The 57,671-nt window shown below is 58.4% G+C and carries 47 protein-coding genes (2 of these 47 cut by a window edge); 11 read left to right on the top strand and 36 right to left on the bottom strand.

Annotated elements, in window-relative coordinates; translation table 11 throughout:
• Positions 1–1,312 carry the end of a Verru_Chthon cassette protein A gene (gene vccA, locus FEM03_RS14075; protein WP_166442856.1) on the top strand. 2,597 nt of this gene lie to the left of the window's left edge, so the window shows 1,312 of its 3,909 coding nt (coding positions 2,598–3,909); the start codon falls outside the window, past its left edge; its stop codon occupies positions 1,310–1,312.
• 17 nt (positions 1,313–1,329) lie between these two features.
• On the opposite strand, the gene FEM03_RS14070 is transcribed toward vccA, so the two are convergent.
• The 8 genes from FEM03_RS14070 to gcvT all read right to left on the bottom strand — a co-directional run bounded on the left by FEM03_RS14070 (position 1,330) and on the right by gcvT (position 12,466).
• Entirely contained in the window at positions 1,330–1,725 is a 396-nt protein-coding gene (locus FEM03_RS14070; RefSeq protein ID WP_166442855.1) for a rhodanese-like domain-containing protein, read from the bottom strand.
• A 169-nt stretch (positions 1,726–1,894) separates the two neighbouring features.
• A complete protein-coding gene (locus tag FEM03_RS14065; protein ID WP_138086906.1) occupies positions 1,895–3,352 on the bottom strand; it encodes a DUF1501 domain-containing protein in 1,458 nt (485 codons plus the stop codon).
• Positions 3,353–3,536: 184 nt separating this feature from the next.
• Positions 3,537–3,785: a four helix bundle protein gene (locus tag FEM03_RS24770; RefSeq protein WP_206171005.1), complete on the bottom strand. Its 249-nt coding sequence runs from the start codon at positions 3,783–3,785 to the stop codon at positions 3,537–3,539.
• Positions 3,786–3,871: 86 nt separating this feature from the next.
• Positions 3,872–7,255, bottom strand: a complete 3,384-nt coding sequence (locus tag FEM03_RS14055; protein WP_138086905.1) for a PSD1 and planctomycete cytochrome C domain-containing protein — start codon at positions 7,253–7,255, stop codon at positions 3,872–3,874.
• A gap of 188 nt (positions 7,256–7,443) precedes the next feature.
• Positions 7,444–7,920 carry an 8-oxo-dGTP diphosphatase gene (locus FEM03_RS25615; RefSeq protein ID WP_276609656.1) on the bottom strand — a complete coding sequence of 159 codons (477 nt, stop codon included), beginning with the start codon at positions 7,918–7,920 and terminating at the stop codon, positions 7,444–7,446.
• A gap of 88 nt (positions 7,921–8,008) precedes the next feature.
• Positions 8,009–10,819 (bottom strand): aminomethyl-transferring glycine dehydrogenase, encoded by a 2,811-nt coding sequence (gene gcvP, locus FEM03_RS14045; protein WP_138086904.1) that lies wholly within the window; start codon positions 10,817–10,819, stop codon positions 8,009–8,011.
• A gap of 141 nt (positions 10,820–10,960) precedes the next feature.
• Positions 10,961–11,335 (bottom strand): glycine cleavage system protein GcvH, encoded by a 375-nt coding sequence (gene gcvH / locus FEM03_RS14040; protein ID WP_138086903.1) that lies wholly within the window; start codon positions 11,333–11,335, stop codon positions 10,961–10,963.
• Positions 11,336–11,338: 3 nt separating this feature from the next.
• Positions 11,339–12,466 (bottom strand): glycine cleavage system aminomethyltransferase GcvT, encoded by a 1,128-nt coding sequence (gcvT, locus tag FEM03_RS14035; RefSeq protein ID WP_138086902.1) that lies wholly within the window; start codon positions 12,464–12,466, stop codon positions 11,339–11,341.
• Between the two features lie 91 nt (positions 12,467–12,557).
• Here gcvT and FEM03_RS14030 point away from each other — a divergent pair, with 91 nt between their 5' ends.
• Both FEM03_RS14030 and FEM03_RS14025 read left to right on the top strand, forming a co-directional pair.
• Positions 12,558–13,325: a hypothetical protein gene (locus tag FEM03_RS14030; protein ID WP_138086901.1), complete on the top strand. Its 768-nt coding sequence runs from the start codon at positions 12,558–12,560 to the stop codon at positions 13,323–13,325.
• Between the two features lie 56 nt (positions 13,326–13,381).
• A complete protein-coding gene (locus tag FEM03_RS14025) occupies positions 13,382–13,885 on the top strand; it encodes an O-acetyl-ADP-ribose deacetylase (protein WP_138086900.1) in 504 nt (167 codons plus the stop codon).
• Between the two features lie 72 nt (positions 13,886–13,957).
• Here FEM03_RS14025 and FEM03_RS14020 read toward each other — a convergent pair whose 3' ends face one another.
• From FEM03_RS14020 to FEM03_RS13960, 13 genes are all read right to left on the bottom strand, one after another.
• Positions 13,958–15,079, bottom strand: coding sequence for a sialidase family protein (locus FEM03_RS14020; protein ID WP_138086899.1), 1,122 nt, complete (start codon positions 15,077–15,079; stop codon positions 13,958–13,960).
• Positions 15,080–15,263: 184 nt separating this feature from the next.
• Positions 15,264–17,864 (bottom strand): secretin N-terminal domain-containing protein, encoded by a 2,601-nt coding sequence (locus tag FEM03_RS14015; RefSeq protein WP_138086898.1) that lies wholly within the window; start codon positions 17,862–17,864, stop codon positions 15,264–15,266.
• Positions 17,865–17,918: 54 nt separating this feature from the next.
• On the bottom strand, positions 17,919–18,554 hold the full coding sequence (locus tag FEM03_RS14010; protein WP_138086897.1) for a hypothetical protein: 636 nt from the start codon (positions 18,552–18,554) through the stop codon (positions 17,919–17,921).
• 13 nt (positions 18,555–18,567) lie between these two features.
• On the bottom strand, positions 18,568–19,224 hold the full coding sequence (locus FEM03_RS14005) for a hypothetical protein (RefSeq protein WP_138086896.1): 657 nt from the start codon (positions 19,222–19,224) through the stop codon (positions 18,568–18,570).
• Between the two features lie 7 nt (positions 19,225–19,231).
• Positions 19,232–19,585, bottom strand: coding sequence for a hypothetical protein (locus FEM03_RS14000; protein ID WP_138086895.1), 354 nt, complete (start codon positions 19,583–19,585; stop codon positions 19,232–19,234).
• A 32-nt stretch (positions 19,586–19,617) separates the two neighbouring features.
• Positions 19,618–20,823: a hypothetical protein gene (locus FEM03_RS13995; RefSeq protein ID WP_138086894.1), complete on the bottom strand. Its 1,206-nt coding sequence runs from the start codon at positions 20,821–20,823 to the stop codon at positions 19,618–19,620.
• A gap of 53 nt (positions 20,824–20,876) precedes the next feature.
• Complete coding sequence (locus tag FEM03_RS13990) at positions 20,877–21,830, bottom strand: type II secretion system minor pseudopilin (RefSeq protein ID WP_138086893.1); 954 nt, start codon at positions 21,828–21,830, stop codon at positions 20,877–20,879.
• Between the two features lie 7 nt (positions 21,831–21,837).
• The gene (locus tag FEM03_RS13985; RefSeq protein WP_138086892.1) at positions 21,838–22,905 is read right to left on the bottom strand and encodes a hypothetical protein; all 1,068 of its coding nucleotides are present in this window, start codon (positions 22,903–22,905) and stop codon (positions 21,838–21,840) included.
• 6 nt (positions 22,906–22,911) lie between these two features.
• Positions 22,912–23,346 carry a hypothetical protein gene (locus FEM03_RS13980; RefSeq protein ID WP_138086891.1) on the bottom strand — a complete coding sequence of 145 codons (435 nt, stop codon included), beginning with the start codon at positions 23,344–23,346 and terminating at the stop codon, positions 22,912–22,914.
• A gap of 86 nt (positions 23,347–23,432) precedes the next feature.
• On the bottom strand, positions 23,433–24,086 hold the full coding sequence (locus FEM03_RS13975; RefSeq protein ID WP_138086890.1) for a pilus assembly FimT family protein: 654 nt from the start codon (positions 24,084–24,086) through the stop codon (positions 23,433–23,435).
• Between the two features lie 43 nt (positions 24,087–24,129).
• Positions 24,130–24,579 (bottom strand): type II secretion system major pseudopilin GspG, encoded by a 450-nt coding sequence (gene gspG, locus FEM03_RS13970; RefSeq protein WP_138086889.1) that lies wholly within the window; start codon positions 24,577–24,579, stop codon positions 24,130–24,132.
• Positions 24,580–24,627: 48 nt separating this feature from the next.
• Entirely contained in the window at positions 24,628–25,860 is a 1,233-nt protein-coding gene (locus tag FEM03_RS13965; RefSeq protein WP_138086888.1) for a type II secretion system F family protein, read from the bottom strand.
• Between the two features lie 19 nt (positions 25,861–25,879).
• Positions 25,880–27,568 carry a GspE/PulE family protein gene (locus FEM03_RS13960; RefSeq protein WP_138086887.1) on the bottom strand — a complete coding sequence of 563 codons (1,689 nt, stop codon included), beginning with the start codon at positions 27,566–27,568 and terminating at the stop codon, positions 25,880–25,882.
• A 300-nt stretch (positions 27,569–27,868) separates the two neighbouring features.
• On the opposite strand from FEM03_RS13960, the gene FEM03_RS13955 reads away from it, so the two are divergent.
• Positions 27,869–28,414 (top strand): hypothetical protein, encoded by a 546-nt coding sequence (locus FEM03_RS13955; protein ID WP_138086886.1) that lies wholly within the window; start codon positions 27,869–27,871, stop codon positions 28,412–28,414.
• A gap of 128 nt (positions 28,415–28,542) precedes the next feature.
• Here FEM03_RS13955 and FEM03_RS13950 read toward each other — a convergent pair whose 3' ends face one another.
• Genes FEM03_RS13950 through FEM03_RS13940 form a run of 3 tightly spaced genes read right to left on the bottom strand, consistent with a single transcriptional unit; the run spans position 28,543 to position 33,833 of the window.
• Positions 28,543–30,045 carry a lipase maturation factor family protein gene (locus FEM03_RS13950; protein ID WP_166442854.1) on the bottom strand — a complete coding sequence of 501 codons (1,503 nt, stop codon included), beginning with the start codon at positions 30,043–30,045 and terminating at the stop codon, positions 28,543–28,545.
• Positions 30,046–30,094: 49 nt separating this feature from the next.
• Positions 30,095–30,646 carry an acyltransferase gene (locus tag FEM03_RS25610; protein WP_138086884.1) on the bottom strand — a complete coding sequence of 184 codons (552 nt, stop codon included), beginning with the start codon at positions 30,644–30,646 and terminating at the stop codon, positions 30,095–30,097.
• Positions 30,624–33,833, bottom strand: a complete 3,210-nt coding sequence (locus tag FEM03_RS13940) for a glycosyltransferase (protein WP_166442853.1) — start codon at positions 33,831–33,833, stop codon at positions 30,624–30,626. The genes FEM03_RS25610 and FEM03_RS13940 overlap by 23 nt, the downstream gene beginning before the upstream one ends.
• Before the next feature lie 473 nt (positions 33,834–34,306).
• Here FEM03_RS13940 and FEM03_RS13935 point away from each other — a divergent pair, with 473 nt between their 5' ends.
• Positions 34,307–35,410 carry a DegT/DnrJ/EryC1/StrS aminotransferase family protein gene (locus tag FEM03_RS13935; protein WP_343162112.1) on the top strand — a complete coding sequence of 368 codons (1,104 nt, stop codon included), beginning with the start codon at positions 34,307–34,309 and terminating at the stop codon, positions 35,408–35,410.
• A gap of 24 nt (positions 35,411–35,434) precedes the next feature.
• Complete coding sequence (locus FEM03_RS13930) at positions 35,435–36,934, top strand: glycosyltransferase (RefSeq protein ID WP_138086882.1); 1,500 nt, start codon at positions 35,435–35,437, stop codon at positions 36,932–36,934.
• Positions 36,935–37,117: 183 nt separating this feature from the next.
• Here FEM03_RS13930 and FEM03_RS13925 read toward each other — a convergent pair whose 3' ends face one another.
• The 8 genes from FEM03_RS13925 to FEM03_RS25605 form a co-directional block, all read right to left on the bottom strand.
• Positions 37,118–37,579 (bottom strand): nucleotidyl transferase AbiEii/AbiGii toxin family protein, encoded by a 462-nt coding sequence (locus FEM03_RS13925; protein ID WP_166442852.1) that lies wholly within the window; start codon positions 37,577–37,579, stop codon positions 37,118–37,120.
• Positions 37,580–37,776: 197 nt separating this feature from the next.
• Entirely contained in the window at positions 37,777–38,097 is a 321-nt protein-coding gene (locus tag FEM03_RS13920) for a hypothetical protein (RefSeq protein ID WP_138086880.1), read from the bottom strand.
• Positions 38,098–38,140: 43 nt separating this feature from the next.
• On the bottom strand, positions 38,141–38,695 hold the full coding sequence (locus FEM03_RS13915; protein ID WP_138086879.1) for a cupin domain-containing protein: 555 nt from the start codon (positions 38,693–38,695) through the stop codon (positions 38,141–38,143).
• Positions 38,696–38,815: 120 nt separating this feature from the next.
• Positions 38,816–39,343 carry a hypothetical protein gene (locus FEM03_RS13910; RefSeq protein WP_138086878.1) on the bottom strand — a complete coding sequence of 176 codons (528 nt, stop codon included), beginning with the start codon at positions 39,341–39,343 and terminating at the stop codon, positions 38,816–38,818.
• Positions 39,344–39,577: 234 nt separating this feature from the next.
• A complete protein-coding gene (locus tag FEM03_RS13905) occupies positions 39,578–40,015 on the bottom strand; it encodes a GNAT family acetyltransferase (protein WP_138086877.1) in 438 nt (145 codons plus the stop codon).
• Between the two features lie 115 nt (positions 40,016–40,130).
• Positions 40,131–40,613 carry a hypothetical protein gene (locus FEM03_RS13900; protein WP_138086876.1) on the bottom strand — a complete coding sequence of 161 codons (483 nt, stop codon included), beginning with the start codon at positions 40,611–40,613 and terminating at the stop codon, positions 40,131–40,133.
• Between the two features lie 48 nt (positions 40,614–40,661).
• Complete coding sequence (locus tag FEM03_RS13895; RefSeq protein ID WP_138086875.1) at positions 40,662–41,207, bottom strand: hypothetical protein; 546 nt, start codon at positions 41,205–41,207, stop codon at positions 40,662–40,664.
• A gap of 34 nt (positions 41,208–41,241) precedes the next feature.
• Positions 41,242–46,815: a LamG-like jellyroll fold domain-containing protein gene (locus FEM03_RS25605; protein WP_138086874.1), complete on the bottom strand. Its 5,574-nt coding sequence runs from the start codon at positions 46,813–46,815 to the stop codon at positions 41,242–41,244.
• A gap of 217 nt (positions 46,816–47,032) precedes the next feature.
• On the opposite strand from FEM03_RS25605, the gene FEM03_RS13885 reads away from it, so the two are divergent.
• From FEM03_RS13885 to FEM03_RS13870, 4 genes are all read left to right on the top strand, one after another.
• Positions 47,033–47,998, top strand: a complete 966-nt coding sequence (locus FEM03_RS13885) for a PEP-CTERM sorting domain-containing protein (protein WP_138086873.1) — start codon at positions 47,033–47,035, stop codon at positions 47,996–47,998.
• 66 nt (positions 47,999–48,064) lie between these two features.
• Entirely contained in the window at positions 48,065–49,066 is a 1,002-nt protein-coding gene (locus tag FEM03_RS13880; protein ID WP_138086872.1) for a sugar-binding protein, read from the top strand.
• A gap of 109 nt (positions 49,067–49,175) precedes the next feature.
• The gene (locus tag FEM03_RS25600) at positions 49,176–50,687 is read left to right on the top strand and encodes a sugar ABC transporter ATP-binding protein (RefSeq protein WP_138086871.1); all 1,512 of its coding nucleotides are present in this window, start codon (positions 49,176–49,178) and stop codon (positions 50,685–50,687) included.
• Positions 50,688–50,739: 52 nt separating this feature from the next.
• Positions 50,740–51,699, top strand: coding sequence for an ABC transporter permease (locus FEM03_RS13870; RefSeq protein WP_138086870.1), 960 nt, complete (start codon positions 50,740–50,742; stop codon positions 51,697–51,699).
• A gap of 190 nt (positions 51,700–51,889) precedes the next feature.
• On the opposite strand, the gene FEM03_RS13865 is transcribed toward FEM03_RS13870, so the two are convergent.
• From FEM03_RS13865 to FEM03_RS13850, 4 genes are all read right to left on the bottom strand, one after another.
• Complete coding sequence (locus FEM03_RS13865; protein WP_138086869.1) at positions 51,890–53,461, bottom strand: glycerol-3-phosphate dehydrogenase/oxidase; 1,572 nt, start codon at positions 53,459–53,461, stop codon at positions 51,890–51,892.
• A gap of 398 nt (positions 53,462–53,859) precedes the next feature.
• Entirely contained in the window at positions 53,860–55,377 is a 1,518-nt protein-coding gene (gene glpK, locus FEM03_RS13860; RefSeq protein WP_138086868.1) for a glycerol kinase GlpK, read from the bottom strand.
• A gap of 78 nt (positions 55,378–55,455) precedes the next feature.
• Positions 55,456–56,220: an MIP/aquaporin family protein gene (locus FEM03_RS13855; protein ID WP_138086867.1), complete on the bottom strand. Its 765-nt coding sequence runs from the start codon at positions 56,218–56,220 to the stop codon at positions 55,456–55,458.
• 52 nt (positions 56,221–56,272) lie between these two features.
• The gene (locus tag FEM03_RS13850; protein ID WP_138086866.1) at positions 56,273–57,040 is read right to left on the bottom strand and encodes a hypothetical protein; all 768 of its coding nucleotides are present in this window, start codon (positions 57,038–57,040) and stop codon (positions 56,273–56,275) included.
• 278 nt (positions 57,041–57,318) lie between these two features.
• On the opposite strand from FEM03_RS13850, the gene FEM03_RS13845 reads away from it, so the two are divergent.
• On the top strand, positions 57,319–57,671 hold the 5' portion of the coding sequence (locus FEM03_RS13845) for a DeoR/GlpR family DNA-binding transcription regulator (protein WP_166442851.1). The gene runs 442 nt beyond the window's last position; only the first 353 of its 795 coding nucleotides appear in the window; the start codon lies at positions 57,319–57,321; its stop codon lies off the right edge, out of view.

The raw sequence follows: 57,671 nt of genomic DNA, 5'->3' as shown, positions 1-57,671 counted from the left end.
CGGATTGTTTCGAGATACGGACACCTTGAGAACCTTGGTGCCGGTCCATGGCGACTATCGGCATGTGGCAGCGAGGAGGGAAGTTCCGCTGGAGGTGTTTGTGCCGCATCAGTATTTCACGTCTTCCGATCAGGTGGCGCATTCATTTACGGAGGGATATCAGGGGCATGATTTGCTGTTCAATTCGACGAGGGAGGGCAAGCTGGCGTCACTTTCCAACTCGCAGAACTATCATGAGCGGTTTTCTCCGGATGTGCCGTTCAAAACTCCGTTTTGGGGGAGTGATTCGGGAGACTGGGACCACGGCACGGGCATCACGCCGGATGGGGCCTACATCAACAAACCGGATGAAGGACACAACGCGGTGGGAACGGTGCCTTATTTTGCCAATGATTGGGATCATGAGGCGAGTGGACCGACGTTTTTTTCTCCGAATCGTCAGGTGATGTCGGCGGGGATGTTTGGGTCGTTGCCGACGCAGATCAAGGCGGCCAAACCGGTCGAGGAGCGGGCCTGGAGGACGTTGTTGTTCCGACCTGATCCTTCATCGGGCAGTTTTGTGCATGTCGGTGGTCAGTCACCGAAGGATCACCTGTTGCTGGACTTGTTCTGGATGCCGGTGGTGGAGCCGTATGCGATCAGCGAGCCGTTTTCGACAGCGGGCAAGATCAACATGAACTATCAACTGATGCCGTTCACCTATATTGAGCGTAGCACGGCCTTGCGGGCATTGTTGCAGAGTGAAAGGGTGGGGGCGGTGCCGTTGACGGCGGTGGGAGGATACAAGTCAGGGACGGGCACGAATTATCGTTATCAAATCGAAGAAGAAGAAACGCTCGCGCAGTTTGAAGAGAGGTTTGCGAACAATGAGATCTTCAGGTCCGCGAGTGAGATCTGCGAGGTGTATCTGATCCCAAAAGGTGTGCCAGGAAAGCCCGGTTTGAAGGCAGTCGACATGCCATTGTTTTGGGCGGAACATGCCCTGACCGGAGATAATTTACGGGAGAGACCGTATGCGACCTTGTATCCACGTTTAACGACGAAGTCGAACAGCTACACCGTGCATTACCGGGTGCAGGTGCTTCAACAGGCTTCGCGCAGCCGGGGAAGCAGCGCCACGGAGTGGGCGAAATGGGAGGATGGACGGGATTCGGTGCAGTCGGAAATGCGTGGGTCGACGACCCTGGAGCGTTATGTGGATCCATTGGACCCAAGTCTGCCGGACTTCGCCGATCCTGATACGGCACCCGATGAAAACCTGGATACGAGTTATCGATTCCGGGTGATCAACAGCAAGCGTTTTGCGCCGTGAGGAAAACTGATTTTGACTTATTTGGTGACGGGTAGGGAGGCGTCTTTCCAGGCGCTGATGCCGCCGTCGAGGTGATAGATGTGTTTGAAGCCGAGGGCCTTGAAAGCTTTGAGGGACTTGGCGCTGCGGGCACCGGACTGACAATGAATGAGGTAAGGTTTCTCTTTGTCGAGGGTGTCGATTTGAGTCTTGAAGTCATCTTCGGTGAAGTCGTGGTTGATGGCGTTGGCGAGGTGGCCGTCTTTGTATTCGGCATCGGTGCGAACGTCGAGGATGGTGACTTTTTTCTCGTCGATGAGGGCGGCGGCGGCTTTGGGGTCGACGTGGGTGATTTCGGTTTTGGCGATGGGGTCGGCGGCGAAGACCGGGAGGGTGAGGAGGAGGAGAAGGGTGGTGGTGAGGAAGGTTTTCATGGGACGGGTGGTGGGAAGTGACACAGGCATTGTGCCTGTGGGTGGGACAGGCTTGCAGCCTGTTTGGTTTGGTTAGGTTTGGTTGCGCAGGGTGGGGATGTTGGCGTGGAGACGTTCGTTCCGCAGGCAAAATGCCTGCCGGACCCACAGGCTGCAAGCCTGTGTCACCTTAGGCAATGATGTCGCGAATGACTTTGGCTTCGTCGGTGACGCCGGTGAGGCGGTAGTCGAGGCCGGCGTAGCGGTAGGTGAAGGTGGAATGGTCGAAGCCGAGCAGGGCGAGGATGGTGGCGTGGAGGTCGCGAACGTGAACAGGATTTTCGACGGCGGCAAAGCCGAATTCGTCGGTGGCTCCGTGGACATGACCGCCTTTGACTCCGCCGCCAGCGAGCCAGGTGGTGAAACCGTAGTGGTTGTGGTCGCGGCCGCGCTGTTTGCCGGCGTTGCTGCCGGGAGTTGGAAGTTCAACAGCGGGAGTGCGGCCGAATTCGCCGCCCCACATGATGAGCGTTTCGTCGAAAAGACCTCGCATTTTCAGGTCGGTCATCAGGGCCGCGATCGGTTTGTCGGTGCGTTCGGCGAGTGGTTTGTGGCCGAGGATCTCGTCGTGGTCATCCCAAGGCTGGCCGTCGCCGGTCCAGAGTTGCAGGAAGCGGACGCCGCGTTCGAGGAGACGGCGGGCGATGAGGCATTGGCGGGCGAAGGCACCGTCGTTGCCGGCTTTGATGCCATACATTTCGTGGACCCACTGGGGTTCCTTGGTGATGTCAAAGGCGTCGCTGGCTTCGACCTGCATGCGGTAGGCGAGTTCGTAGCTTTGCACCCGGGCTTCGAGCTGCTGATCGTGTTGGCGCGCGGCGAGGTGGGCTTCGTTGAGTTCGGTGAGGAGGTCGAGCTGTCGGCGTTGCTGGGTGCGGTCGAGCGTGGGGTTTTTGATGAACTCGACGAGCTTGTCGACGGTTTCGTGATTGGTGTTGATGTAGGTGCCCTGGTAGGCGCTGGGCAGGAAGGCGGACTGCCAGTTTTTGGTGCGTCGGATGGGCATGCCACCGGGGCACATCGCGATGTAGCCGGGGAGGTTTTGGTTTTCGCTGCCGAGGCCGTAGTTGACCCAGGAACCGAGGCTGGGGCGGTGGAGACGGGATTCACCGCAGTTCATGAGGCCGAGGGAGGGCTCGTGGTTGGGGACATCGGCCTGCATGGAGCGGATGACGCAGATGTCGTCGGAATGCTGGGCGACGTTGGTGAAGAGTTCGCTGATTTCGAGTCCGCTTTTTCCGTATTTTTGGAATTTGAAGGGGGAGGCGAGACCGGCGCCGGTGGGGCGTTCGGTCTTGAGGAGATTGGGGAGCATTTTGCCGTCATGCTTGGTGAGCATGGGCTTGGGATCGAAGGTGTCGACGTGGGAGGGGCCACCGTTCATGAAGAGGTGGACGACGCGTTTTGCCTTGGGCGCGAACTGGGAACTGCGAACGGCGAGCGGATTGAGCGGCGCGGCCTGGGCGGAGTTGGGTGCGAGCAGGTTGCCGAGGGCGAGCGAGCCGAAACCCATACCGACACGGTTAAGGAGCTGACGACGGGTCAGGAAGTGGTGTTCGAGGCTGGGCGAATGATCGTGAAGAGACATGGGAAAGTCGGAAGTCGGAAGTCGGAGGTGGGAAGTCGGAAGTCGGAAGTCGGAAAGTGCTAGTTCGGGCGAGCGGGTTTCGTGGTGCGCTTCGGGTTTTTGGAACGCGAGGTCTTGATAGAAGATACGGTTATGGCGAGGATTTCTTCTGCTTCTTTCTTGAGCGCGGTGAGGCGGTCAGGTTTTACGAGGCCGGACTCGGTAAGGAGTTCCATCCAAAAAAAAGGGATTCGTCAGCTTCTTCTTCAACGATGCCGAGTTTGGCTCGGAACTCATCGGTGCTGCGGGCGCGGTAGGCGGCCCGGTAATTTGCACCTACTGACGTAGCTGCACGAAGAACTTGGCGACCGATGACGTCGGCGCTCATCTTTTTGGGCAAGGTGTCAACCATGGAGATGATGCGCACCGCAAATGCCTTGGTGCGTTTTTTCATTTCATTTGGAAATTGCGTATCCATGGCTTCGAGGGGGTTTTTCTCACTGAACTTCCGACTTCCGACCTCCCACTTCCGACTTTATGTCAGTCTACGAACTGGAACTCGTTGCTGATGATGAGGACGTGGGCGAGTTGGGAAAGAGGGGTTTGCGGGCGGGGGAGGTTGATGGGCCATTTGCCGGGGCTGAGGAAGTCGCGGGCGGAGTCGGTCCAGAGGGTGAAGGGGGCGTTGGGGGTGTCTTGAATTTCGATGCGTGGGGTCCAGTGATAGGAGTCGTTGGATTCGTTGCCGCCCCGGGTAGTGGCGAAGGTGATGATGTCGCCGGTTTTGACCTGAAGATTTTCAACAACAAATTCGTGGCCTTGATCGGGTTTGAGGTGTTTTTCCTGGAGGAGGCCGCTGCGGCTGCTGTGGATGTAGGTTTGAATGCCATCGCCGCCTTTGGTGTTGTGTTTGAAGGGGGCGACGATGCGGATGGTGGTGTCGATGGGGGCAACCCAGCGGAGGATGTTGGCCGTGTTGCCGCGTCCAGTGTGACCGGCGAGTTTTTGATTGTTGCTGACGCGTTCCATGGTGAGGTAACCCCGTTCTTTGTCAGGGTAGGTGTCGCTGACACGCCAGCGGGTGCCGTCCTGCTTGGTGTGACGGAAGTTTTTGAAGGAGGTGAAGTCGCCGATTTTGATGGGGGCATCAGGGGTGGCGTTGGCGGGGGTAAGTTCGGCGAAGCCATATTGCCAGGTGTAGGGGGTGCCGGTTTGGAGGTCGGCGGCTTCGTGAATGAAGGTGGAGGCGATTTCGATTTCGTGGGGGGCGGGGTCGCGGAGGAGCACGCGGCGGTAGAGGTTTTTGAGGGATTCGGAATCGATGTTGCTGCCTTGCACTGGGGTATTTTTGGCGACGAGATCGGCCTGGTCGCGTGCAAAGGGGCTGTTCATGAGGAACAGGGTTTGCTGCGGGACGGTGGTGTCGGAGCGGACGGGGCTGTGGGCGTCCGGATTGGCGAAGTCAAAGATGGCGGGGACGGTTTCCTGCTGGAAGCGGTCGACGAAGAGATAGACGCTGCGGCGGGTGTTGGCGTCCTTGTCTTTGTGGGGAGTGGGGCGACCGCCCATGCTGGCGGGGACGAGGGATTCGCTGGTCTGCAGCATGGTGTCGCGCATGGCTTCGTAGTCGAGGCGGCGGCGGTTCTGGCGGGTGAGAAGTTGGTTCTCTGGATCTTTGAGATCTTTGTCAGGCGTGCTGACGGAATTTTGCTGCCAGGTGCGGGAGTTGAGGATCTGGCGGTGGAGTTTTTTGAGCGACCAGCCATTGTCCATGAAGTTGGCGGCGAGGTGGTCGAGGAGGGCAAGCTGGACGGGTTCGGGGGTTTCTACGCCGAAGTCGCTGGTTTGTTCAACGAGAGGTTTGCCGAAGTGCTGGGCCCAGACGCGGTTGACGATGACGCGGGCGGTGAGGGGGTTGTCTCGGCTGGTCATGGCTTGGGCGAGTTCAAGACGTCCGCTGCCTTTGGTGAATTTCTGACCGCCGAACATGGTGAGGTAACCGCGCGGGGCGGGGTCGCCGCGACGGCCGGGATTGCCGCGGATCATGACTTTTTCGTCGCGCGGTTTATCGCGGTCTTTCATGACCATGGCGCGCTGGGGGGCACCGGGGGATTCGAGGTCGAGTTTGTTGATTTTGTTTTCGAGTTTGACCATTTCCAGACGGTCCTTCTGGGTGAAGAAGCGTTGGATTTCGTCGACCTTGACGCTCATGGGCGATTTGCTGTCCATGAGCAGAGCGCGGACGGCTTCCCAGTCGGGATTGTTGGGCTCCTTGCCGGTCATGCAGGTGACAAAGATGTCGGAGTAGAGCTGGGCGACGTCGGCGAAGGATTTGGGGGCGGGGCGTTTGGCGAGTTCGTTGCGAATGACGGGGTTGGTGGGGCTGTCGGCTTTGGCAAGTTCGGCGCTGATGGCGGGTGCTTTGGCGGCGAACTGATCTTCGGGGAGTTCGGCGAATTTTTTCCAAGCGAGCAGGACGGGATGAGGTTTGTCGGTGGCGGTGTGACGCTTCACCAGTTCGACGAGGCCTTGGGCGATACGGTCACGCAGTTGGGCTTTGCCGGCTTCGCCGCGGAATTGCTCGTCTTTAAAATCGGAGGCTTTGCGGACAAAAACGAGGTAGTCGCGAAGGCGGTCGGTATTGCGCAATTCGCTGTAGACCTGCTCGCGCATCTGCTGTTTTTCTTTCTCCACTTCGGCCACGCTGGAGTTGTAGGCGTCGACGGCGGGCTGATTGTTGGGGAAACCGATGATGGGTAGCTGGTCGGGAATTTCGCTGGAGTTGAAAATGCTGAAGAACGCGTAGTAGTCCTTGGTGGGGATGGGGTCGTATTTGTGGTCGTGGCAGCGGGCGCAGGAGACGGTGAGGCCGAGGATGCCGCGAGTGACGACGTCGATGCGGTCATCGGTTTGCAGGAGGTTGTCTCCTTGGAAGGAGTCGTTGACGGTGAGGAAGCCGAGCGCGGCGAGGGAGGGATCGGTCTTGCCGGGTTCGAGCAGGTGGTCGGCGGCGAGTTGCTGGGTGACGAACTGGTTGTAGGGAAGGTCGCTGTTGAGGGCATTGACGACCCAGTCGCGGTAGGTGTAGGCGTGAGGGTAGCGGATGTCGACGCCGCCGGCGCGGTAGCCTTCGGTGTCGGCATAGCGGGCGACATCCAGCCAGTGGCGGGCCCAGCGGACGCCGTATTGGGGGGAGTTGAGCAGTTGATCGATGAGCTTGGAGGTGGCGTCGGGGGATGGATCGCTGACGTATTTTTGGAGGTCGGCGTAGGAGGGGAGGAGGCCGGTGAGGGTGAGGTGGAGACGGCGGCCAAGGGTGGCGCGGTCGGCGGCGGGGGCGAAGTCGAGACCGGCTTCGGCTTGTTTGGCGGCGACGAACTGGTCGAGCGAGGTGCCGGGAATGGTGGTTTTTGGAAGGGGTGGCTGCTGGATTTTCTGAAACGACCAGTGGGATTCCCAGGAGGGTTTTTCAGCGTGGGCGACGGGATCTTTTTCGGCGGGCCAGGGCATGCCCATGGCGATCCATTTTTCGATGTTGGCGATGTCGCCATCGCTGAGTTTGTCGCCTTTTTTGGGCATCGCGGTGACGCCGTCCTGATGTTTGATGGCCTTGAGAAGTTTGCTCGCGGCGGCGTTGCCCGGGGTGGCGACGACGCTGTAATCGGAGCCGCGCAGGATGCCAGAGTAGTTGTCGAGGCGCAGGCCGTTTTCCTGGTGGTGGCTGTTATGGCATTCGTAGCAGTTGTTGGCGAGGACGGGGCGGACGTGTTTTTCGAAGAACTCGATCTGGTCTGCGGGGAAGGTTTTGGCGGGTTCGGATGCCTGTGCTTGAGTTGATGCGTGGGCGGAGAGAAACGCGGTGGCGATGAGAGGAGTGCCACGGAAGAAGAGGGTTTTGGCGGCGGCTTGGAGACGGGGAATCATGATGGGGCTACGTCAGAGTAATACGTAGCACAGAACGGGGATTTTTCACGTGGAACGTGGGGCAATGAACAACGGACAGGATGTCCGTTGCACGCACCGGCTTAAAGCCCGTGTTACGGCTCCGGCTTGGGCTCCCTGCCGGACAGGCAAAATGTCTGTCCCACCCACAGGCTGCAAGCCTGTGTCACCTAGGACCAGTCGACTTGATGGGTGAGCATGGTGTCGCTGTCGAAGTGGAAGGTGCCGTGGAAGTGGTCGGCGGTGGTGGTGAGCATGCGATGGAGCCAGTATTGGTCGTCCTGCCACATCTTTTCGAAAGGGATGGCGTCGATGGGGGTCCAGAGGGGGAAGGCTTCCTCGGTTTCGGTGGCGGTGCCCTCGAACTGGGTGGCCATGAAGACAGCGACGTGCATGGCGAGGCCGTCGGTGAAGGTGAACATCAGCTCGCCGCGTTTGACGGGGTTGAGGGCGGTGACGTGAAGTTCTTCCTGGGTTTCGCGGATGGCGCAGTCGAGCTCGCTTTCGCCGGGGTCGAGCTTGCCACCGGGACCGTTGATTTTGCCCATGCCGAAGCCGCGCTTTTTGCGGATGAGAAGGACTTGTTCATCGTGGAGGATGAACATGAGGGTCGCCTTGATGGCGGGGGAGGGGGGAGGGAGGTTCAAATGGGCGGGTGGGCGGTGTTGAAAATAGGCTGGGCTAACGGGATCGACAGGCAAAATGCCTGCCTCACCCACAGGCTGCAAGCCTGTGTCACGGGGCCTGGGTGGCGTAGGCTTCAACCGATTCGCAGGTGCAGATGAGGTGGCGGTCGCCATGAACGTTGTCAATGCGGCCGACGGGGGGCCAGTATTTGTCTAGTTTGACCCAAGGCAAGGGATAGGCAGCGTCTTCGCGGGTGTAGGGGTGGGTCCAGGTTTCGGTGAGGAGGCTGGCGGCGGTGTGGGGGGCGTTTTTGAGGGGGTTGTCGACGGCGTCGATGAGGCCGGTTTCGACGGACTCGATCTCGCTGTGGATGCTGATCATGGCGTCGCAGAAGCGGTCAAGTTCGGCGCGGGTTTCGCTTTCGGTGGGTTCGATCATGAGGGTGCCGCCGACGGGCCAGCTCATGGTGGGGGCGTGGAAACCGTAGTCGATGAGGCGTTTGGCGATGTCTTCCACCGTGATGGTTTTAAACTGGCGAAAGTCGAGGATGCATTCGTGCGCGACGCGGTTGTTGCGGCCGGTGTAGAGGACGGGGAAATACGGGGAGAGGCGCTGGGCGATGTAGTTGGCGTTGAGGATGGCGAGCTCGGAGCTTTGGACGACTTCTGGTCCCATCATGGCAAGATACATCCACGAGATGTTGCAGATGCTGGCGCTGCCCCAGGGAGCAGAGGTGGTGGCACCGCTGGGATTGGGGAGTTCGCTATGGCCAGGAAGGTAGGGGACGAGGTGTTGGGCGACGCAGATGGGGCCGACGCCGGGTCCGCCACCGCCGTGAGGGATGCAGAAGGTTTTGTGCAGGTTAAGATGGCAGACATCGGCTCCGATGAGGCCGGGGGAGGTAAGGCCGACCTGGGCGTTCATGTTGGCGCCGTCCATGTAGACCTGGCCGCCGTGACGGTGGATGATCTGGCAGATTTCGGTGATGGTTTCTTCGAAGACGCCGTGGGTGCTGGGGTAGGTGACCATCAATGCGGCGAGGTTCGCGGCGTTGGCCTCGGCTTTGGATTTGAGGTCGGTGACGTCAATGTTGCCCATGTCGTCGCAGATGACGGGGACGACTTTCATGCCAACCATGACGGCGGAGGCGGGGTTGGTGCCGTGGGCGGAGACGGGGATGAGGCAGATGTTGCGGTGATGTTCGCCACGGGCCCGATGGTAGTGGTAGATGGCGAGGAGACCGGCGTATTCGCCCTGCGAGCCGGCGTTGGGCTGAAGGGAGGTGGCGGCGAAGCCGGTGCATTCGGCGAGCCATTGTTCGAGCTCGGCGAACATGAGCCGGTAACCGGTGGATTGGTCGGCAGGGACGAAGGGGTGGAGTCGGGAAATCTCGGGCCAGCTGAGGGGCATCATTTCAGCGGCGGCGTTGAGTTTCATGGTGCATGAGCCGAGGGGGATCATGCTGCGGTTGAGGGCGATGTCCTGATGCTCGAGGTGGCGCAGGTAACGCATCATGCCGGTTTCGGTGTGATGCGTGTTGAAGACGGGGTGGGTCAGGAACGCGCTGTCGCGCTGAAAGGCTAAAGGATAAGGGCTAAAGGCTAAATTTTGAGGCTTTGCATCTATGTCAAACGCCTTGAGGATTTGGGTGAGTTCGTCGTTGGTGACGCGTTCGTCGAGGGCGAGGGTGATTTGGGTGGGGGAATTTTGACGGAAGTTGAGGCCGAGGGCGAGGGCACGGGTGAGGACGAGCTGGGCGTCGTCGACGTTGATGGTGAGGGTGTCGAAGTAGCTTTCGCTGTGGATCTTGAAGCCGGCTTTTTTAAGGGCTTCGGCGAGGGTGTGGGCGGATTGATGGACGTGGGTGGCGATCGATTTAAGGCCTTCGGGGCCGTGGTAGACGGCATACATGCTGGCCATGACGGCGAGCAACACCTGGGCGGTGCAGATGTTGGAGGTGGCTTTTTCGCGGCGGATGTGTTGCTCGCGTGTTTGCAGGGAGAGACGGTAGCCGGGGTTGCCGTGGGAGTCTTTGGAGACGCCGACAAGACGACCGGGCATGCGGCGTTTGAGGGGATCTTTGACGGCCATGAAGGCGGCGTGGGGTCCGCCGAAACCGAGGGGGACACCGAAGCGTTGGGAGTTGCCGACGCAGATGTCGGCTCCGAATTCGCCGGGAGGTTTGAGTAAGGTGAGGGCGAGAAGGTCGGCGCAGACGATGAGGAGTCCGCCAGCAATGTGGATGGTTTCGGCGAGGGACGAGAAGTCGTGGATGTGGCCGAGGGTGTCGGGATACGCGGCGATGAGGGCGGCGTAGGGCTCGGCGTTGGTGGAGTCGATGGAGAGGATGTCGCCGCTGGTGACTTCGATGCCAAGGGGTTCCATGCGGGTGATCACGACGTCGAGGACGTGGGCATGGACCTTATCGGAGACGAAGATGGACTTCTTTTTGGGGTTTTGATTGAGGGCGAGGGCGCAGGCTTCGGCGGCGGCGCTGCCTTCATCGAGAAGAGAGGAGTTGGAGACGTCGAGACCGGTGAGGTCGCAGATCATCGTCTGGTAGTTGAGGAGGGCTTCGAGCCGGCCTTGGGAGATTTCGGCCTGGTAAGGGGTGTAAGCGGTATACCAGCCGGGGTTTTCGAAGATGTTGCGCTGGATGACGGGGGGCGTGAAGGTGTCGTGATATCCGAGTCCAATGAAGGATCGGAGCACCTTGTTCTGACTCATGTGGCCTTTGAGGCGAAGCAGGGCGTGCTCTTCGCTGAGAGCGGGGGGGAGGTTGAGGGGGTCTCTTTTGCGAATGCCGGAGGGGACGACCTGATCGATGAGGTCTTCAACTTTGGGGCAGCCAAGAGTGAGAGCCATTTCCGCCGCTTCGGCGGTTGAGGGACCGAGGTGGCGACGTGAAAATGGGATCATGGAAGAAGATGGAAGACTAAAAGACAGAAGACAGAAGAACTGATGGTCAGGGGTTTTGGTTGGGAGCGTTGGGCTGGGTTGAGTCGGCTTGGAAGGCTGGAGTCTTCTGTCTTGTGTCTTCCAGTCTTCTGTCTCCCCCGATCAAGCGATATGCTGACGGTAGGAAGGGGCGTCGAGAAGGATTTTCAGCTCGGCGTCTTTGCTGGGTTTGATTTCGAAGATCCAGCCTTCGCCGTAGGGGTCGGTGTTGATGAGGGAGGGGTCTTCGAGGAGTTCATCGTTGATGGCGATGATTTCTCCGCTGACGGGACTGTAGATGTCGCTGGCGGCCTTGACGGACTCGACCACGGCGATCTGGTCTCCGGCTTCGACTTCGGCCCCGACTTTGGGGAGTTCAACGAAAACAACGTCGGTGAGCTCGTGCTGGGCGTGGTCAGTGATGCCGACGGCACCTGAGGTGGGATCGATCCATTCGTGGGATTCGCGGTAACGTAGCTGATCGGGAACTTTGCTCATTGCTCAGGTGTTGGATGGTTGATGGAAAGGTTTCTTGACGGTTTCCGCAGCATATTGTCGGCCACGGATTTCTATTTGTAGGGGGGTGCCGGGTTTGGCAAGGGGAAGTGGGAGATAGGCCATGCCAATGCCTTGACCGAGGGTGGGGGAAAGTCCGCCGCTGCAAATTTCTCCAATCGGCTGGCCGTCGTGGAGGACGGGGTAATGGGCGCGGGGAGGGGGACTGGGGGCAGTCATGCGAAAGCCGGTGAGTTTGCCGGGGAGACCGTGATTTTTTTGGGTTTCGAGGGCGGATTTTCCGGCGAAGTCGGGTTTGCCCATGCTGACGAAGAATCCGAGCCCGGCTTCAAGCGGGGTTTTGTCGGGGGAGAGGTCGTTGCCATTGAGAGGGTAACCCATTTCGAGGCGCAGGGTGTCTCGGCAGCCGAGTCCGGTGGGCATTCCGCCTTCGGCTTGGGCGGCTTCGACGAATTTCTCGAACCAAAAGGTGATGTGTTCGGCAGGGGCGAAGAATTCGAAGCCTTTTTCGCCGGTGTAGCCGGTGCCGCAGAGGGTCACAGTTTGGCCTTCGGGAGTATTGACGACCTGGATGGTGTTGCGTTCGGGAAAGGCGACATCGGGAAGGACGCGGGAGAGCGTTTCGGCGCTTTTGGGACCCTGGATGGCGAGACCTCCCGTGGCGGGACTGAGATCGAGCAGAGCGATGTCGGCACTGGGATCAAGCAGGGAAAGGAGACGCTCGCGATCAGGGTCGATCATGGAGGCATTGACGACGAGGTAATAGAGTTCGCTGTCGAGGCGGTAGGCGATGAGGTCATCGATGACGCCGCCCTGGTCGTTGAGGAGCAGGGTATATTGGCCCTGGCCGGGGGCGAGGACGGAGATGTCGTTGGTGAGGGCGCGGTTGAGGAAGACCTGGGCATCGGCTCCGCTGACCAGGAACTGGCCCATGTGGGAGATGTCGAAAACGCCGACATTCGCGCGCACGGCTTTGTGTTCTTCGACGATTCCGCTGTATTGCACGGGCATTTCCCAACCGGCAAACGGGACCATGCGGGCGGCCAGCTTCAGATGGGCGGCGTGCAGAGGGCTGCGTTTGAGGTCGGCGGTGTCGGACACGGTGGCGAACATGGCGGGGGAGCGGGTGTTGTCAAACGTGCTTCAACGTGGTTGAATGGAATGAGGTGGCGTTGATGAGGTTTTGCGCTAGGGGTGTGGTTCGATGCCTTTAATCAATACTCTCGAGTCGAAATTCGGACGCTTCGCAATCCCTGGTTTGGTGAACATTCTGGCGGGGTTCCAGGTGGCGGTGTGGGTGATGTTGCTCATTCAGCCGGAATTTTTTCAGTTTCTGGTGCTGGACAGGGGCCGCGTTTTTGCGGGCGAGGTGTGGCGGCTGGTGACCTGGGTTTTTGTTCCGGCGACGACGAGCCCCATCTGGTTGTTGTTGATGGTGTGGGTGATGGTGATGATTGGGCGGGCGCTGGAGCAGGCCTGGGGGGCGTTTCGGTTGAATCTTTACATTTTGGGCGGGTTGCTGGCGGTGATGGTGGGGGCGTTGATTTTTGGATTCAGTCCAGAGGGGGCACCGTTTTACACGACGATGTTTCTGGCGTTTGCGATGCTGTATCCGAACCAGGAGTTGCTGGTGTTTTTTGTGCTGCCGGTGAAGGTGAAATATCTGGGGATGATCGCGGGGGCGTTGTTGTTGCTGAACTTCATCAGTGTGCCATCGGACCGGCTGCCGATTTTGTTTTCAATAGTGAATTTTTTGGTGGCGTTTGGTCCTGCGACAGTGAAGGGCATGGGGCAGCGCGCAGAGGTGAGCAGTCGGCGTGCGAAGTTTGACTCAGCGAAGATCCCGGACGGAGAGCATTTTTTTAAATGTGCGGTTTGTGGCAAGACGGATGTGACGGATCCAAAGCAGGAGTTCCGCGTTGGGGTGGACGGCGAGGAGTATTGCGTGGGGTGTTTGCCGAAGAAGGCGTGAGGAGGTGATGGGGTAAGTGAAAAGCTAGCTAGGACCATGACTTTTTTTTGCAAGTAATGAAGCTCTCCGCATGGCAAGGCGATATCACAAAGCTTTCTGTGGACGCCATCGTAAACGCAGCGAATTCGTCTTTGTTGGGCGGAGGAGGGGTAGACGGAGCTATCCATAGGGCGGCCGGTCCAGATCTTGTTCATGAGTGTCGGTTGCGAGGTGGTTGCAAGGTCGGCGAAGCCAAATTCACCAAAGGCTATCGATTACCCGCTCGATTCATCATTCACACGGTGGGACCGGTCTGGAATGGTGGTGGTTCCGGTGAATCTGATTTGCTCGCATCTTGTTATCTTCGATCGCTAGAGATTGCGGAAATGAATTCCCTTTCAACTATCGCGTTTCCTTGCATCAGCACTGGCATCTATCGTTTCCCCTCAAAGGTGGCTGCAGAGATTGCTTACCGAACGGTATCTGATTATATGACTAACACAAAACATCTTCAGAAAGTCACCTTTTGCTGCTTCAGCGACGGGGATTTTCAGTTGTATCAGCGCCTACTTGCTGAATGAGATCATCTCAACCAATGATAGTGGATAGAATTTAAGATGAACGACAAAACACACGGAAACTAAACTGAGGGTTTATGGTTTTGAGAGCGCATCGGTTTCGGAGATTTTGAAGCGGGTGCTGATGATGGAGTGTTTTTCGGGGCCGGGGGCGTATTTGATGTAGGTGGTGGCGACGAGGGTGCCGTCGGGGAGAAGTTCAAAACCAGGGTAACCGCAGTCGTGAACTTTTTCGGCGTGGCTGTGAAGGAGCTTGATGCGGTATTGGCCGGGGCTGCTGTTTTTGATGTCTTCGTAGTTGCCGACCCAGGCGATGAAGTGGCCTTTGGTGGGGCTGTTGATGGCCATGTCGCGAAAGGTGAAGATGAGGCGGCCATCGGGGAGTTGTTGGCCGATGTGGCGGTCGCCGGTGAGACCCCAAGGAGTGTCGATGGGAGTGCTCCAGGTTTGGCCTTCGTCTTTGCTGAACATGACGAGGCTGTTGCCTTTGTGGGTGTTTTCGCGAAGGAGGGCGCAGAGTTCGGTGCCGTCGGGAGAACGGAAGACGAAGGGTTCACAGGGGTTTTTGTCTTTCACGGTGGCGACGATTTTGGGCTCCGACCAGGTGAAGCCGCCGTCTTTGGTGATGGTTTGCAGGACTTCGAGCGGGGCTTTGTCCTGGCCATCGGGGCCTTTGTGGTAAAGGCCGAGGTGGCTGCCGTCTTTGAGTTGAACAATGCTGCTGAAGGTCATGACGCAGGGGAGGTTGAGCGGCGGCATTTCTTTCCAGGTTTTGCCATCGTCTTCGCTCATGATGCTGGGCATGCCGGGGCCACCGCGTTGGCCGAGGGCAGCGGAGAACACCCAGAGGCGGGCTTTGCCGACTTGATCGACGAGTCGGTAGATGCTGGGGCAGTTTTGATGGGTTTTGTAATTGGGCGGGAGAGTGTCGTCGAGTCGGGTCCAGGTGAGGCCTCCGTCGTCGCTGCGGGCCATGGGACCGGCGGGGCCACCGTGGTTGATGCACCAGACGGCGAAGATGGTTTTGTTGTCGGGCATCAGGACGGTGGTGGGGTGCCCTTGATAGGTTTGTTCGGTGCCGGCGGCGATGGTGATGTGGCGGTTGGTCTCCTGTGAGAGGTCGACGAGGGGGAGATTGGGTTCCGCAGCGTGCAGGAGAAACGGGGCGAGGAAAGTCAGGAGGATTAGGGTGCGCATGGTGATTGAGGGAACGTGTCGGGATGGGGGGCGCTTGCTGGTGATGTTTGTTGGCCAGTTGAGGGGACGCCGGACTGAAGGGCGCTTCGCGTCCGGGTTCTCGGCAAGATGCCGAGAACGACACGCAAGCTGCGAAGCCGCAAAGCGATCCGTGTGCTCCCCTCGAGAAAAACGCGTGTTTTATTTAGCGGCCGAAGTTGAACCAGCGTTTGCGTTTGACGGGTTCGGGGTCGGAGGCGGGGAGGTCGATGGAGGTGGGGGCGGGGGTGGTGACGCGTTGAGGGAAGGCCTGGGCGGCGTCGGCTCCGACTTTGGTGCGAAGGTCTTCGGCGGCGCTGGTGCGGGCGAGGTCGTTGTGGCCGTCGACGACGATGGGCTGGATGAAGACGATGAGTTCTTTGCGCTCTTTGCTGGTGACGTCGTTTTTGAAGAGTCGGCCGACCCCGGGGATGCGGCTGATGACAGGGATGCCTTCGGTGGTGGTGTTGTCCTGTTCGGTGATGAGTCCACCGAGCACGATGGTGTTTCCGGTTTGGACGGTGGCGGTGGTGAGGAGTTGTTCGGTGCCGATGATGGGGATGCTGTTGTTGTCGACGATCTGGCTGCCGACGACGGTGTCGTTGACCTGGGCGATTTTGAGGGTGACATCGCCGTCGGGATTGATCAGGGGAATGACTTCGAGTTTGAGGACGACGTCTTTGTATTCGATGGTGGTGGTGACGTTGCCGCTGCCGTTGCCGGTGTTGTTGGAATTGGTGATCGACTGGGAGGGGACGGGGATGGACTGGCCGCTGGTGATGGAGGCTTTTTTGTTGTTGAGGGCAAAGACGCTGGGGCGGGAGAGGACCTTGAAGTTGTTGGTGGTTTCAAGAGCGTTGACGAAGGCGTCGACGGTTTCTCCGATCTGGCCGTAGACATTGAAGCCGTTGGCGTTGCCGATGGCGGAGGTGATGAGGTTGGTGGTGATGTCGCTGACGTTGTTGCTGGTAATGATGTCGTCGCGGGTGGAGATGAGGCTGCTGGTGAGGCCGCTATTGGAACCAGTTCTGGTGAATTTCTGGAGGTAGTCGATGCCGAATTCATAACCATCGCCAAGGGTGAGCTGGCCGATGACGGTGGCGAGGTAAACTTGTGGTGGTTTGCGATCGAGTTTGTCGAGGATGAGGTTAACTTTGTCCTGGTCTTCCTTGGGTCCAATCACGAGGATGGCATTTGCCAATGGGTCGGCAATGATGCGGGTTTTGTTGACGAGGACGGAGACGGGGGCGTTGTCTTCCTCGGGTTCGATGAGCTGGTCGGGCCGGCTGTTGACGCCGCCAGTATCAGTGGTGGTGCCGCCGCCAGTGGCTCCGCTGAAGGTGCCGCCTCGGGTGCTGGTGGCGGTGCGACCGGTGACGAGCTGGTTGCTGCTGACGAGCTGTTGTTGCTGTTGGGTGAGGGTGCCGCCGCCGGGAAGCTGGGTGCTGGCGGTGGTGTCTTTGAGGAGGTCGGCGAGGACGGAAACGACGTCGAGGGAGAAGATGTTTTTGAGTTTGCGTTCGTAGGGTTCGGGGACGTCGACGGGTTTGTCGAATTCGAGGATGAGGCTGCTGATGTAGGCGTAGTCTTCGGGTTCGGCGACAATGAGGATCTGGTTGAGTCGGGAGTCGGCGACGACTTGGGACTGGGCGCGGGGTTCGGGAGTGATTTTCGAAGAGGAGGTTTGGTTGCCTGACTGGGGGGCGGACTGGGGTTGTTGGGACTGTTGCTGGCGGTCGCGATCGCTGCCTCGTTGTTGGGTCTGTTGGGGAGAGCCACCACGGATGGTGGTGATGCCTTTCTCGATGCTGTCGGTGGTCTGGGCGTCGATCGTGGCTTGGACAATTTGAGCGACGGTGGCGGCGTCGGCGTATTTAAGGGGGATGAATTTGGTAACCAGCGAGCTGGTGGTGCTGGGGGTGTCGATCACTTCCTTGATGCTGACGAGCTGTTTGACGATGTTGGAGCTTTCGGTGAGGAGCAGGCCGGGCGGATTGAGGACGGGGGTGATGCGGCCGTAGACGCTGAGGCCGACATGGGCACCGAGCATTTCGGCGGCTTCGACGGGGTCAAGGTTGGCCAGGGGCATGAAGTAGCTGACGATGGTTTCGTTGTCGGGAAGGTCGTTGGCGCTTTGGTAGAAGAGGACGCCCTGGGAAAACTGGGTGGTGGCGGCCCCTTGGGTGCGGGTGGGAAGGATGCGGGCGCTTTTGCCGTCGGGATCGGCGACGATGGCGTAGCCGTTGGTGAGCAGGGAGGCCTCGATGAGTTTGATGGCTTCGCCTTTTTCGACGGGCTGGGGCGTGACGAGGCTGATGGTCTGGCCTTCAAAGATGGAGGTGTCTTTGATGAGGGTTTTGTTGGTGAGTCGCTCGTAGATGCCGAGGATGTCGATGATGGAATTGTTGGGGAACTGTAGGGAGACTTTGTCGCCGTCGATGCGGAAGGTTTCGTCGCTGGAACTGCTGCCACCGCCGCGTGGTCCGCCGAAGCCACCAAAACCTCCGCGAGGCCCGCCCATGCCGGGACCGCCGGGGCCGGGGGGTGGTTCGGCAGGGGCGTTGGCGTCAGGGGTGGGAGGGGGATTCTGGACCTGAACGAGAAGGGAGGTGGGCGGGCGGTCAGCGAGGGGAATGTTTTGGACGAGACGGAACTCGCGAGGGTTGGTGGCGGTGGGCTGGTTGATGGCGCTTTCACGGATTTGCGCGTGAAGGGCGGGGGCGAGAAGGAGAAAAATTGCGGAGAGGCAGGGGAATGGGTGGGACATGAAAAGTCGGAAGTGGGATGTCGGAAGTGGGAAGTCGGAAGTGAAGAAGAGGCGCTATTCGCGGGCGCGGCGTTCGGCGCGTTCGAGCTGACGCTTGAAGTAGTCGGAGCGTTCGGTGTCGGACATGCCTTGGAGGCGGTCGCGGTTTTCGCGCATTTCTTCAAAAAGTTTGCGGCGGGCGTCTTCGGGAAGGGCTTCGAAGCGGGCGCGGGTTTCGGGGTCGGGGCCGCGTCGGCTCTCGCGTCGGTCGCCACGGTCGCCGCGATCACCCCGGCCGCGATCGCCTTCGCCGCCGGGACGGGCGCCTTTGGTGTTCTCGGGGGTGAGCTGGGTTTTGCTGTAGCGGACGGTGACGATCTCGCCTCCGACCATGATTTTGGCCTGGGTGCGGTCGAGCTGGATGGTGGCGCTGGTTTCGGCGAGTTTCCAGCCTTCGGCGTTGGGTTCTTCGGAGAGGACGTAGCTTTGTTTTTTCTCGGTGTCGAGGATGGTGGCGACGGGTTTGCCTTCGATGAAGGCGATGCCGGTGAGGACGAGTTTGTCCGAGAGATTGACCGAGCGGGTGAAGGGGGGGGAGGCGAGCGGGGGCTCGGCCATGGCGGGGTTGAAGGGCTGGGGGAGGTCGGGGTCTTGGGGAAAGGCTAAAGGATAAAGGCTAAAGGATAAGAGAATGATGATGAAGGGCTTCATGGGCAAGAGTGAGTTAGATGGGCGAGCCGAGGTCGAGGGGATTGACGGGTTCTTCTTCGGTGGGGGCGGGATCGGCTTCGGGTGTGGTTGCAGGTGCGGGTTCAGCGGCGGGCGTGGGCTGGCCGGGGGGGGGCGTGGGATTGAACCAGCGTGCGACGGTTAAGTTGCACTGGGCTTGCGGAGTGGTTTCACGGGCGCGGGCGTCGAGTTCAAGTTCGATGGATTTGATGGCCTGGAATTTTTCGGGGGACTGGAGGGTGAGGAGCCAGCGGAGGAGGATGTCCTGGTCACCGCGCAGACGGAGGGTGACGCCGACTTCATTGGCGTGGTCGAGGGCGAGGGGTTCGAGGAGGGTGGTGTTGGTGACGGCAAGGCCGAGGTCGAGCGCGCTGGTTTGCAGGTCTTCGAGGAGCTGGCCTTGGGAGCGTCCGGCGGACTCGGTGTAGGGCATGTTTTGGTCGAGCCAGGCTTTGCGTTTTTCCCAGAAGGCGCGGTCGCCGAGCCAGACTTTGTTGGAGGCGACTTGTTCGGTGAGCTGGGTGAGTCCGGTGCTGGTGGCGGCGCGACGATTGGTGAATTCGCGGATGACGAGGAAGTTGAAGGTGAGAAACAAGGTGGCGAGGACGGCGATGAGGAGCCGTTTTTCGCGTGGGTTGAGGGAGCGGGACATGAAAAATTTATGATTGATGATCTGTGATCGATGATTTCTGGCGAGGAACAGATTGCGTTTCGACACGCAATAATTTGAGCAAGGCATCCCATCGGCGATCATTTGGCCTCACGTTGATGGACTTCACGGTGAAGATCATGGATAGCACGATCAAGAATTGTATCGCGGCACTGAAAGTGTCATTTAGACGCGAAGCGACAATCCAGAGAACGCCATGGAGGATGCATTGAAACACAGTGGAAAAGATTTCATAGGGTGAAGGCTTGATGATCGGAGATCGGATTTCTTTGGCGAGTTCGATGAGTGCTTCAGTTCTCTCGGGCACCACTGGTGGAATGTCATCATTGCGAATGGAGTCCATGGGAAGATCAAATAGAAGGTCAGCACGTCACTTCACTGAAGTTTTCCTTGGATTTTGAAGGTGGCGATGTTGTTGCGGACGGCGGGGACGGGCATGGACCAGGTGAAACGACTGAGCTGGGCGTGCTTTTTCAGGTCTTCGAGGAGTTGGGTGGCGGATTGGGCGTCGCGGGCGTCGCCTTCGATGTCGATTTCGGCGGGTTTGGCGATGTATTTTTTAATTTGGATGCCGCTGGGGGGAAGGAGGGCGGTGATGTGGGTGAGCTGGACGATGGGGTAACGCTGGATGTCGATGGCGGCTTCGAGGGAGCGCCAGCGTTGGGCAGTGGTGCGGACGGCGGCGGCGGGAGGACCGGTGGTGTTGATTTCGGCTTGAAGGGCGGCTTTGCGATCTTCAAGGGAGGTGAGGTTGAGCCAGGCGAGGAAGAAGAGGGCGGCGTAGAGGACGGCGAGAGTGAGCAGGGCGAGGATGATTTGCCGGCGACGGACGCCTCGATGTTGCGACTGGTGAACGGCGGCGGGGAGGAGTCGCTGCGCGGGGTCGGTTTTGAAGGAGCGGTTGGGCTCGAGCTGGGTGCCGGTTTTGAGGGGGAGGGCGAGCAGGGGCTGGAGGGTGCGCTGGAGTTGGGCAAGGTGGCTGCCGATGAGGAGGATGCCGTTGAGCGGGGTGGCGGCGGTGGTTTCGAGGGCGAGTTGGGCGATGGCGATTTCGCGGGCGAGGTCTTCGGTGGGGGTGGCGGTGGTGCCGATGATGTGGCTGTGCCAGAGTTTGCCGAGATGACCGAGGGCGAGGACGATTTGGTCCTGCTCCTGCACGATGATGAGTTCATCGGCGGGGAGTTGCATCATGCGCAGGGCGGCGGTGTAGTTGCTGGCATGGGAGACGACGAGTTCGGCGGGGAAGGGGGCGGGGAGGACGTCGACGCTGATGAGGGTTTGACCGGGCTGATGGCCAAGTTGGTGCCAGGCGAAGTTTGGTTGGGGGAGTTTCGTGATGGAGATGCCGCGTTTCTCAAGCTGGGCCTCGACCATGGAGGGGATGAGGTCGGGGGGAGCATCGGGAAGGATAAGTCCGACGGTGCGACAGGCGGTGGCGGGAAGGCCGACGACAAGAGGTTTGCCGTTTTGACGGCATTCGGAGGGGGTGTGGGGGGGGGTGGGGTTGCTGCCATGCAGCGATTTCCAAAGCTGCCAGGTCGGGGCGGCGTCGGGCATGAGGAAGCTGGTGGCACTGGACATGTTCTAAAAGGATGAAGGCGGAAGGATGAAGGATGAAACCGGTAGGATGAAGGTTATTCTTCGATGCGGGCGAGATAGTTGAGGGAGCCGTCGGACTGGCGGCGGGCGATGACGGTGACTTTGGTGGTGGCTTCGCCGATACGACCGGTGCTTTCGATGCGGCGGGTGAGGTGGTCGACAGTGATGAGGGTGCTGAGCTGGGTGAAGCGTTCCTGGTCGAGGTTGAGGAGGGAGCGGGCATGGTTGAGAGTGAGTTTGACGTCGTCTTCGGTGTTGGGGAGTCCGTCGGGTCCGTTGCGTTCGCGGATGAGGTTTTCGGCATTGGACTCTTCGCTGCCGAGGATGGCGATCAACACGTCGGCGGGGGCGTAGTTGAGGTCGATGAAGCCGTCGCCGTTGACGCTGAAGTAGTTGCGCCAGTCGGGTTTGATGGCTTCGATGAGGTTCCAGTTGCGAACGAGGGGGAGTTCCTCGAGGGAGTTGAATTCTTGCTGGCGGGGAAAGTTTTCGTAACCGAGGCCGCGGTAGTAGTCGGATTCGGCTCCTTGGGAGCGGGGGTTGTCGTCGGTGTCGACCCAGTCGGCGAGGGAGTCGACGACGGTGCGGGAGTCGGTGGGGGAGAGGCCCCAGTCGATGAACAATTCATAGAGGCCGTTGAGAAGGTTTTCGTCGGTGATGGAGACGAGGGGGATGCGGGCACCTTCGGACGAGATGACGACTTCGAAGCCGCTGTCGGTGCCAATGGTTTGTTTGAGGACGGGGTCGCCGGGTTGAAGCTGGGGGCTGAGGCCGAGGGCGATGCCACTTTCGGCGAGGTGCATGGCGCGGAATTCACGGGCGTCGTTGCCGGTTTCTTCAAGGCTGTAGCGCATGAACTCGACCACGCCCATGACGGTGACGGACATCAGGATGATGGCGGCCATCACGAGCATGAGGGCAGAGGCGCGGCGGCGCTTCGCGCCGAAGGATGAGGGATGAAGGATGAGGGATGAAGGATGACCTTGCATGATCGAACTAGCGTCCGCTGGATGGGGCACCTTGGTTTGAACCGGGGTTGCCGCCGGATGGTTGCGAATTGTTGGGACGATTTTGGGAATTGGGGGTGTTTTGGTTGCCTTGGCCCTGGCCACCTCCTTGACCCTGGCCGCCCTGGCCTCCTTGTCCCCGGTCACCGCGATCTCCTCCGCCTTGGTTTTGTCCGCGACCTTGACCTTGGCCCTGATTCTGGCCGCCTCCCTGGTTTTGGTTGTTGGCGGTGGAGGTGGTGTCGCTGGCGTCGACGGAATCGGCGTTGGTGGCGAGGCGGGCGTTGGCTTCGCTGAGTTTGGTGGCGGGAAGGGCGTAGACCATGCGGATGGGGTAGGTGCGGTCAACCATGAGGAGGTTCATTTCGACGAGGACGGGAAGCACGGCGCTGTCCCATTCTTCTTCCCAGATGTCCTCGTCTTCGTTGAAGAATCGCCAAGTGAGGCTGACGACGCCGGGGAGGAGCGGCATCCAGTAACGGCCCTGGTCGTCGGGGGCGGCGATTCCAGAGGTGCTGGCGCGGATGGCGGCGGAGTTGCCGTTGGTGCCATCGGTGGTGATGAGGTCTTCGCGACTGGTGCCGATGTAATATTGGACCTGTCCGGTGGGGGAGTTTTCAATCGCTTCGACATCGGGGCGCAGGCCGATGATGGAGTCCTCGTAGGAGATGGGGTTGCCGCCAAAGGCGAAGAATTCAGGGACGCCGGAGATGGTGAGTTCCTGTTGGACGGGTGTGCCGCGTTCGGTGATTTCGAGAGTCACGGTGGCGGTGGCGGGAAGGTTTTGAAAGGTGTGGCGGCAGAGTTTGATGAACTGGTTGAGCTGATCGTTTTCCATCTGCACCTGGCGGGTTTCCATGGCGGTGCGCAGCGAGACGCGGACGATGCCGAACACCATGCCGCTGAGGAGGGCGAGAAGGGTGAGAGCGAGGATGACTTCTAAAAGGCTAAAGGCGGATCTAGAAAGGCTAAAGGATAAAGGATAAAGGCTAAAAGGGGACGCTCCGACTTTTTGGACGGAGGGGTGAAACGGGGGGATGGAAGGACGTGGGGTCATTCCCGGTTAATTGGCTTCCTCGGTTTGGGTTTTGTAGACGAAGACTTCGAGGAATTCTTCTCGCTGTTCGGCTCCGGCTTCGTAGGTGGTGGCGACTCGGAGGGTGTAGAGGTTGTTGAGAACGGTGCCGTTGCGGTCGCGTAGTTCGAGGGGTTCGATGCTGCTCTGGAGGGTGAGATTGAGGCGCGGATCGAGATAGGACTGGGTCATTTCCGAAAGGGGTTTGCGGCGGATTTCTTCGAGGAATCCACGCAAGGCGAGGCGGACGTCGTGGTCGCGATTGATGATGGCTCCGGTTTGGATGCTCATTTGGAGAGAGCGCGCGAGACCGAGAACGGCGAGGGAAAAAAGGGTGAGGGCGAGGATGAGTTCCAGCAACAGGTAACCGTGTGTCCGGCGACGGGCGGGGCGGTTGGAAGGTGCTGGAGATGGGGAGGTCAAATTGGATCTATGATTTATGATTTATGATTTATGATTTGTGATTTGAGATCAGCTTTTGCCCTTCGCCTTTATCTTTAGCCTTTCTCTTACTGGCTGTGGGAACTGGTTTTGGCGATGTCGGCGGTTAGGGCGTTGAAGGTGGCGCTGTGGATGGTGCCTTGATGGATGAGGTTGACGGTGATGGGGGCGACGATGCCGGTGGGCTGGAAGACCCAGAGTCTGACGATGGGACCGGAGATTTCAGTCGGGGAGGCTTCGTGCCAGTATTGGACGTTGTATTGAAGACCTTCAGGGAGGGCGTAGGTTTTGGTCCAGTTGACGAAGGTGGGTGGAGGGGGGGCACCATCGGCGGATTCGGTGGCTTCGGTGACAGGATCGGGAACAGGGGTTTGCAGGAAGGCTTCGAGTTCGGCGGCCTGGAGGTAGGGACTGAGGTAGCGGGTGGCGGTGAATCCTTGGGCGGTGAAGGCGATTTGATAAGGACGTTTGTCTTTCATCGCCTGGAGCCGGGTTTCTTTGGCGAGTCGGGCGAGCGCCGTGAGGGGCTCACGGGCGGCGGCTTCGTCGCGGAGGCCGTTGACAGCCGGGACTGCGGCGGCGGTGATGATGGCGACAAGGGTGAGGACGAGAACGATTTCGATCAGAGTAAAAGCTTTTTGGAAGGATGAAGAAAGCGGAGAACCCGGAGCGTGCAGTTGCAGTCTCCGGGTTCGCGATTCACTCTGGATGATCGGGGTCATGAATTCATTTATCCTTTAGCCTTCATCCTTTAGCCTTTCGATCTCACCAATTTCCGATGTCGTCTTCGGTGTCGGCCTGGCCGTCTTTGCCGATGGAATAGATGTCGTAGGGGTTTTTGGATTTGGTGGCGGGGAAGCGATAATTGTAGGGCTGCTTCCAGGGATCGGTGGGGATTTCGTTGAGGGTGCGGTGCCAGCGGTCAGGGATGGGGGCGGTGGTGGGCTTTTCCATGAGGGCGCCGATGCCTTGCTCGGAGTTGGGGTAACGTCCGGCGCTGTAGGAATAAGCATCCAGCGCGGTGCTGATGGTCTGGATGTCGCCTTTGACGCGGTCTTCCTGGGCTCCTTCGATCAATCCGCCACGGTTGAGGGTGGTGATGGCGGCTCCCATAAGGATGGCGAGCAGGGCAAGGACGAGAATGATCTCGATGAGGGTGAAGGCGGAACGTTGGTGTTTGAACCGGCGGTGGTGGTGTGCGGTATGGATGTGCATGATTGAGATAGATTTAAGATTTAAGATTTAAGATTTACGGTTGATGATTTAGGCGCTGGATCGCACGCTGGACATGGTTTCGAAGATGGAGGTGACGATGGCAAGGGCGACGACGGTGACGACGGCGAATAGGATGACGAGGACGACGGGGGTGACAAGGCCGGTGAGGCGTTTGACTTTTTTGTCGAGTTCCTTATCGTAACGGGTCGCGGCTTTTTGCAGGGCGAAACCGAGTCGGCCGGTTTGTTCGCCCATGGCGATGAGGTCGATGAGCATCATGGGAAGCTGGCGGTCCTTGCGCAGGGCGTTGGAGAGGGCAACGCCTTCACCGATGGCGACGCTTGCCTTTGTGATGATGGCTTTGAAGTAGACGTTGGAGGTGGCTTTGGCGCTGAGGCGCATGGCGTTGAGGAGAGGGATGCCGTTGGTGACGAGTCCACCGAGAGACGCGGCAAATTGGGCATAAAATCGGGCAGCGAGGACGGGGCCGAAGAGGGGGATTTGGAGCTGGACGCGATCCCACCAGCGGCGGCCGGATTCGCGACTGATATAAATGCGAAAGAGCAGGAAGGCACCAATGGCCATCACGATGCCGAGCCACCACCAGGCGGCGATGAAGTCGGATACGGCCAACACCATTTGCATGATCGCGGGCGGTTCCATGCGGCTTTTCGAGAGCATGTCGGAAAAGCCGGGAACGAGCACGACGCTGAAGACAATGAGGAGAAGGACGAGGCCGCCCATCAGGAAGGCGGGATAAACCAGGGCACCGAGCACGCGGGATTGCAGTTCGTGGATCTGCTGGATGCTGATGCAGAGTCGGCGTAGGGTTTGAGGCAGCGTGCCGGAGGCTTCACCAGCGGCGGAAAGGTTGCAATACAGTTCGTCGAAGCTGGGCGAGGCGTTTTGCAGGGCTTTGGAGAAGGTGGCACCTTCGCGGATTTGTTCGCGGATGCGGCCCGAAACACGACGCAGGATGGGCGATTCCTGGCGTTCGTTCATGACGCGTAAGGCCTGTTCGAGCTGGAGTCCACCGTCCATGAGGTCGGCCAGTTCTTCGGTGAAGAGGATCAGTTGAACGCGTTTGAGTTTGGCGGGCGGGAGTTTGTCCTTGGTGGGTTCGGAGGAAGTGGCGTTATGTTTCGATTGTTCGTTGACGCTGACGGGGGTGAGTCGCTGGGATTCGAGTCGACGATACACCTCGGCCCGCGTGGACACGTTGAGCGTGCCGGTGGTAGATTGACCGGTGGTGTCTAGGGCGGTGTAGGAAAAGGCGGGCACGAAGAAGGCGTAGCTTGGATTAATCACTCGATGCGGTGACGGTCATGACTTCTTCAACGGTGGTGATGCCGGCGGCAGCTTTCATGAATCCGTATTGACGCATGGGAATCATGCCGTCGGCGAGCGCTTGCGCTTTGATATCGGGCATGGGGGCGTGGGTGTTGATTTTTTCGCTGAGGGCACTGGTCATGAGGGCGATTTCCATAATGGCGAGTCGGCCCTGATATCCGGTGTTGCGGCACTGACGGCACCCGGCGGGTTGTTTGAGGTTTTCACGATACTCGACAGGGAAGCCGATGGCGTCGAGGTAGCTCGCTTCGGTTTCGGCGGGTTTTTTGCAGAAAGGGCAGAGGGTGCGGACGAGACGCTGGGCTTGAAAAGCGCGGACGGAGGAGGAGATGAGGAAGGGTTCGATGCCCATGTCGAGCAGTCGGCTGATGCCGCCAACGGCGTCGTTGGTGTGCAAGGTGGAGAAGACGAGGTGACCGGTGAGAGCGGCGCGGATGGCGATCTCGGTGGTTTCGAGGTCGCGCATTTCCCCGACCATGACAACGTTGGGATCGCCACGCAGGATGGAGCGGAGGCCGGCGGCGAAGGTGAGGTTGATCTCGGGTTTGACGGCAATTTGGACGACGCCGTCGAGTTTGTTTTCGACGGGGTCTTCAATGGTGACGATGCGGCGGTCTTTGGTGTTGAGCTGGCGCAGGAGGGTGTAGAGCGTGGTGGATTTCCCTGAACCGGTGGGGCCGGTGACGAGGATGATGCCGTTGGGCATGCCGAGCAGTTTGTTGATTTTGACAAGGATCTCGCCGTCGAGGCCGAGCTTTTCCATGTCGAATTTCTGACGGGTAAGGAGACGGAGTGAGACGCTTTCGCCGTTGACGGAGGGGATGGTTGCGACGCGGACGTCGATGGGGTTGCCGTCGAGTTCGAGGTTGATGCGTCCATCTTGCGGCAGGCGGCGCTCGGCGATGTCGAGGTTCGCCATGATTTTGAGTCGGGAGATGAGCGAGGACTGCAACAGCCGCATGTTGGGCGGGACGGGGACTTCGAGCAATTTGCCATCGATGCGGTAGCGGATGCGCAGGTCGCGTTCGAGGGGTTCGACGTGGATGTCGGTGGCGCGTTCCTTGAGGGCTTCGCGGAAGATCTGGTTCACGAAGTTCATGACGGTGGCCTCTTCATCGGCTTCGTCGAGAACGGTCGTTTCTTGTTTGAGGTCGTCGTGGCCGCCGTCGCCGTCGCGACCTTCGAGGAGTTCTTCAAAGTTTTCGGCACCGACGCCGTATCCCTGATGCAGTGCTTCCAGGATGCGGCGGCGGGTGGCGAGTCCCCAAGTGACGCGTTTGCGAACTTCGTGTCCAATCGCCTGCTTGGCGTCGAGGTTGAAGGGATCGTAGGTGAGCAGGGTAAGGTCGGGACCGCTCAAAGTTGCGGGGTAGAGTCGGTGGCGCAGGGCGAGTTTGGCGGGGAAGCGATTGTGAAGGTTTTCCGCTGCTTCGAAGGTGTCGTCGGGGGTGAAGCTGAGGTTGAGAGCGGTGCCGAGGGCAGGGTAGAAAAGTTCCTCGTCGACAATCCCGGCATCGAGAACCGCATCAATGAGGGAGCCGCGGCGTTCGGCGGCATCGCTGAGTGCCTGTCGGCATTGATCGGGTTGGGTGCAGCCAGCCTGGGTGGCACATTGGGTGAGGAGTTCGGCCAGAGACATGGAGGGAAAGGATAAAGGCGAAAGGATAAGGGATAAAGAGAATGCGGAATGCGGAATGCGGAATGCGGGCGGACGAGAAAAGGTCTGATAAGCTTAACTTTGCGAACGGCGCGAAGTTTCCGGTTTTATTGGGTGGAGGTGATTTTTATGGAGAGCTTTGGTTCGTTCGTTGAGGAGGCTGAAATCCGTCGCATTCCAAGAAAACTACAAACTGAAGGGTTTTGGGTGATGATTTTTTGTAATACGTCGTATAAATCTGCTGTCGGGCGACTGTTCGCGAAAAACTGAAACTTTGCACCCATGAAGAAACAAACACTCTCCTTCGTCACCTTCATTGCTTCTGCGCTTGCTGCTTTTGCGCAGCCCGACCCGCCCGAACTTGTGGAAATACGTGAGGAGCATTTGCGTTCCATGCAGCGTGTTGTCATTCCCGCGCTCAACACCTACAAACGCCAACTTGAAGCACAAAAGTCCGCTTTCGTGCGTCAACGCAAAGTCGACGCCGCTCGCTCAGTCGACGACGAGCTAAAAGAAATTGACACTCAATTGGAGGTTGCCAATAACGCCGTTTCCAGACCCGGGTTAGTGATGCAACTCACGATCCTTGATGCAGAATATGGTGATTTTGCCTCCAAACGCGTTCTGGACATTACCAAGGCTCTCCAGAAAGCCATGGAATCGGGTGCGCCCACCATTAAACTTCACCGAGATGATGCTGCTGGCGGCGAGGATCCGGCACCGCTGGTTCGCAAAGAGACGCTCATTACCTACACCATCAATGGCCATCGGAAGCAGAGGACCTTTGACGAGGGCCACAAGCTTAACTTCAAATACGACTTGCGATAAATGGCAGGTGCAGATCGGAGAGGCGGGCAGCCCTTCTGGGTCTTGTTTTGCCCAGCACCCGCTTTTTCGAATGAACTCGCTGGTTCTGGGTCGAGAGGGCGAAGCGATGCGGACCCACCTCTCTACACTCATTCGACAGAGAACGAATCCGAATACAGACCCACATAACTCCTCGTCCACCAATCCCCCGTCTCCCGACGCTGCTCGCGGGTGGTAAATTCGTAACGATAAAATCGTGCCCTGACATGACGGATCGACTCTAGCGGGATGGGCGGCTCCTCAAAAAAGTCCATCACCAGTGCGCGGCGTTCCACGATGGCCACCAGCAACTGCCCGAACCACGCGATCCTTCCTGAATTCATGTCCCGTTCCGGCACAAAACCCGGATGCAAAGCGGCGAACCACATCTGCCAGTCGAGGCGCGGCTGATGCGGTGCCACAAAGCCGGGTGCCCGACCAAGGTCTCCGGGTTTCCAGCGCCACTCCAACGCCTGCCAGAAAATTCCGTCATCGCTGACCTCCATCACGATCTCGTGGCGATCCTTTGTCATGGTCGCAAACAGCCCATAGGTGTTCACGCTCGCGAATGGTGCCAACGACCGACTCAAGGCCGAGACGTTTCCTGACTTCCACACCACGCGCTCCAGCGTCACCCAAAGGCTCAATCCGAGCATCCATGCGACCACCAAGCCCTGTCCGATTCGTCTCCACATCACCTCGCGTTTCATCGGCGCTCCATCCCGCCGCCAGCGTCGCGGCCAGCAGCCGTCATCAAGCACGGTTAACGCAAGCCCGGCGGTCAGCAGATTGAAGAAGGTGTAGTTGCCGGTCAAAGCGATCATGCCCATCAACAGCACCATCGACAATGCGGAACCCTTCTTGATCCCGCGCAGCACCCGTGTCGATTTTCCCCACACCGCCTCGACCCCAAGCACGCCCAGCAAAACAACAGGTAGCACCAGTTCGATGCCGAACATCAATCCGCAGCACCACCAGTGCACGCCTTCAGGCAACTGATGCGCCCACCATCCCAACCAGGTCGGCAACGGCTGTGTCTCATAATGATAAACCAAGGCCGTCCAGTCCGCCCACACCGCATCTGCACTCGCCAGCTTCGCCCAACCGGACAGGAACATCAGTTTCACGAGCAGCATTTGCGGCAGCAACATCAGCCAGCGCGACGGCATCCAGTCCCGCACCCTCCATCGCCAGCATCCAGCCATCACGGCGATCAGTCCGGCCTCCAGCAACAGCACGTCCCATTGGAACGACATGAACACATCGCCTGTGGTCACCAGCGAAAGATAGCCGACCCACATCAAGGCGAGCAACGGAGCCTGCCAAAATCCTGCCATCACCATCAGCGCCAAACCGCACCCGACGATGCACAGACCCTTCACCCAAAGATCGCCCGACTGCCACCACAGCAACGTCGGAAACCGCCAGACTGCACTGATCCCCTCACGATCTGCATAGGCGCGGGCATTCTCCAAAAAAGTCCCTGCTGGCATCAGGCCCCGTTCACCCGTCAACCCCTCGAACTGCATGCCCCATGACGCAAACGCGATCAAAAAGGTCAGCGCCACCACACGCGGAAACAAGCGTCCTGCGATCCCGTAACTTACGAACATGCAACCTTCTACCCCGGCCATCCCCCAACCGTCAATTCAAGTGATGCCTTCAGGGGGGAGATGCATGGTCATCAAGAAACGTCTGATAAGTGGCCAGCACGGCATCTCGGTCGCGTTCTTTGATACGGCGGTTGCCGATATGAACGCCCCAGGGAGCGAGGTTTTTGGTGACGACAGAACCGGCTCCGACGGTGGCGCCTTCACCGATGGTGACGCCGGGAAGCACGACACTGTTGGCGCCAATGATGCAGAACTTGCCGATGGAGATGGGTGCGCGGGTGGTGTTTCGATACTTTTCCGGGATGGTGGAGTTGCCGAATCCCCAGTCCTTGAAGTCGTCGGTTCCGGTCAGGATGCGGCAGCCTTGGGAGATGGCGGCGAAGTCGCCGATGTCCAACTCGGCCCCGCCGGTGATGGAGGCGAAGCAGGCGATGTGCACATGGTTGCCAATGCGCATCGGGCTGGTCGCGTAGATGAGGGTGAAGTCATCGATGATGATGTGTTTGCCAAATTCGATGTTCTCCACCCCGATGATCTTGGTGAAGGCGAAGGTCTTCACGCCGGGGATGTCGGGGGTTTCAGTTGATTGAGGCGAGGGCATGGGATGTGGCGTTATCGTTGGAACCGGTTTCGGATTCGATTTCGATTTCGATGAGGCGTTTGAGCAACTGGATGCGCGGGGCAATCTGCTGTTCATAGCTGTAGACCTCACGCACTTTTTCGCAGCCGCGCTGTGCAAGGCTTTTCAGTGCATCGGGATGCTCATGGTAGTGGCTGATGATTTCAACCACCTGTTCGGGGCTGTAGGGAATGATGACGATGTCGACTCCGTGAGTGAACACCTGGTTAAGCTGGAGTGTGTCGGTGCAGAACAAGGCGACTTCGTGAAGCGCGGCATCCGTGCAGCAGCCGGTGGGGAATCCATCAAAGTAGCCTGGACCAAGAACAAAAGGGAGATTCGGTGAGAGAATGATGTCCTTGTCCGCATAGAATGAAGCGAACCATTGCTGAACATGGGTGCCGTGAAAGGTGATGCGATTTTCGAGTCCCGTGATGTCGATGATGGTGGCGTCGAAGTTGCCCACCACGTGAAATTGGATGTTAAGGTGGCGGGCGGAAAGGCGCTTGGCGACTTCAACAAAAACATCGTAACCCTTGTCGGCTCCGTTGGGGGAGTAGCGGTGCGCGACGAAGCAGATATCGAGGGTGGGTTTGTCAGGGCCGTAATGTTTTTTTAACGAAAGATTTCTGTTGAGGTGTTCCAGCGGGGTGACGACGCCATAGATGGCGGTGATTTGATCGGGACGGCAGAATTTTTTTTCCAGCAAGTATTCGTGAGTGATGTTCTGGGTGACGATGACGTGGCGGAACAGGGGAGACTTGAAGACGCTGCGCATGAACGCATCTTTTTGAGGATTGTTGACCTCAAAATATCCCCCGGGATAAAGAGTGAAGACAAAGGGCAGATTCGAACAGGCGAGAATTTTTTGGAAACGATGGATGTTCCCCAAGAACACCAGGTAGGCGAGTGAAGCTTTGAGGGGTTCGTATTCCTTCAATCTTTGCACGCGACCTCTCAACGCGGGGTGGGTGACGGTGCTGAGATCGACGAGTTCCTCCAATGACCGTTGTTCGCCCAAAGTGGGAAAGGCCTCGCCGGTGCAGTGGATCATGGTGCCCGGAATCGCTTCCAGATAGGAATGAAATTCCTGAAAGCGAAAGCCTGAAAGCGGATGGGGAAAGGCATCGTCGAGGATGACGAGTGGATGATGGGGAAAGGCATTTTTCTCCGTGTGAGGCAGGACCTGTGGATTGGAGGAGGGTCGGGACGATGCCGTGATCGGCTCAATTTGGCTGATCTCAACCACTGCAGGTTTCGGTGGCTCGATCAATGGTGGGGCGGCAAGCCACCGACGTTTGCGCAAAGAGCGCAACAAGCGTTGCAGGGCTCCAAGAGGTTCTTTCAAAGGTGCAGTCCGCCAGCGATGAAAAGCCCGTTTGGTCCATGATCGGCGTTGCCAGAGTTCGGCGGATGCAATGGTGCGCCTCGACTTCACGAGGCGTGATCGAAGACGGAGAGTCTCTTCTTTGGCGGTGGCCAGCCTAGCGCGCAGCCGACGATTCTGATCACGCAGACGAGCAATTTCCCCCATGGCATGGAGGTATTCACGATGAACCTCGTGAATCCCATTGGCCGCCAAAGACAACTGCTCCCCGTTGCCTGGAGCGTCGTTGAGACCGCGTTCGTCCTTTGAAAATGTTGAGGCCGCGGCAGCCTCCTTCTCCAACGCGCTGCGCACCTGTTGTTCATAGATCTGGAATGAACGGGTGTATCGGTAGCATAGCTGCCGGTTGATGGCCTGGGTAAGACTGAGGGCGGTCTCCAGCTGACTTTTTGAATCGTGTCCAGACCAGATGCCTGTTGCATGAACACGGTAGGCGGCCATGACATCGTTGAGGTAGCCGATTTTGCCCTTCTCAGCGTGCAGGATGTCGAGTGGCCAATCACATCCGGGAAGGGTGTAAAGCCAGTCGGGAATCTCATCGAGAAGATGATTGCGCACCATGCAGGAGGGGGTGGAAATGTAGTCGCCACGGCACAAATCAATGACGCTGCCGGATGCCGGCACGCGCTTGAGCAGGAGCCTGTCAGCATCGTTGTTTGCGTCCACCACCATGACGTTATGGCAGCAGATGGCGTGGTCGGGATGGGCTTCAAGAAAGTTCACCTGTTTGGCAAGCTTTAAGGGATCCATCCAATAGTCATCACCCTCAAGAAATGCCACATAGTCGCCGCGACAGACGGAGAAATTGTCCAGGTAGTTGGGCACGGCCCCCACATTTTCGGTTCTCAGATTCAGACGGATTCGATCAGGATGTCGGGTCTGGTAATCCAGCAAAATCTGCGGGGTGCCGTCATGGGAATGGTCATCAGAAATGACGAGTTCGTAGTCAAAATCCACCTGCTGGCAAAGAATGCTGTCGAGAGCTTTGGCGACGTAGCGTTCCTGATTGTAGGTGATCAGGGAAATGGAGACCTTGGGTTGAGGTGGAATGGTTCCGAGAATCGTCCAAGTGGCGCTGAATGGCTCCGCTTTGAAGAGGTTGAACAGTGCATTTAGTTCCCGGCGTTTTATAGGAAATGCGGAGATATCATCGCCCTGACCATTGAAGAAGACCGCGAAATTTGAAGTTTCGAACAGCAGCGTCGCGTGCGCATTGAGCCACGCGTGGGCTGGTCTGATCGAATCCCAGTCGATGTCGTCAAGAATGACCAGCCCGCAGGGTTCCATCAGGGGCAGGTAGAGTTGCACATCCTCCATGACAAAACGGGTGTCGTGGTTGCCGTCAACGTGCAGCATGCCGATGCTGATTCTCTTGTCTCTGAAATACCCGGCGGCCTGCGAGGACGGAACGCGCAGCAACTTAGTGCTTTCGCGAAGGTCTTGATCATCAATCAGTGCTTCTACATCGGAATAAATTTGGTCAAAATCAGTGGTTTCGACAAAATGATCGATATGCGGCCTAAGTTGGTCGGAAACATCGTCTTCTGCAGCGGCAGTTCTGGAGTAGGGATCAACACCAAATGCGCGTCCGCCGCTGGTTTTCATGGCAAGCGCCATAGGTAAAAAGCTGCGACCGCGATACACCCCTATTTCAACATAAGTAGAAACGTTGGCGCAGGTGGCAAGATGGACCATCAGCCGGATTTTCTCCATCGGTGAGCCACCGCCGAAGTCCGAAGGGATTTTATCTGACAGGCAACGAATTTGGTTAATTAGTGGCACGGCTTTGCTGGATGGAGATGAGAATGGAATGAGGGTCACCATGAAAAAGTTAAATAAGATCCGTGCGACAAATCGAAATGGGTTGTCTCGCAAGTGGACATATGTTTGACCAATAATTTTTCGACATAGATGCAATGGTGATTGGACGATGCCGAATAAATCATTCAATGGATGCTTCCGAGTAGCAAACAAAATTGCATACAGGCTCGTTGAACATTGGAGCGTAGTCGGTATCGGGCTAAGAAAAGGCACTACATCACAAAGAAATGAAAAGAGAGGATCGCTGATAAATGACAAGCGCATCAGGGTGTTTGCCAACGATTGTGACAAACAGGGTAGAATTTCTAAGAGACCATTTATATTTCGATAAATGGTGTCCCCCCTATTTTTTCATTCCTCATTAACTTCCCCTAGTGCTTGAACTTATTCATCCAATCGATATCGCAAAAAAGTCCGAGGGCTCTTCCCTGTTGGTGCGCTTGACGAGACCCCTGTTGCCAAATCTAAGTTCTTACGTCCTGAAACTTGAAGAAATTTGGAAGTCGGGATGGATGACCAATGGAGGGAAACAGAACAGCGACCTTGTTGAGGTGCTGCGGACGCGGTTGAGATGTGCCAATGTGGCAACGTTCAACAATGGAACCACGGCTTTGTTGCTTGCCCTGCGTGCGCTAAGGCTGCGAGGGGAAGTGGTCACCACGCCGTTCACTTTCCCGGCCACCACCCATGCGATTGATTGGGCCGGGTTGACGCCGGTATTTGCTGACATCGATGCCCGCACGGGTTGTCTTGATCCAGCAGCGGTGGAGGCGGCCGTCACCAAAGACACCAGTGCGATCCTGGCGGTGCATGTGTTTGGCATTCCGTGTGATGTCGAGGCGCTTGGAGCGATCGCGAAGAAACATGGACTGAAATTGATCTACGATGCGGCGCATGCCTTCGGGGTGGAGGTTGGGGGGCGTGCCATTGGATCTTATGGAGACATCAGCATGTTCAGCCTGCATGCGACCAAGCTGTTTCACACGGCTGAGGGCGGTGCTTTGACGTTTCGCGACGCCTCTTTGGCGAAGGATCTCCATCTGCTGCATAATTTCGGGATTGCCGACGAGGACCATGTGGCGATGTCTGGGATCAATGGAAAGATGAATGAACTGCAGGCCGCGCTGGGGCTTTGTGTCATGGAGGTGCTTGACGAAGAGTATGCGAAGCGCGCTACGGTGGTGAAACGTTATCGGGATCAGTTGCGCAATGTGCCAGGAGTGGAGTGCATGCTTCCAGGTCCTGGGGTGCGTCCCAGCATGCAATACATGCCTGTCCGAATCGGACCCGAATCCCATTCCGACCGCGATGCGATGTTCAATGGTATGAGGCAACAAAACATCATGTCGCGGCGCTATTTCAGGCCGCTGTGTTCGAGCATCGAGCCCTATGCGCATTTGCCCTCGGCTGCGCCCCAAGGTTTGCCAAATGCGGTGGGTCTGGAGAAGGAAATCCTCTGCCTGCCGCTGCATGGTGGATTGAAGGACGAGGACGTTGACCGGGTTTGCGAGGTTTTGGTTGCCGGGTCGGCGAAATGATATGGGATCAAGTTTCTGTTTCGTATGAGCCCTATTGTTTCTGTTGTTCTCAGTTCCTATAACCACGTCGCCTTTGTAGCGGACGCGGTTGCCAGTGTGCTGAGCCAGGATTTTGCCGACTTCGAATTGGTGATCCGCGATGACGGATCGACGGACGGGACGGCGGAGCTGCTGAAGACTTTTGATGATCCGCGGACGGTGATGATTGAAGGTGGTTTCAACGTGGGCGGCGCGGCATCATTAAACCGGTGCATCCGGCAGGCGCGCGGAGAATTTGTGGCGGTGATCAACTCCGATGACGTCTGGCTGCCGCATCGATTGTCGACCCAATTGGAAATCATGCAGGCGCGCCCATCATTGGGTGCGGTATTTTCCCTAGCGGAAGTGATCGATGAAGCGGGAGGGGATTCGGTTGATGAAGGGCATCCGTATCGATCAATTTTCCGGGAGGAAAATCGTTCGCGCCAGGATTGGCTGCGCTTCTTTTTTGATTTTGGGAACTGCCTCTGTCATCCCAGTGTATTGATTCGGAGACACGTTTATGAGGAGTTGGGATTTTACGATCCGCTGATGGTTCAGCTGCCGGATTTTGACATGTGGATCCGCCTGTGTTCCCGCCATGACCTTCATATTCATCAGGAGCCCTTGTTGCAGTTCCGGGTTCTCAATAACCAGGCCAATGCGAGCGGCGATTCAGCATTGAAACGCGAGCGGCTGGCGTATGAAACCACCAAGGTGCTCTCGCACTATGCGAAGGCTCCGGTGCTTGATGATTTGCATGAAGTGCTGCCGGAGTGGATTGCGCCTGATGCGGGCGTCGAGGATCGATTGAAGGGGCTCGCTGCGGCCGCGTTGGCGAAGGAGTCTTCTGCCCATCATTGTTTTGCGTTGGACTGTCATCGCGCCGTGGAGGCGATTCGACCTCAAGCAGAGTGTGATGGCAGCCTGCTCAAAAGCGGGTTGAGAGCGCGGGCCTTCTCGCATGTATTTGCTCCATGGACCATTTGTCGAGTCGAGTGGCGCAAGGCGGGGGAGAAATTCAACAAACGGGCGTCGAAAGAGTGTCGGCTTGATCCAGGCTTGATGGGTCAGGATTCGATCGAGTTGCCCGAGGGCACCGTCCAGGTGCGCCTGAGTTTTGCCGAGGCAGTGTCAATCCTGGAACTGGGCGAATTGAGTCTGATTGATACCAGTGGCCGGGTGGGATGGAGTCTGGTCCCATCGTCGCAACAGGAGATCAAGGTCTCGGGGGCTTCGTGGCTGGAAGCGGATCACAGTGGCGGTTCCGATATCGATACCGATGGGAAGTGGATGCTCGCAGGCGAGGCTGGTGGAAGTGTTCGAATCCAGTTGCCGGAGATCGAGCCGGGCCAGCATTGGCGTCTGGTTTTCAAGTTGGCGGTGCGTCAAGATCTTCGCCAGTTGGTCGAGACGAACAAGCAACTGGCGAAGAGGGTGAAGGCGTTGGAGGAGGCCAAGGCGGCCAGTTCGACCGAGACGTCCTGGTTGAAGCGGTGGATTTGAATCAGGTGGAAGTCGCGAACTCAAATCGGCTTTGACGGATCTGATCAACTCGACCTTGTGTTTAACCAAACACGCTTCGGCGGAATGGCGGGGGCGCTTCAGCGATGATCGCACGAGCACTCCCATTGCACTGGGCTTGGGGTGGTGAAGGCGGTCGGCGAGATGGAGGGAAAGCGGGCAACGTCACTCGGGTTTCTCAATCTCCGACTGTAAACTTTCGGGGAGCAACGACCAGAGCACTGGGTGTGATTCGACTAGCCGTGCGATGTCGGCGAAGTCCTTGATTCTTTTACTTTGGCGATGGGTGAAATCGCGCCACGCGAGAATTTTGCCAGTGAGGGTATCTTCCAACGAGGCTACCCTGAGAAGGATGCCGTGAACATCAGCGGCAACCGATCGATCTGGAAAGGAAAGGTAAACTTCTTCGGTGCTCAGTTGAATGCTGACCTTTGATTGGCCTTTGAAGTTTACCGACCATCGGAAGCGGTCAGCGCTGAATCCTGCGTCGGAAAGCAGGGAGACGGCTTTGTCAACGTCGGCGGCTGCGACGACGAAGTCAACATCTTGAGTCACCATGGGTTCTTCGGCCCAGTGGTTGACCGCCACACCTCCGATGGCGCACCACTTGATGTCGGCACGCTCCAAACAGTCCACGAGGCGCATGACATCGTTGGTGCCTCCTGCAGTCTGCCAATCATAGAATTTCTTTGCGGTCACAGCGATGAATGTAGCCTGTATTGCGGGGCTGTCAGCGTTGATTTTCCTTCGGATTGCTGGCGTGTTCAGGCTTGTGCATTTTTAAGCAGGCGTCTTGATGGAACCTGAGGCACAGTCGTCTGGCACTAGATTTTATCAATGGAAGGAGTGGGGATCGTTTCGCGACGTTTTGACAAGTCTTTTCCAAAGCGATACCAGAGCCAACCCAGGAGGGTGAACAGTATGATCACCACTAAGTAAAAGGCGATGTCGCTGGGCAAATTGTTGTAAAACTGTTTTCGATACCAGTAGTCCCAACCCTCTTTTGGTTCGCTTTCAAATGTGAAAAAGAAGGCTCTTTTCCCGTCTTGAACAACATCATGGACAAACCAAGTGGCCCCGACCACAAAGAACGTTGCTATCGATAGTGCTGCTGCATGCAAGGTTGTGGTAAGAAGCCGTTTCATGATTCGAATCGAATTTACTAGCTGTCTGTTCTTGTGCGCGACCTCAAACAGGCAGACGATAACCGAGGCATTTGCCGAGAATCGCAAACGCACCCATCACGAGATGCGGTGGTTTGATGGAGCGTATCTCTTTTGAATGCGCCACGAAAAGCATGGAGATCAGAACCGTGGCGCTGAAGGATTTGGGAGGAAGGGTGAGTTTGCCATCGGCGATGAGACGATGCATGCGGCGGAACATGCGTTCGATGTCCAGCGCGGGTTGATGGATATTGATCAGGCGCACCTCAGTGGGATGCGGATTCTTGAGCGTGTGGGGAACACCGACTGGAACCGTGGCGGTTTCGCCTGGGCCGAGGGTGCGCCATTGGCCGTTGACGTAAACGTCGAGCTTGCCTTCCAGCACCGAGTAGATCTCTTCGGCATGCGGATGGATGTGCAGCGGAGGACCCTCAAAACCAGAGACGACGATGTTGATGGCTTCGAAGGAGGCACCGTTGGTTTCTTCGGTGGTTTTGGTGACCTCCCACCACATGCCGGTGGCGGCGAAGTCCAGGATGCGATCAGATTGAGATTGAGATTGAGATTGGGGAGTGGGCATGGTGGGATGGACTAATTGATGGAGCACACTTTATTCCACAAGATGCCATTCATCAATCGCTGCCACGAGGCTCCGTGCCCCCTCCGCCCATTTCAGTTTGGGACGCGACGCAGCGCATCCCTACCGTTGTTTTGATGGGGATGGTTGGTGAAATGAATTCATCGCCATGTGTAAATCGTGAACTTCTCCACGCCAGGGCCACGAATTGGATTTATCTGCTAAATTTTTGACCACGGGATTCTCCTGCATGTATTCCAATTTTTCCTGTAATTGAGCATCATTGCGCAAGCGATGATGAAAGATGCCGCGCTGCCAGCGCCATTCCGGTTGGCCAATGCGACGACTGAATCTTTGTTTCCAGAAGGCGGTCCATTTTTCTATGTCGATTCCCTGACGGAGGTCTTTGGGCACGCACAAAAAATGAAGATGATCTGGCATTAATACATAAGGTCCCACTAACCACGCCGTTGCCTCATTTGACCAGATGTCGTGTAACAACTCCATGACCTCACGTCGCGCTACCCATGAACCTCGTTGATCAGCACAGATCGTGCAGAACAAGATCAACGGCATCTCGGAGGATAAGACGACTCCTTTGGCGGGGGTGGTTCTTCCAATTTCGACTTCGTCGCGGGGATTTGGGGGCATGGAGATTGGGGGATGCGCGGAAAGGTCACTGCAAAGGCGTTGTTTGCAACGCCCATCTTTAAACCGGTAGGGATGCGCTGCGTCGCGTCCCATTTGTCTGCGGGCGGAGGCGGTGGGACGAGATTGACATCCAGAGGCAATTGGATACCGGGCATCCGCGCCACCTCCGCCCAATTCAGTTTGGGACGCGGCGCAGCGCATCCCTACCGGATGATTTGAAGAGGGGGGAACCTTTCAGCCTTGGTAGGGTTCGTCGGTGACCAGGCGTTTGCCCATGGTTTGCACATCGTCGAAGGTGAAGCCGATGCGTTGGTAGAAGTCGATGACTTGTTGGTTGGTGGAGCGCACCTGGAGGTTGATTTTGGGGCAGCCGAGTTCGCGGAGAAGGGTTTCGGCGTGGTCCATGATCTGGCGCCCGTAGCCGGTTTTTTGCAGATGGGGCGCGACGGCAAGGTAGTTGATCCAGCCGCGATGTCCGTCGTAACCCGCCATGACGGTGGCGACGATTTCGTTGTTGTAGTCATGGGTGCCGACGAGGAACAAGTCAGGGGAGTCGGCGAGTTTGCGTTGGATGTCGAGTTGGGGGTTGTTTTGAGGGGCGATGAGTCCGCAGAGTTCCCACAAGTGAATGACGGCGTTTTCGTCAGAGGGGTTGTAGGTGCGGATGTTCATTGAGAACTAGTTGTCTGATACTTGCATTTCTTGTCAGTGAGACGTCTAATTTGAGATGCAAAGAGGGGATGGACGGGCTCAGCTCATTAGGCAGCGGACCATGGTGATGACAGGATCAGATGGAGATGGAGGTGTAAAAAGCCTCACCAGTCGAAGGAACGAAATATAAAGCATATCCACCTCTGAAATTATCGAATCCCTCGTGGCTCTTCCAATAAACTTGAATCTCATTCAGATGGTTCCGAAAATGGAAGATGCCTGCATAAAACCAATTTGTATGATAGGTCTTCCCAGCCACTTCGATTTCCTGGACCCTGTTCTCCCTCAACCACACGTTCGCAGGAGTGACTTTTGACATGCCGAGACGTGAGGTGATCTCATCTACTCGATTTTGTGAAGTTTTGAATAGAAGCCATTTGGTGGACTCGGCTAGGGAAAACTGTGACCTGCCGGTCAGATTAAGCACGTCGGATGGCACTGGCTCGCCGAGCCAGCGTTTGTATAACGCCGCTGGCCGACTTGTAAAACTGTCCCAAGCTGAGATGGCTACGTAAAACACCACAATCAGGACCAAGGTTTTTAAACATCCGCGGTTCATAGGTAACATTTCGTGGCTAGGCGTTGAACTCTGAAATCGAATTTTCCTTTAAAACATTTCTGCAGAGTCTCTTTCAAGAGCTTCATACACTTTTTGCCAACTCGACGTGATCCATTCTTGATCACGCGGTTCTGTGGCGAGTGATCTTAAATGAGTAAACACGTAATCGGCGAGAGAACGAATATTTTGGTGGAGTGGAAAGAGGACGGATGAGGCTGACAAGTCGAGTTGTGAAGTGATGATCGACCCAACAATGACAGGTGGGAGAACAGCATCTGCCTCCTCCGCTACTTGAAAATCCCTCATATATGTATCAAGAACCGGGAAATAAAAAATGAAGGCGTGACTTCCCATGAAGGCAAAATCGTCCTGATAGCGCATCGGATGATCACGAAACTTGAGAAGAGCCTCTTCTATGGTCAGACTGCCAAAATTGAGCCAGGCACTGCGGGCGTCCAGGTCATCTCCGTGTGGATTAAAATCCTGTTCAGAGGGCTGCGTTTTTTGAGGCATTGGGATGAAGCGGCAATGGGTATAGTTGGAAAAGCAAAAGTGACCGAATGCAGATTGTTGTGACCGAAGAGGGGTTGGCAAGATGAGATGGACAGGACTGTCCCTTCTCCTTTAATCACTCAATCTGCAGGAGATACTCGATGAGCTCGGCTTGTTGAGGGGCGGTAAGTTCGCGGAAGCGGGCGTGGTTGGTGGTGCCGGGGGCGTGGGTGGGGGTGAAGATGTCTTCTATATTTGTGGCTTGGCCGCGGTGGAGGTAGGGGGATTTGGACCAGAGGGCTTTCAACGTTGGGGTGTCGATGCCACCGAGGGTGCTGTTGAGGCGGTTGCCGGATTGGGTGGTCTGGGTGCCGATGTTGTGACGGAGGAAGGTGGTGGCGTTGGAGTCGGTGAACTGCGTGCCGCTGTGACAGGTGGCGCAGCCTTTGGTGGTGAAGTGGGTTTGACCATTGATGGCGGCGGCGGTGAGGGTGCCGTCGGCATTGCGGAAGGGACTGCGCAAAGGGGCACTCAATGAGGTGAGGTAGGCAGCGAGGGCGTCGAGGTCGGTGCTGCGTCCGGCGTTGGCGGTGCCGAGGGGTGGATGGGGGGTGCCATTGGCGATGAGGCCGGTGCCGCCACTGAGGTCGCGGATTTGCCCTTCGAAATCCTGGATCTCGTTGAAGTTGGCGCTCCAGTGAAGGGCGCCTTGCGACATGCCGCCGTGACCGCGCAGGTCGATGGTTTGACGGAGGCCTTCGCCGAAGTTGCCGAGGTCCCAGGTGCGGCCGTCGTGGTCGCCGCCGATGTGGCAACTGGCGCAACTGATGTAACCGTCGAGGGCGAGACGCGGGTCGCGGGCGTTGTGGAAGAGTTTTTTGCCTTGGAGGACGTTGCTGGCGAGGGGTTCGGCGATGACGAGGTTGACGGTGCCTGCCAATGGAGTGGCGGAACCGGTGCCGGCGGTGAGCTGGGTGATGTCGAAGACGCGGACGCGGCGCTCGAGGAAGTTGTGAACGTAGAGGCGTGAGCCGTCGGGGGAGACGCAGAGTCCGGTGGGGGCGTGGCCGAACAGGTCGCTGCCATTGGTGGCGTTGATGGGGCTGAGGGTGTTGCGGGTGTTGGCGTCAATGACGTTGATTTGTTCGTTGCCGATCATGGCGGCGAAGACGAGGTCGCCGCGCGGGCTGAAGGCGAGGGCGGCGGGGAAGTGGGCGTCGTCGAGGTCGATGCGATTGCCGATGGGTTCGTTGTTGTTGATGAGGTCGAGCTGGGCGACGAGGGAGCGGACTGAGTTTTCGTGATTGAGGGAGTTGCCGTCGCGGAACAGGCCGCGGTAGATGTTGTCTTTTTTGGCGGGGATCCAGCCGCGGCGTCCGTCGGGGGAGATGACGGTTTGCATGAGGTAGTTGGGGAGGCCGCGTCCGGAGTTGGGTCCGTCGATGGTGGTGGTGTCGGGCGCGAGGGTGAAGGTGCGGGTGATGGCGAGGGTGGAGGCGTTGAGTTCGAGCACCTGGCCGCCGCTGTTGGGGGATCGGAAGCGGGTGACGAAGACGCGGGTGGAGTCGGAGGCGACGGAGATGCTGCGGGCGGGGCCGCCGATGTCCTGACTGCCGAGCAAGGCACGCGTGGTGGGGTTGTATTTGAGCACGCCTTCGGCTCCTTCGCAGGCCACGAAGGCGGCGGTGCCATTGGGCGCGAAGGCGACGCCGGTGGGGAGGTATCCGCGACCGATGTTGATGGTGCTTAGGACGGCGGCGGTGGAGGCGTTGAGGATTTTGATTTCGCCGTTGTTGGTTTTGGAGTTTTTGCAGACGACCCAGATTTCTGCCGAGCCGGGGCGGAGGGTGCAGGAGACGGGTTCGGTGTCGTTGCCGAGGTTGACACGGTGTTCGACGGCGAGGGTGGTGGCGTCGAAACGCACGATGGTGCCGATGGGGGGGGTGGCGATGTTGTTGTCGTGATTGTCGCCATCGGGGACGACGCACCAGACTTTGTTGCGGCTGGCATCGAAGACCATCTCGGAGGCGATGGAGGGGGGATTGGCGGTGATGGGGTTGTAGATGATTTGGGTCATCTGTTTGGGCAAGGAAGTGGTGTAGCCGTCGGAAACGGTGACGGTGACAATGTGACGTCCGGGGGCGGTGTAGGTGCGGGTGGAAGTCGGGGAGGTTTGCCAGTTGCTCTGGGTGCCGTCGCCGTAGTTGAAGAGGTAGAGGAATTGTTCGCCGACGTTGGGATCGGTGACGTTGGCGGTGAAGGTGACGCTGGTGCTGGTGGTTTGGGCGGGGTTGTTGGAGGCGAGGGTGTTGACGATGGGGGCGATGTTGGGGGAGCCGTGGCCGAGGGCGGCGATGTCGGCGTGGCTGGCGGTTTCGGAGTAGACGCGGACTTCATCGATCTGACCGAGCCAGGGGGCGCTGCCGCCGGTGAAGGCACCAATGTTGAGGGAGGTCAGATTGCCGAAGTCGGCGCGGATGGGGGAGGTGGTGTTGACCTTGCGTCGGTTGCAATAGATGTCGGCGGTGCCGGTGGTGCGGTCGATGACCATCGCGAGGTGGTTCCATTGATCGACGAGGAAGGTGCCGGCGGGGGCGTAGATGTTGGCGGACAGGGTGCCGTTGGCGGTTTCGAAAACGAGGGCGAGGTTGTTGGTGGCCCAGTTGTTGACGAACCAACGGAAGCCGTTGCTGAGGCTGCCACCGGGAGAATTCGATAGCAGGGTGCGGGAGCCGGGGGGGAGGCCGGAGGGCATTTTGGCCCAGAGGGAGAGGGTGATTTTGTCGCCGAGGGAGAAGGCGGGGGCGTCGGCGTAGTCGTTGATGCCGTCGTAACCGAGGCTGAGGCTGCCTTTGGCGGCTTCGCCGACGAAGTTGGCTCCGTTGCGGCGGGTGAGGGGGCGGTTGAAGCCGGAGAGGTCGGCGTCGCTGCCTTCGAGGGACCAGTGGCCCTGGAGTTTGCCGACGGCGAGCAGGGCGATTTCGTTGTCGTCGATCCAGCGTCCGTGCAGGCGCACGTCGTCGATGGAGCCGGCTAGGCGGTAGCTGTTGTTGGCCATTTGACCGAGGTGGACGGGGCCGAGGGTGCGGAAGTCGGGGACGATGGTTTGGTCGAGGGTGACGTCGACGCCGTTGAGGTAAATGCGGCAGATGCCGGAGGGGCGGTCGACACCGATGGCGATATGAACCCATTGGTCGAAGGGCAGGGTGTTGATGGCCGTGACAGACGCGTTGCCGAGGGTGCCGTTGCCGGTTTCGACCTGGATGCGGCCGGGGGTGGTGGCGTGGGTGGAGCCGTAGACGAAACATTTCCAGCCGTCGGTGTGGTAGCCGCTGCCGGTGTTGCCGAAGATCGTGTTGAGGGTGGCGTTGCCGGAGTTGAGTTTGACCCAGGCGGAGGCGGTGAAGGCGGAGCCGAGTTCGAGGCTGGGGGAGATGGCGTGGCCGAGGGTGCCGTTGAGGGCGAGGGAGGCGGTGCCCTCGGCGGTGTCGGTGCTGATGTTGTAGGTGGCTCCGGTGGCGCTGAGGGTGAGATGGCGTTGGGCGGGCGAGCTGTCGTTGGGATCACCATTGAGCCGCCAGTGGGCGAGGGTGAGTGGGGCGAGGTTGCGGAGGAGAAGGAGGTCGGCTTCGGGGAGGATGCGGTTGTAGAGGCGCAGGTCGTCCATCTGGCCGAGGAGGTAAGCGCCGCTGTTGACCATGCGGCCCCAGTTGAGTTCGCCGGTGGTGGGGAAGTCGTTGCGGATGGTGCTGTCGACGGTGAGGTCCTCGCCATCGATCCAGATGCGGGCGGTGCCGGTGGTGCGGTTGATGGTGGCGGCGAGGTGGACCCAGCGGTCGAAGGGGAAGACGTTGTTGGCGGTGGAGGCCGCGTTGCCACCGACGCCGCTGATATTGCCGGTTTCGATGGCGACCCGGCCAGGGGTGGTGTTGGCGGAGCCGTAGACGAAAAGTTTCCAGCCGGGGACGGAGTAACCGCCGGTGGCGTTGCCGACGATATTGTGCAGGCCGGTGGTGCCGGAGGGGACGCGGACGTAGGTGGAGACGGTGAAGGTGTCGCCGGTGTTGAAGCTGGGGGTGCGGATGAAGTCGTTGATGCCGTCGAAGGTGAGGGCGGCGGTGCCGACGGCGGCGTCGGTGGTCCAGGGGCTGGGCGGAGTGGTGAAGCCGAAGAGGGTGCCGGGATTGGTGCCGGCGCTGTCGCTGGCGTTAGTGCCGGAGGTTTCATCGAGCGGATAGCGCAGGGTGAGGCCGAGTCCGGTGGCGTCGAGGGAGCCGGTGGAAAAGGTGGAAATGGTTTGTCCGACGACAGCGTTGCCGGAGCAGTCTTTGATGCCGCCAGCGACGACGACGATTTCATAGATGGTGTTGGGCTGGAGGGGGCCGGAGGGGGAGAAATTGACGATGCCGCCCATGTGGGCATAAGTGCCGGTGAGGGCGGTTCCGCCCTGGGGTCGGACGATGATGGAGGTGTTGTTCACGCTGGGTCCGTCGAGGAGATCGGTGAAAGAAACGCCGATCATGCTGTGGAGACCGACGTTGGTTTCGCCGTTGATGGGTCGGATGGCGTTGATGACGGGAGGGCGGTTGTCGACGGCGGTGTCGTGCGGGATGAGCCAGCCGGCGGCATTGGGATCGGCGGAGGCGGTGCCGACGAAGGCGAGGTTGCCGATGGGGATGGCGACTTCGGCCTGGGGGAATCCGGGGATGTCGGCGACGAGGACGGGGGGCATGGTGTCGATGCGGATCTTTTGGTAACGTCCGTTGCCGAGGTTTCCGACGTGGATGAATTCGTCCTGAAGAACGGGGTAGCGGATGGTGCCGCCGGGGTTCATGTGGCCGACGACTTGGATGTTGCGGGGATCGGAGATGTCATACACGAAGAAGCCGCCGTTCTGGCCGCCGCCGTAGAGCCGGTTGCCACTGAGGTAGCTGGTGTAGGTGTTGGCACCGATGTCGTCGCGGTTGACGTCGAGCAGCTGGGGGTCGGCGGGATTGTTGAGGTCAAAGGTGGCGACGCCGTTGGTAAGGCTGGCGGAGACGACCATGACGTTGCCGATAACATAGACAGAAGCGCAGCGGAAGCCGGTGAGGGCGGGCACATCGACGGAGCGGAGGCGCACGGGCGCGGCTGGATTGCTAACATCCCAGACGTCAACGAAGCCGGTGGCTTCGCCGTAACCTTCGCCGCCGGTGTAGATGTATTTGCCGCCCCAGGCGCTGGAATGGCTGGAGGAGATGCCGCCGTTGGCGACACCGGCGACCGTGGGTGCGGCCATGTTGGTGAGGTCGTAGACGGTGAATTTGCTGGCGCGAATTTGGGTGAGTTCGCCGGAGAAGCCCATGGCGTGGCTTTTGAAGATGGCGTTGTTCTCATGCACGCCGACGCGGCTGGGGCCGACGTTGTTGGGAGTGGCGGATTGGGAGAGTCGCCAGGTGCTGAGTTTACCGTTTTGTCCGTTGGCATCGGCAAAGCCACCGGAGATGACGAGGTGGCCGCGATGCATGGCGGCGAAGGTGGGTCGTTGTCCGACCTCGGCGGCGGTGAAGGTGCGCAGTTTGGTGTGGAGCTGCGGGGTGGTGAAGGTTTGTTTGGGGACCGGAACGTTGGTCTGGCTGAAGGAGGTGGTGGCTCCTGCGGCGGCGAGGATGGCGCAAATGACTGATGCGATGGAGTGTGGCGTTTTGCCACGGGTGATCCCTTGGTTCATATCTTCGGTTGGGTGAGGAAGGAGTGAGCGCGGGGATTTTTTTCGATATTGGCAAATCTGTAAATCTTGTGCAAGCCTTTGAGGATAAAGCGTTAAGAAATGTTGGATGGGTGTTTGGATGAACTGGTGTTTGATTGGGCAGATGAACTGTTGATGAGGTTGGGCATCGATTTTAGGGTGGTGTCTTGTTTCTGATCTGCTAAGAATCTTGATTGCTATGAAGAAGAATGCTGGAGTCGCACGATGGATGTTTGTCTGGATCTTCGTCGGCCTGGTCGTCGAGGCGAACGGGGCGGTGACGTTGACGGATGCTCATCGGCTGTGGCGGTTTGACCATGCTTCTTCGGGCACGGCGTCGGCCGGGCAGATTGTGGATGCGAACGGAAACCCGGTGAATGCGGCTTCGAGCAATCTGAGTTGGGTGCCAGTGCCTGCGACGGGGCCTTCGGGAGGAGACGCAGTAGGGACGCTGGCGCGGGGTCTTTCGTTTAATCCTTCGGTGACCGTGGTGCCTGGAGCGGGCGATTCAGGCGGAACCAATCCGCTGAATGACACGGCAGTGGCTGCGACTTTTCAGGTGAGCACGGGAGCGACGGTAAAAGGAAATGCGACGATCATCACGCGACTCTATTGGAACGGGCCGATTGCTTCTGACGACAACTTTGGCAACGTCTGGCTGGTGAACAGTGGGATGGGTGGATCGAACGTCGGATTTATGATGGGCTTCACGCTAACGGGGAGGCTCACTTATTACACGGCATCGGTCGGTGGGTCGGGTGCGACGCATGTTTACAATTCGGGTCCGGGTTTGGTGATAGCTGAGGAGGGATGGTATGATATCGCGATGGTGGTGGACAATCTGGGAACTACGGGAGACGCGACGGGCAAGGTGACTTTTTATGCCAAGCCAGCGGCCGGGAATTTGATCACGGACACCAGTGGAAACAATGTTTGGGTGAATGAGAACTCGGGGAGTGGTCTCACGGTGGGAGCCGAGCAGGGGGGCACGGGGAGTGGAAACCAGCGCAAAACTTTTGATGGAACTTTGGATTACCTGGCGCTGTTTGATGAGGCGCTGAGTGAGGCGGAGGTGCTGGCCATTTTTGCGGTGCCTGAGCCAAGCAGGGGAATTTTGGTGATGATGGCAGGAATGCTGTTGATTGGTCGGCGTCGGAAGGCGTGAGGTTGAAGGTGAGGTGGGCTCGTTTTTGGGCTTGACAGGGAAATGGGGGGTTTGTAGGATGCAGGGATGAAGCTTTTGTTTTTGTCGTTGGGGTGTTTGGCGATTTCGATGCTGTTGGGGTGTGGGCCGAAGGAACCTGACGGGGAGAGAAAATTGAGGGTGGCTTATGTGGGGAATGCGATTGCGCCATTCTGGACGATTGCGGAGAAGGGGGCACGCAAGGCAGGTGAGGAGTTTGGGGTGGACGTGGAGGTGCGGATGCCGGCGAACGGGGCTTCGGATCAGAAGCGCATGGTGGAGGAACTTTTGGCGCGCGGGGTGGATGGGATTGCGTTCAGTCCGGCGGATCCGGCGAACCAGTTGGAGCTGATGACGGAGATGGCGAAGCAGACGATTTTGATCACGCAGGACAGTGATGCGCCGGATTCACCGAGGCGGTGTTTTGTGGGGATGGACAATTATCAGGCGGGTCGGCTTTGTGGGAAGCTGGTGAAGGAGGCGCTGCCTGATGGAGGGAAGGTGATGTTTTTTGTGGGGAGAGCGGGGCAGTTGAATGCGAAGCAACGCAGGCAGGGGGTGATTGATGAGTTGCTGGATCGACCGGTGGGTTCGCCGGGGGAGGATGCGGCGGATGCGGTGATTGAAGGGGGGCGTTATGTGATTTTGGGGACGCGCACGGATGAGGCGGATGTGGCGAAGGCGAAGGCGAATGTGCAGGACACGTTGACGCGGTATCCGGATGTGGGGTGTTTGGTGGGGTTGTTTTCGTATAACACGCCGCAGATTTTTGCGGCGGTGAAAGAGGCGGGAAGAGTGGGGGCGGTGAAGATCGTGGGGTTTGATGAAGAGGATGATACGTTGCGCGGGGTGCAGGAGGGGGCGATTCATGCGACGGTGGTGCAGAGTCCGTATCGTTATGGGTATGAGAGTGTGCGCATTCTGGCGGCGCTGGCGAAGGGGGACAACTCGGTGGTGCCGGAGTCGAAGTTTTTGGAGGTGCCGGCGAAGGCGGTGAAGAAGGAGGACGTGGCGGTGTTTTGGGAGGAGTTGAAGGCGTTGGTGAAGTGAGGTGAGGGGGAAGATCAACCACGAATGGACACGAATTTACACGAATGGGTTTCCCTGAAATTTTATTTGTGTCTATCTGCGTTCATCTGTGGTTGTTTGAAACTGATTTATGGCTGACTTGCTGCGCGCGATCAATTTGACGAAACGCTTTCCAGGAGTGCTGGCGCTTTCGGATGTAAGTTTGAGTTTGGGGAAGGGCGAGGTGGTGGCGGTGATTGGGGAAAATGGGGCGGGGAAAAGCACGTTGATGAAGGTGCTGGCGGGGATCGGTCAAGCGGATGAGGGGAAGGTTTTTCTTGAGGGGGATGAGGTGATTTTGAGGTCTGTGAAGGAGGCGCAGGATTTGGGGATTGCGTTGATTCATCAGGAGCTGAATCTGGCGGATAATCTGGATGTGGCGGGGAATGTGTGGCTGGGGCGTGAGCCGCGAAAGTGGGGGTTGGTGCAGAAAAAGGTGATGCGGGAAAAGACGGCGGTGATCTTGAAGAGGTTGGGGGCGAATTTTAAGGCGGACACGGCGGTGTCGAAGTTGTCGTTGGGTCAGCAGCAGTTGGTGGAGATTGCGAAGGCGTTGTCGATGGACGCGAAGGTGATCATCATGGATGAGCCGACGTCGAGTTTGTCGGCCAGCGAGGTGGCGAAACTTTATGAGGTGATCGCGGATCTGAAAAAACGCGGGTTGGGGATTTTGTATATTTCCCATCGGCTGGGTGAGGTGGAGAAGCTGGCGGACCGGGTGGTGGGATTGCGGGATGGTTGCAATGTGGGGGAGTTGTTGCGGTTTGAGGTGGATCATGATGCGATGGTGCGGATGATGGTGGGTCGTGATCTTTCGCAGGTGTATGAGCGGACGCCGCAGAAAAAAGGGTGGGTGGTTTTGGATGTGCAGGGGTTGCGGACGAAGGCGCATCCGGAGCGGAAGTTTGGGTTCGATTTGAGACAGGGGGAGATCTTGGGACTGGCGGGGCTGGTGGGGTCGGGAAGGACGGAGGTGTTGCAGGCCTTGTTCGGGATCGAGCCGCCGGTGGGTGGCGATGTTTTGGTGAATGGAGAGAAGGTGCGGATCAAACATCCGCGTGATGCGATGTCGGCGGGGATGGCGTTGGTGCCGGAGGATCGCAAGAAGCTGGGGGTGTTTTTGGAGGAGTCGGTGAAGTGGAATGTAGGGCTGCCGGGTTTGTCCAGGCATGCGCGGGGCGGGGTGTGGGTGGATGGAGGGATTGAGAAACGGGATGCGGAGCGGATGGCGGAGTTGTTGAAGATCAAGTCGGCGTCGTTGAAGACCAAGGTGGGGACCCTGTCGGGGGGGAATCAGCAAAAGGTGGCGTTGGGCAAATGGCTGGCTTTGGGGCCGGGGGTGTTGTTGCTGGATGAGCCGACGCGGGGAATTGATGTGGGGGCGAAGCGGGAGATTTATCAGTTGATGGAGAGGCTTGCGGGTCAGGGCATGGCGATCCTTTTTGTGAGCAGTGAGATGGAGGAGGTGATTGCGTTGTCGGATCGGGTGCTGGTGATGCACGAAGGGGAGTTGATGGGGGTGTTGCAGGGGGAGGGGATCAATGAGGAGGCGATCATGTCGCTGGCTTTGGGGCATCATCGCGGGTTGCCGGGGAGGAGGTAGGCAGTGGGCAGTGGGCAGTGAGCAGTGAGCAGTGAGTGAAGGGAGATTTTTTATGTCGAAGACTTTTGGAATTACGATTTTGCTGGGGCTGGTTTGTGCGTTGACGGCTTGGATGAATCCGAATTTTTTGCGGCCTTATAATGTGGAGAATTTGGTAAACTGGACGGCGCTGTTTGGGATTCTGAGCATTGGGGCGGCGATGGTGATCATTACTGGGGGGATTGATTTGAGCATTGGATCGGTGGTGGGGTTGACGGGGACGTTGTTGCCCTGGTTGTTGGTGAAGAATGGGTGGAGTATTCCGATGGCTTTGGCGGCGGTGGTGTTGGTGTCGGGGTTGATTGGTTTGGTGCACGGGGTGCTGATCACGAAGATGCGCTTGCAACCGTTTGTGGTGACGCTTTGCGGGTTGTTGATCTACCGGGGGCTGGCGCGGTGGTTGACGCACGATGAGACGGTGGGGTTTGGCGGGGATTATGATGGGCTCCGCTGGCTGGCGACGGGGAGGGTGGAGTTTGTTGGGGATTACCGATTTCCGGTGCCGTTGCTGATTTTGTTGGGGATTGCGGTGATCGCGGCGGTGTTTCTGAACAAGACGGTGTGGGGTCGGCACCTGCTGGCGTTGGGTCGCAATGAGGAGGCGGCGCGATACAGCGGCATTCGCACGGAGCGGATGACGGTGCTGGCTTATGTGTTGTGCTCGTTGCTGGCGGGGGTCGGCGGGGTGTTGTTTGCGCTGGATGTGAATTCGGTGCAGCCGGCGGCGCAGGGGAATTTTTATGAGCTGTATGCGATCGCGGCGGCGGTGCTCGGCGGGTGCAGTTTGCGGGGAGGTGAGGGCAGTGTGCTGGGAGTGATCATTGGCGCGGCGTTGATGCGGGTGCTGTATAATGCGATCAATGTGTTGGGATTATCGACGCAGTTGGAGTTTGCGATCATTGGCGCGGTGATCTTGATCGCGGTGATGGTCGATGAGGGCGTCAGGCGGGTGGGGGTGAGGAGGGGGAGTTAAACCACGAATGGACACGAATTTACACGAATAGGGAGTTAATTAACGGAAGCTATCTGTGTTTATCTGAGTCCATCTGTGGTTAGTGGACTTGAGCTTTAACATCTAAGAACCACAGATGGACTCAGATAAACACAGATAAAAATTCAGAAGAAACTATTCGTGTAAATTCGTGTCCATTTGTGGTTTGAACTTAGTTGGCTTTGGGGGCTTGAAAGGCGACCAGAGTTTTCTCGAAGTCGGCGAGCTGGAGTTGTTGCCAGGTTTCGTCTTGGTGTAACTCTTGAGCGAGGAGTCGGGCGACTTCGGGGGCCATGGACTGGGAGGCTTTGGAGTTTAGGAAGAGGGCGCGGGTGCGGCGGGCCAGGAAGTCTTCGACGGTGCGGGCCATTTCATGCCTAGCGGCCCAGATGACTTGGGCGGCGACGATGGGGAGGTCGGGGTGGAGTGGTTTGCCGAGGTCGGGGTTGTCGCGAATGAGTTGCTCGATGGAACGGGCGTCGGAGCCGTAGTAGGAGAGTTCGCCGAAGTTGGCGGAGTGCTGGTGGAAGCCGTGGAGGTGAAGGTCTTTGGTGATGCAGGGACGTTCTTCGATGTGGGCAAGGACGATGGCGTGGTCGACGGCGTCTTCGGCCATTTTGCGATAGGTGGTCCATTTGCCGCCGGCGATGGTGAGGAGGCCGGAACTGGCGATGTGGATGGTGTGGTCGCGGGACAGGGCGGCGGTGTTGTTGGCGTCGCCGGCTTTGACTAGGGGACGGATGCCGGTGAAGACGCTAAGGATGTCGTCGCGGGTGGGGTCCTTGGCGAGATAGCTGGAGGCGGTTTCGAGGATGAAGGTGATTTCTTCGTCGAGGGCGAGAGGTTCAAGGGGGGTGTCGGTGATGGCGGTGTCGGTGGTGCCGACGAGGGCGTGGCCGTGCCAGGGGATGGCGAACATGACACGTCCATCGCGGGTGTGGGGGACCATGATGGCGGTGTTGCCGGGGAGGAAATCGCGGCTGAGGACAATGTGAACGCCCTGGCTGGGGGAGATGATGTCGGTGGCTTTGGTGTCGTCCATTTTGCGCACGGCGTCACAGAACGGGCCGGTGGCGTTGATGATGGATTTGGCCTGGATGGTGTGGGTGGTGCCGGATTCCTGGTCGGTGAAGGTGAGGCCGTTGAGGTAGTAGCCTTCGTCTTTGGTGAAGCCGGTGACGCGGGCGTAGTTAATGAGACAGGCGCCTTGTTCGACGGCGGTTTGGGCGAGGTTGATGAGGAGTCGGGAGTCGTCGAACTGGCCGTCGTGGTATTTGACGCCGCCACGCAGTCCGTCGGTTTCGAGGGTGGGGATTTTTTCGAGGACTTCGTCGCGGGAGAGGATTTGGGAGGGGCCAAAGCCGTATTTGCCGGCGAGCATGTCATAGATTTTCATGCCGATGCCGTAGAAGGGGGTTTCCCACCAGGCGTAGTTGGGCACGATGAAGGCGAGGTCGTGGACAAGGTGGGGGGCGTTGCGCAAGAGGAGGCCGCGTTCTTTGAGGGCCTCCATAACAAGGGAGATGTTGCCTTGCTGGAGGTAACGGACGCCACCGTGGACGAGTTTGGTGGAACGGCTGGAGGTGCCTTTGCCGAAGTCGTGTTGTTCGAGGAGGATGACGGAGTAGCCGCGCGAGGCGGCGTCAACGGCGATGCCCATGCCGGTGGCTCCACCGCCGATGATGGCGATGTCCCAGGGGGTGGTTTGGGCGGCGAGTTGTTGGAGGGAAGTCGGGCGGTTCATAGAAAGGATAAAGGATAAAGGATAAGGGCTAAGGGGAAGTCGGAAGTCGGAAGTCGGAAGTCGGAAGTCGGAGGTGGGTTTGCGGGGATCAGGGTGTTTAGGAGCAATTGTTTGGATGCAACTATCTCAACATCAATGAATTGCTACAAGTAGGTGTGTTTTTATTTAGAGACCATCCGCGGCCGTTAAGGTGTAGTGAATGGCCGTTTAGGTCCAGTGAGCGGTCGTTTGGATGCGGTGAGTGAGCATTTAGATACGGTAAGTGGGTGTTTGGGGCCGTGAGCGGGTGTTTTGGGCTTGATGGAGGGGGTCTAAGAGAGATGGGGGATTTTCTGGGGTGGGCGGGAGTTTCTGAGGCGGAGCTTTTACTTCCGACCTCCGCCTTCCCACTTCCGACTTTAAGGAACTGCTTTGCCTTTGAGGGTGGAATGTTCTTCCCAGTCGCCGGCGCGTTTGAGGGCTTCGTCCCAGCGTTCGCGGCGATGGGCGGCTTCTTCGGGGGGCATTTGAGGTTCGAAAATGCGGTCGACTTGCCAGGCTTTTTCGACGTCGGCATCGGTGTTCCAGAATCCGACGGCGAGACCGGCGAGATAGGCGGCTCCCATGGCGGTGGTTTCGATGATTTTGGGTCGGACAACCGGGGTTTGCAGGATGTCGGCCTGGAATTGCATGAGGAGGTTGTTGGCACAGGCGCCGCCGTCGACGCGGAGCTCTTTCATGTCGATGCCGGAGTCTTGTTTCATGACTTCGAGGATGTCGGCGACCTGGAAGGCGATGCCTTCGAGGGCGGCGCGGGCGATGTGGCCTTTGGTGGTGCCGCGGGTGAGGCCGGTGATGGTGCCTCGGGCATATTGATCCCAGTGAGGAGCTCCAAGTCCGGCGAAGGCGGGGACGAGATAGACGCCGCCGCAGTCTTCGACGGAGGCGGCGAGGGCTTCGATTTCGTTGGAAGATTCGATGATGCCGAGTCCGTCGCGCAGCCATTGGACGACGGCGCCACCGATGAAGATGCTGCCTTCGAGGGCGTAGTCGGTTTTGCCATTGCGTTGCCAGGCGACGGTGGTGAGCAGCTTGTGTTTGGACATGCTGGGCTGGTCGCCGATGTTCATGAGCATGAAGCAGCCGGTGCCATAAGTGTTTTTGGCCATGCCGCGTTTGAAGCAGTTCTGGCCGAAGAGGGCGGCCTGCTGGTCGCCACCGATGCCGGCGATTTTGATGGGGGCGTCGAAGAGGCCTTCGGCGGTTTCGGCGTAAACTTCGCTGGAGGAGCGGATTTCGGGGAGGAGCTGGCGGGGAATGTCGAGGATTTTGAGAAGGTCGTCATCCCAGGCGTTTTCGTGGAGGTTGTAGAACATGGTGCGCGACGCGTTGGTAACGTCGGTAAGATGTTCTTTGCCGTTGGTGAGGTTCCAGATCAGCCAGGAGTCGATGGTGCCAAAGGCGAGTTCGCCGTTGTTGGCGCGGTCGCGGGCGCCGGGAATGTTGTCGAGCATCCAGCGGACTTTGCTGCCGGCGAAGTAGGCGTCGATGACGAGGCCGTTGCGTTGCTGGATGATTTCGCCGTGTCCGGCGGCTTTGAGTTCATCGCAGAATTTGGAGGTGCGCCGGTCCTGCCAGACGATGGCGTTGCCGATGGGTTCGCCGGTTTTGCGATCCCAGATGACGGCGGTTTCGCGCTGGTTGGTGATCCCGATGGCGGCGATGTCGGCGGCTTTGAGTTTGGCTTTTTCGAGGGCTTCACGGGCGGTGGTGAGCTGGCTGTCCCAGATCTCTTTGGCGTTGTGTTCGACCCAGCCGGCCTGGGGGAAGATTTGGGTGAATTCTTGCTGGGCGCTGGCGATGATGGAGCCGTCGTGGGCGAAGACGATGGCGCGTGAGCTGGTGGTGCCCTGGTCGAGTGCGAGGATGAATTTCATAAGGATGAAGGATGAAGGATGAGGGATGAAATTTAGGAGGAGGAGTAAGAGTAGGAGGAAGAGTAGGAGTAGGATTTTTTAGGGGATGAGAAGGCGGTGGAGTTGGGCTCCGGCGATGCCGCCGACGATGGGGGCGATGATGGGGATCCAGGCGTAGGACCAGTTGGAACTGCCTTTGCCGGCGATGGGGAGGAGTTGATGGGCGATGCGGGGTCCGAGATCGCGGGCAGGGTTGATGGCGTAGCCAGTGGGTCCACCGAGGGAGAGGCCGAGGGAAACGACGAGCAGGCCGACGAGCAGGGGGCTCCACCAGTTGGCGACGATGCCGACGAGGGAAGCGGGGATGGCTTCGGCGGTGGTGGTGTCGGGAATGCCTTTGGCGATGCTGCCGATGGCGAGAACACCGAAGACGAGCATGGCAGTGCCGATGAATTCGGTGATGAAGGCGGCAGTGTTGTTGGGGATGGCGGGACTCGTGGAGAAGCAGGCGAGCTTGCCGCCTTCGTCGGGGGTTTCTGCCCAGTGGGCAAGGTAGGTAAGCCAGACGAGGGTGGCTCCGGCGGCGGCTCCGGCGACCTGGGCGGCGATGTAGCCGGGGACGAGGTCCCATCCGAAGTCGCCGATTGAAGCGAGGCCGAGCGTGACGGCGGGGTTGATGTGGGCGCCGGAGATGCGGCCGACGGAGTAGACGGCGAAGGCGACGCCGAGTCCCCATCCGGCGGTGATGACCATCCAACCGCCGTTCTGGCCTTTGCTGCGGTTGAGCACGACGTTGGCAACGACGCCATTGCCGAGGAGGATGAGGATGGCGGTGCCAATGAATTCTGCGAGGTATGGGTTCATGGGAGGAAGCGGGTGCGGGTTAAGGGTGGGTGCGTGGAGTGGGTTGAATTGCTTAGAACTGAAGGGTCAGGGTGATGCCGGCCCAGGCTTCGTCGTCGCTTTCAAGCGCTTCGAGGGCGAAGGCGTAGCCACCAAGGGGGGTGAGGGTGAGGTTTTTGGTGAGGGTGATGGGGAGTCCGACGGCGAAGGTGAGGTTGTCGAGTCCAGAACCACCAGAGCGTTGGCCTTCTGACCAGCCGAGGGTGGTGGAGGTGGCGAGGCTGAGTCGGTCGGTAAGCGGGAGTAGATGGCTGACTTTGAACTCGTTATACCAGCCGCTGGCGTTGGGGTTGTAGGACAGCCAGAGGGAGGCGTTGAAGCCGGCGGGGAGGTCGCGGCTGAGCTTGAGGAAGTATTCTTCGCTATCAAGACCGTCTTCATCTGGAAAGGTATACCAGATGAGTCCCGCGGTAGCCGAGACAAATCCGAGGTCGTGGGTGAATGAGATGGTGGGGGTGAGTTCGTTGTAGTCGCCGTCGAAGTCATTGCCCTTAAAAAGGCTGAGGTTGAGGGCGTCGAAGAGGGTGAGATCGAGCGCGCCCCAGATGATGGGGAGTCCGCCGGAGGAGTCGACACCGCGGTAGACGTGAAGGCTTTCGTAACCGAGGTGGGCTTTCATCGTCCACCAGGATTCGGACGTGAAAGTGGCTTCGGGGGTGACGGGGGCGACGTTTTTGGCGTCGGTGGTTCCGGCGGTGAGGGAGGAAGGGATGGTGGTGGTGAGGCTGAGGGCGAATGCGGTTGCCAGAGCGAGTGAGGTGCAATGTTTGATTGGATTCATGACGTTTAGGGTTGGATTTCTGAGTCGGGAAATGCGTGTTGGAAAATTCCCGGACTGGATTTAAGAACGCCGATTGTGAGGAAAACGTTGCTTTTCGAAAAGCATTATTTTGTTGAGGGTGAACGAGTTAGGTGAGGGCATTTCCAATAAAACCCAATTGATCGGCGTGGGATTGGATCTTTGAGTGATGAAACCCAAGAAAATCGGTGAAAATTCCTTGGGATTGAAAAGGATTTGGTTGGCTTTTGTTGGGGAAGTTTTTTATGCTTTTTTTCGTTATGATGACCAGCGAACGCCAACATTTGATTTTGCAGAGGGTGCAAAATGACGGTTTTGTCCGAAATGCGGATTTGGTGGCGGAGTTTGGGGTGTCGGATGAAACGATCAGGAAGGACCTGACGGCGCTGGAGAAGCTGGGTCGGCTGGTGCGTAATCATGGGGGGGCGGCGCGACCGGATTCGGATCGGTTTGAGTTGCCGTTGCCGGAACGGACGGCGCACAATTCGCAGGAGAAGGAATGGATTGCGCAACTGGCGGCGGGTTGGATCGGAAGGAAGGAGACGATTTTTTTGGATGCGAGTTCGACGGTGTTGCGGCTGGCGGATTTTTTACCGGCGATGCCGATGACGGT

It is taken from the genome of Phragmitibacter flavus (assembly GCF_005780165.1).
Classification (GTDB): domain Bacteria; phylum Verrucomicrobiota; class Verrucomicrobiia; order Verrucomicrobiales; family Verrucomicrobiaceae; genus Phragmitibacter; species Phragmitibacter flavus.
This window is presented reverse-complemented; position numbering and strand designations above follow the sequence as displayed.

Excerpts from the sequence above, each read along its gene's own strand:
- FEM03_RS14070 (WP_166442855.1), bottom strand. The coding sequence starts at position 1,725 with ATGAAAACCTTCCTCACCACCACCCTTCTCCTCCTCCTCACCCTCCCG.
- FEM03_RS14065 (WP_138086906.1), bottom strand. The coding sequence starts at position 3,352 with ATGTCTCTTCACGATCATTCGCCCAGCCTCGAACACCACTTCCTGACC.
- FEM03_RS24770 (WP_206171005.1), bottom strand. The coding sequence starts at position 3,785 with ATGAAAAAACGCACCAAGGCATTTGCGGTGCGCATCATCTCCATGGTT.
- FEM03_RS14055 (WP_138086905.1), bottom strand. The coding sequence starts at position 7,255 with ATGATTCCCCGTCTCCAAGCCGCCGCCAAAACCCTCTTCTTCCGTGGC.
- gcvP (WP_138086904.1), bottom strand. The coding sequence starts at position 10,819 with ATGATCCCATTTTCACGTCGCCACCTCGGTCCCTCAACCGCCGAAGCG.
- gcvH (WP_138086903.1), bottom strand. The coding sequence starts at position 11,335 with ATGAGCAAAGTTCCCGATCAGCTACGTTACCGCGAATCCCACGAATGG.
- gcvT (WP_138086902.1), bottom strand. The coding sequence starts at position 12,466 with ATGTTCGCCACCGTGTCCGACACCGCCGACCTCAAACGCAGCCCTCTG.
- FEM03_RS14030 (WP_138086901.1), top strand. The coding sequence starts at position 12,558 with ATGCCTTTAATCAATACTCTCGAGTCGAAATTCGGACGCTTCGCAATC.
- FEM03_RS14025 (WP_138086900.1), top strand. The coding sequence starts at position 13,382 with ATGAAGCTCTCCGCATGGCAAGGCGATATCACAAAGCTTTCTGTGGAC.
- FEM03_RS14020 (WP_138086899.1), bottom strand. The coding sequence starts at position 15,079 with ATGCGCACCCTAATCCTCCTGACTTTCCTCGCCCCGTTTCTCCTGCAC.
- FEM03_RS14015 (WP_138086898.1), bottom strand. The coding sequence starts at position 17,864 with ATGTCCCACCCATTCCCCTGCCTCTCCGCAATTTTTCTCCTTCTCGCC.
- FEM03_RS14010 (WP_138086897.1), bottom strand. The coding sequence starts at position 18,554 with ATGAAGCCCTTCATCATCATTCTCTTATCCTTTAGCCTTTATCCTTTA.
- FEM03_RS14005 (WP_138086896.1), bottom strand. The coding sequence starts at position 19,224 with ATGTCCCGCTCCCTCAACCCACGCGAAAAACGGCTCCTCATCGCCGTC.
- FEM03_RS14000 (WP_138086895.1), bottom strand. The coding sequence starts at position 19,585 with ATGGACTCCATTCGCAATGATGACATTCCACCAGTGGTGCCCGAGAGA.
- FEM03_RS13995 (WP_138086894.1), bottom strand. The coding sequence starts at position 20,823 with ATGTCCAGTGCCACCAGCTTCCTCATGCCCGACGCCGCCCCGACCTGG.
- FEM03_RS13990 (WP_138086893.1), bottom strand. The coding sequence starts at position 21,830 with ATGCAAGGTCATCCTTCATCCCTCATCCTTCATCCCTCATCCTTCGGC.
- FEM03_RS13985 (WP_138086892.1), bottom strand. The coding sequence starts at position 22,905 with ATGACCCCACGTCCTTCCATCCCCCCGTTTCACCCCTCCGTCCAAAAA.
- FEM03_RS13975 (WP_138086890.1), bottom strand. The coding sequence starts at position 24,086 with ATGACCCCGATCATCCAGAGTGAATCGCGAACCCGGAGACTGCAACTG.
- gspG (WP_138086889.1), bottom strand. The coding sequence starts at position 24,579 with ATGCACATCCATACCGCACACCACCACCGCCGGTTCAAACACCAACGT.
- FEM03_RS13960 (WP_138086887.1), bottom strand. The coding sequence starts at position 27,568 with ATGTCTCTGGCCGAACTCCTCACCCAATGTGCCACCCAGGCTGGCTGC.
- FEM03_RS13955 (WP_138086886.1), top strand. The coding sequence starts at position 27,869 with ATGAAGAAACAAACACTCTCCTTCGTCACCTTCATTGCTTCTGCGCTT.
- FEM03_RS13950 (WP_166442854.1), bottom strand. The coding sequence starts at position 30,045 with ATGTTCGTAAGTTACGGGATCGCAGGACGCTTGTTTCCGCGTGTGGTG.
- FEM03_RS25610 (WP_138086884.1), bottom strand. The coding sequence starts at position 30,646 with ATGCCCTCGCCTCAATCAACTGAAACCCCCGACATCCCCGGCGTGAAG.
- FEM03_RS13930 (WP_138086882.1), top strand. The coding sequence starts at position 35,435 with ATGAGCCCTATTGTTTCTGTTGTTCTCAGTTCCTATAACCACGTCGCC.
- FEM03_RS13920 (WP_138086880.1), bottom strand. The coding sequence starts at position 38,097 with ATGAAACGGCTTCTTACCACAACCTTGCATGCAGCAGCACTATCGATA.
- FEM03_RS13915 (WP_138086879.1), bottom strand. The coding sequence starts at position 38,695 with ATGCCCACTCCCCAATCTCAATCTCAATCTCAATCTGATCGCATCCTG.
- FEM03_RS13910 (WP_138086878.1), bottom strand. The coding sequence starts at position 39,343 with ATGCCCCCAAATCCCCGCGACGAAGTCGAAATTGGAAGAACCACCCCC.
- FEM03_RS13905 (WP_138086877.1), bottom strand. The coding sequence starts at position 40,015 with ATGAACATCCGCACCTACAACCCCTCTGACGAAAACGCCGTCATTCAC.
- FEM03_RS13900 (WP_138086876.1), bottom strand. The coding sequence starts at position 40,613 with ATGAACCGCGGATGTTTAAAAACCTTGGTCCTGATTGTGGTGTTTTAC.
- FEM03_RS25605 (WP_138086874.1), bottom strand. The coding sequence starts at position 46,815 with ATGAACCAAGGGATCACCCGTGGCAAAACGCCACACTCCATCGCATCA.
- FEM03_RS13885 (WP_138086873.1), top strand. The coding sequence starts at position 47,033 with ATGAAGAAGAATGCTGGAGTCGCACGATGGATGTTTGTCTGGATCTTC.
- FEM03_RS13880 (WP_138086872.1), top strand. The coding sequence starts at position 48,065 with ATGAAGCTTTTGTTTTTGTCGTTGGGGTGTTTGGCGATTTCGATGCTG.
- FEM03_RS25600 (WP_138086871.1), top strand. The coding sequence starts at position 49,176 with ATGGCTGACTTGCTGCGCGCGATCAATTTGACGAAACGCTTTCCAGGA.
- FEM03_RS13870 (WP_138086870.1), top strand. The coding sequence starts at position 50,740 with ATGTCGAAGACTTTTGGAATTACGATTTTGCTGGGGCTGGTTTGTGCG.
- FEM03_RS13865 (WP_138086869.1), bottom strand. The coding sequence starts at position 53,461 with ATGAACCGCCCGACTTCCCTCCAACAACTCGCCGCCCAAACCACCCCC.
- glpK (WP_138086868.1), bottom strand. The coding sequence starts at position 55,377 with ATGAAATTCATCCTCGCACTCGACCAGGGCACCACCAGCTCACGCGCC.
- FEM03_RS13855 (WP_138086867.1), bottom strand. The coding sequence starts at position 56,220 with ATGAACCCATACCTCGCAGAATTCATTGGCACCGCCATCCTCATCCTC.
- FEM03_RS13850 (WP_138086866.1), bottom strand. The coding sequence starts at position 57,040 with ATGAATCCAATCAAACATTGCACCTCACTCGCTCTGGCAACCGCATTC.